47 protein-coding genes and 1 pseudogene are annotated in these 55,502 nt (G+C 68.6%); 25 read left to right on the top strand and 23 right to left on the bottom strand.

Annotated elements, in window-relative coordinates; translation table 11 throughout:
- Both N5K27_RS24695 and N5K27_RS24690 read right to left on the bottom strand, forming a co-directional pair.
- On the bottom strand, nt 1-1,345 hold a 1,345-nt coding region (locus N5K27_RS24695), incomplete at its 3' end, for a hypothetical protein (protein WP_279819847.1).
- Complete coding sequence (locus N5K27_RS24690) at nt 1,345-2,013, bottom strand: response regulator transcription factor (RefSeq protein WP_087837343.1); 669 nt, start codon at nt 2,011-2,013, stop codon at nt 1,345-1,347. The genes N5K27_RS24695 and N5K27_RS24690, both read right to left, overlap by 1 nt.
- Nucleotides 2,014-2,207: 194 nt before the next feature.
- On the opposite strand from N5K27_RS24690, the gene N5K27_RS24685 reads away from it, so the two are divergent.
- Genes N5K27_RS24685 through N5K27_RS24675 form a run of 3 tightly spaced genes read left to right on the top strand, consistent with a single transcriptional unit; the run spans nt 2,208 to nt 7,856 of the window.
- Nucleotides 2,208-4,391, top strand: coding sequence for a sulfatase-like hydrolase/transferase (locus N5K27_RS24685; RefSeq protein ID WP_279819842.1), 2,184 nt, complete (start codon nt 2,208-2,210; stop codon nt 4,389-4,391).
- Entirely contained in the window at nt 4,378-5,499 is a 1,122-nt protein-coding gene (locus N5K27_RS24680) for a formylglycine-generating enzyme family protein (protein ID WP_165963100.1), read from the top strand. Before N5K27_RS24685 ends, N5K27_RS24680 begins: the two co-directional genes overlap by 14 nt.
- Nucleotides 5,500-5,513: 14 nt before the next feature.
- Nucleotides 5,514-7,856 (top strand): sulfatase-like hydrolase/transferase, encoded by a 2,343-nt coding sequence (locus tag N5K27_RS24675; protein WP_087837341.1) that lies wholly within the window; start codon nt 5,514-5,516, stop codon nt 7,854-7,856.
- 21 nt (nt 7,857-7,877) lie between these two features.
- On the opposite strand, the gene N5K27_RS24670 is transcribed toward N5K27_RS24675, so the two are convergent.
- From N5K27_RS24670 to N5K27_RS24650, 5 genes are all read right to left on the bottom strand, one after another.
- Complete coding sequence (locus N5K27_RS24670) at nt 7,878-8,261, bottom strand: WYL domain-containing protein (RefSeq protein WP_087837340.1); 384 nt, start codon at nt 8,259-8,261, stop codon at nt 7,878-7,880.
- Between the two features lie 141 nt (nt 8,262-8,402).
- Nucleotides 8,403-10,208 carry an alkaline phosphatase D family protein gene (locus N5K27_RS24665; RefSeq protein ID WP_279819837.1) on the bottom strand — a complete coding sequence of 602 codons (1,806 nt, stop codon included), beginning with the start codon at nt 10,206-10,208 and terminating at the stop codon, nt 8,403-8,405.
- An 89-nt stretch (nt 10,209-10,297) separates the two neighbouring features.
- Nucleotides 10,298-10,723, bottom strand: a complete 426-nt coding sequence (locus tag N5K27_RS24660; RefSeq protein WP_087837338.1) for an organic hydroperoxide resistance protein — start codon at nt 10,721-10,723, stop codon at nt 10,298-10,300.
- A gap of 156 nt (nt 10,724-10,879) precedes the next feature.
- On the bottom strand, nt 10,880-11,341 hold the full coding sequence (locus tag N5K27_RS24655) for a MarR family transcriptional regulator (protein WP_087837337.1): 462 nt from the start codon (nt 11,339-11,341) through the stop codon (nt 10,880-10,882).
- A 74-nt stretch (nt 11,342-11,415) separates the two neighbouring features.
- On the bottom strand, nt 11,416-12,330 hold the full coding sequence (locus N5K27_RS24650; RefSeq protein WP_087837336.1) for a LysR family transcriptional regulator: 915 nt from the start codon (nt 12,328-12,330) through the stop codon (nt 11,416-11,418).
- Between the two features lie 146 nt (nt 12,331-12,476).
- Between N5K27_RS24650 and N5K27_RS24645 the strand changes: the two genes are divergently transcribed.
- From N5K27_RS24645 to N5K27_RS24630, 4 genes are all read left to right on the top strand, one after another.
- Nucleotides 12,477-13,640 carry an ABC transporter substrate-binding protein gene (locus N5K27_RS24645; protein ID WP_130360867.1) on the top strand — a complete coding sequence of 388 codons (1,164 nt, stop codon included), beginning with the start codon at nt 12,477-12,479 and terminating at the stop codon, nt 13,638-13,640.
- 7 nt (nt 13,641-13,647) lie between these two features.
- Nucleotides 13,648-14,673 carry an aromatic ring-hydroxylating dioxygenase subunit alpha gene (locus tag N5K27_RS24640; RefSeq protein ID WP_279819827.1) on the top strand — a complete coding sequence of 342 codons (1,026 nt, stop codon included), beginning with the start codon at nt 13,648-13,650 and terminating at the stop codon, nt 14,671-14,673.
- Nucleotides 14,674-14,904: 231 nt separating this feature from the next.
- Nucleotides 14,905-15,333, top strand: a complete 429-nt coding sequence (locus tag N5K27_RS24635) for an RcnB family protein (protein ID WP_207958613.1) — start codon at nt 14,905-14,907, stop codon at nt 15,331-15,333.
- A 36-nt stretch (nt 15,334-15,369) separates the two neighbouring features.
- Nucleotides 15,370-16,230, top strand: coding sequence for a fused MFS/spermidine synthase (locus N5K27_RS24630; protein WP_243724457.1), 861 nt, complete (start codon nt 15,370-15,372; stop codon nt 16,228-16,230).
- Nucleotides 16,231-16,248: 18 nt separating this feature from the next.
- On the opposite strand, the gene N5K27_RS24625 is transcribed toward N5K27_RS24630, so the two are convergent.
- On the bottom strand, nt 16,249-17,373 hold the full coding sequence (locus N5K27_RS24625; protein WP_279819821.1) for an ABC transporter permease: 1,125 nt from the start codon (nt 17,371-17,373) through the stop codon (nt 16,249-16,251).
- A 1-nt stretch (nt 17,374) separates the two neighbouring features.
- Nucleotides 17,375-18,739, bottom strand: coding sequence for a TolC family protein (locus N5K27_RS24620; RefSeq protein ID WP_165963099.1), 1,365 nt, complete (start codon nt 18,737-18,739; stop codon nt 17,375-17,377).
- A 492-nt stretch (nt 18,740-19,231) separates the two neighbouring features.
- Here N5K27_RS24620 and N5K27_RS24615 point away from each other — a divergent pair, with 492 nt between their 5' ends.
- The 3 genes from N5K27_RS24615 (at nt 19,232) to N5K27_RS24605 (ending at nt 22,576) form a co-directional block, all read left to right on the top strand.
- On the top strand, nt 19,232-20,608 hold the full coding sequence (locus tag N5K27_RS24615; RefSeq protein ID WP_279819818.1) for an aminotransferase class III-fold pyridoxal phosphate-dependent enzyme: 1,377 nt from the start codon (nt 19,232-19,234) through the stop codon (nt 20,606-20,608).
- Between the two features lie 136 nt (nt 20,609-20,744).
- On the top strand, nt 20,745-21,704 hold the full coding sequence (locus N5K27_RS24610) for a GNAT family N-acetyltransferase (RefSeq protein ID WP_279819815.1): 960 nt from the start codon (nt 20,745-20,747) through the stop codon (nt 21,702-21,704).
- Nucleotides 21,701-22,576, top strand: coding sequence for an arginase family protein (locus tag N5K27_RS24605; protein ID WP_087837330.1), 876 nt, complete (start codon nt 21,701-21,703; stop codon nt 22,574-22,576). Before N5K27_RS24610 ends, N5K27_RS24605 begins: the two co-directional genes overlap by 4 nt.
- On the opposite strand, the gene cphA (N5K27_RS24600) is transcribed toward N5K27_RS24605, so the two are convergent.
- On the bottom strand, nt 22,530-25,151 hold the full coding sequence (gene cphA, locus N5K27_RS24600) for a cyanophycin synthetase (RefSeq protein ID WP_279819812.1): 2,622 nt from the start codon (nt 25,149-25,151) through the stop codon (nt 22,530-22,532). The two genes, N5K27_RS24605 and cphA (N5K27_RS24600), sit on opposite strands and share 47 nt — an antisense overlap.
- A gap of 56 nt (nt 25,152-25,207) precedes the next feature.
- Nucleotides 25,208-27,352: pseudogene (gene cphA, locus N5K27_RS24595) on the bottom strand (cyanophycin synthetase); the annotation flags it as partial.
- A gap of 369 nt (nt 27,353-27,721) precedes the next feature.
- On the opposite strand from cphA (N5K27_RS24595), the gene N5K27_RS24590 reads away from it, so the two are divergent.
- Together N5K27_RS24590 and N5K27_RS24585 are read left to right on the top strand one after the other, a co-directional pair.
- Nucleotides 27,722-30,004, top strand: coding sequence for an ABC transporter ATP-binding protein (locus N5K27_RS24590; RefSeq protein WP_279819809.1), 2,283 nt, complete (start codon nt 27,722-27,724; stop codon nt 30,002-30,004).
- On the top strand, nt 30,001-30,474 hold the full coding sequence (locus N5K27_RS24585) for a DUF1854 domain-containing protein (RefSeq protein ID WP_279819806.1): 474 nt from the start codon (nt 30,001-30,003) through the stop codon (nt 30,472-30,474). The genes N5K27_RS24590 and N5K27_RS24585 overlap by 4 nt, the downstream gene beginning before the upstream one ends.
- A gap of 21 nt (nt 30,475-30,495) precedes the next feature.
- Here N5K27_RS24585 and N5K27_RS24580 read toward each other — a convergent pair whose 3' ends face one another.
- The 9 genes from N5K27_RS24580 to N5K27_RS24540 form a co-directional block, all read right to left on the bottom strand.
- On the bottom strand, nt 30,496-31,731 hold the full coding sequence (locus N5K27_RS24580; protein ID WP_132979432.1) for a DegT/DnrJ/EryC1/StrS family aminotransferase: 1,236 nt from the start codon (nt 31,729-31,731) through the stop codon (nt 30,496-30,498).
- The gene (locus tag N5K27_RS24575) at nt 31,718-32,128 is read right to left on the bottom strand and encodes an EamA family transporter (RefSeq protein WP_087837324.1); all 411 of its coding nucleotides are present in this window, start codon (nt 32,126-32,128) and stop codon (nt 31,718-31,720) included. Before N5K27_RS24575 ends, N5K27_RS24580 begins: the two co-directional genes overlap by 14 nt.
- Complete coding sequence (locus tag N5K27_RS24570; protein ID WP_087837323.1) at nt 32,128-32,484, bottom strand: EamA family transporter; 357 nt, start codon at nt 32,482-32,484, stop codon at nt 32,128-32,130. The genes N5K27_RS24575 and N5K27_RS24570 overlap by 1 nt, the downstream gene beginning before the upstream one ends.
- Nucleotides 32,481-33,326, bottom strand: coding sequence for an alpha/beta fold hydrolase (locus tag N5K27_RS24565; protein ID WP_087837322.1), 846 nt, complete (start codon nt 33,324-33,326; stop codon nt 32,481-32,483). Before N5K27_RS24565 ends, N5K27_RS24570 begins: the two co-directional genes overlap by 4 nt.
- A 27-nt stretch (nt 33,327-33,353) precedes the next feature.
- Complete coding sequence (locus N5K27_RS24560) at nt 33,354-34,109, bottom strand: MtnX-like HAD-IB family phosphatase (RefSeq protein WP_087837321.1); 756 nt, start codon at nt 34,107-34,109, stop codon at nt 33,354-33,356.
- Nucleotides 34,110-34,118: 9 nt separating this feature from the next.
- Nucleotides 34,119-35,021 (bottom strand): efflux RND transporter periplasmic adaptor subunit, encoded by a 903-nt coding sequence (locus N5K27_RS24555; RefSeq protein ID WP_165963098.1) that lies wholly within the window; start codon nt 35,019-35,021, stop codon nt 34,119-34,121.
- Nucleotides 35,022-35,035: 14 nt separating this feature from the next.
- Complete coding sequence (locus N5K27_RS24550; RefSeq protein WP_087837319.1) at nt 35,036-35,797, bottom strand: ABC transporter ATP-binding protein; 762 nt, start codon at nt 35,795-35,797, stop codon at nt 35,036-35,038.
- A 178-nt stretch (nt 35,798-35,975) separates the two neighbouring features.
- The gene (locus N5K27_RS24545) at nt 35,976-37,601 is read right to left on the bottom strand and encodes an MFS transporter (RefSeq protein ID WP_165963107.1); all 1,626 of its coding nucleotides are present in this window, start codon (nt 37,599-37,601) and stop codon (nt 35,976-35,978) included.
- 351 nt (nt 37,602-37,952) lie between these two features.
- A complete protein-coding gene (locus tag N5K27_RS24540) occupies nt 37,953-38,849 on the bottom strand; it encodes a LysR family transcriptional regulator (RefSeq protein WP_132979429.1) in 897 nt (298 codons plus the stop codon).
- A 126-nt stretch (nt 38,850-38,975) separates the two neighbouring features.
- On the opposite strand from N5K27_RS24540, the gene N5K27_RS24535 reads away from it, so the two are divergent.
- Genes N5K27_RS24535 through N5K27_RS24525 form a run of 3 tightly spaced genes read left to right on the top strand, consistent with a single transcriptional unit; the run spans nt 38,976 to nt 42,095 of the window.
- Complete coding sequence (locus tag N5K27_RS24535; RefSeq protein ID WP_087837316.1) at nt 38,976-39,959, top strand: tripartite tricarboxylate transporter substrate binding protein; 984 nt, start codon at nt 38,976-38,978, stop codon at nt 39,957-39,959.
- Nucleotides 39,960-39,979: 20 nt separating this feature from the next.
- A complete protein-coding gene (locus tag N5K27_RS24530) occupies nt 39,980-40,957 on the top strand; it encodes a PDR/VanB family oxidoreductase (RefSeq protein ID WP_087837315.1) in 978 nt (325 codons plus the stop codon).
- Between the two features lie 34 nt (nt 40,958-40,991).
- A complete protein-coding gene (locus N5K27_RS24525; protein WP_279819791.1) occupies nt 40,992-42,095 on the top strand; it encodes an aromatic ring-hydroxylating dioxygenase subunit alpha in 1,104 nt (367 codons plus the stop codon).
- Nucleotides 42,096-42,108: 13 nt separating this feature from the next.
- Here the strand turns inward: N5K27_RS24525 and N5K27_RS24520 are convergent, their stop codons facing one another.
- From N5K27_RS24520 to N5K27_RS24510, 3 genes are all read right to left on the bottom strand, one after another.
- Nucleotides 42,109-43,551, bottom strand: a complete 1,443-nt coding sequence (locus tag N5K27_RS24520) for a sensor histidine kinase (protein WP_279819788.1) — start codon at nt 43,549-43,551, stop codon at nt 42,109-42,111.
- A gap of 16 nt (nt 43,552-43,567) precedes the next feature.
- On the bottom strand, nt 43,568-44,257 hold the full coding sequence (locus N5K27_RS24515) for a response regulator transcription factor (protein WP_087837313.1): 690 nt from the start codon (nt 44,255-44,257) through the stop codon (nt 43,568-43,570).
- A 79-nt stretch (nt 44,258-44,336) separates the two neighbouring features.
- On the bottom strand, nt 44,337-45,314 hold the full coding sequence (locus N5K27_RS24510) for a tripartite tricarboxylate transporter substrate binding protein (RefSeq protein WP_087837312.1): 978 nt from the start codon (nt 45,312-45,314) through the stop codon (nt 44,337-44,339).
- 113 nt (nt 45,315-45,427) lie between these two features.
- On the opposite strand from N5K27_RS24510, the gene N5K27_RS24505 reads away from it, so the two are divergent.
- From N5K27_RS24505 to sucD, 10 genes are all read left to right on the top strand, one after another.
- A complete protein-coding gene (locus N5K27_RS24505; RefSeq protein ID WP_087837311.1) occupies nt 45,428-46,627 on the top strand; it encodes a CoA transferase in 1,200 nt (399 codons plus the stop codon).
- 11 nt (nt 46,628-46,638) lie between these two features.
- Complete coding sequence (locus N5K27_RS24500; protein WP_087837310.1) at nt 46,639-47,376, top strand: GntR family transcriptional regulator; 738 nt, start codon at nt 46,639-46,641, stop codon at nt 47,374-47,376.
- 40 nt (nt 47,377-47,416) lie between these two features.
- On the top strand, nt 47,417-48,304 hold the full coding sequence (locus tag N5K27_RS24495) for a CoA ester lyase (RefSeq protein WP_279819782.1): 888 nt from the start codon (nt 47,417-47,419) through the stop codon (nt 48,302-48,304).
- On the top strand, nt 48,297-49,337 hold the full coding sequence (locus N5K27_RS24490; RefSeq protein WP_279819780.1) for a MaoC/PaaZ C-terminal domain-containing protein: 1,041 nt from the start codon (nt 48,297-48,299) through the stop codon (nt 49,335-49,337). Before N5K27_RS24495 ends, N5K27_RS24490 begins: the two co-directional genes overlap by 8 nt.
- A gap of 130 nt (nt 49,338-49,467) precedes the next feature.
- Nucleotides 49,468-50,547, top strand: coding sequence for a recombinase RecA (gene recA / locus N5K27_RS24485; RefSeq protein WP_087837307.1), 1,080 nt, complete (start codon nt 49,468-49,470; stop codon nt 50,545-50,547).
- Nucleotides 50,534-51,022 carry a recombination regulator RecX gene (gene recX, locus N5K27_RS24480; RefSeq protein WP_087837306.1) on the top strand — a complete coding sequence of 163 codons (489 nt, stop codon included), beginning with the start codon at nt 50,534-50,536 and terminating at the stop codon, nt 51,020-51,022. Before recA ends, recX begins: the two co-directional genes overlap by 14 nt.
- Nucleotides 51,023-51,078: 56 nt before the next feature.
- On the top strand, nt 51,079-51,381 hold the full coding sequence (locus N5K27_RS24475) for a hypothetical protein (RefSeq protein WP_165963096.1): 303 nt from the start codon (nt 51,079-51,081) through the stop codon (nt 51,379-51,381).
- Between the two features lie 68 nt (nt 51,382-51,449).
- Complete coding sequence (locus tag N5K27_RS24470) at nt 51,450-53,075, top strand: hemagglutinin (protein ID WP_279819777.1); 1,626 nt, start codon at nt 51,450-51,452, stop codon at nt 53,073-53,075.
- 373 nt (nt 53,076-53,448) lie between these two features.
- Nucleotides 53,449-54,612: an ADP-forming succinate--CoA ligase subunit beta gene (gene sucC, locus N5K27_RS24465; protein ID WP_087837304.1), complete on the top strand. Its 1,164-nt coding sequence runs from the start codon at nt 53,449-53,451 to the stop codon at nt 54,610-54,612.
- Between the two features lie 35 nt (nt 54,613-54,647).
- On the top strand, nt 54,648-55,502 hold an 855-nt coding region (sucD, locus tag N5K27_RS24460; RefSeq protein WP_279819773.1), incomplete at its 3' end, for a succinate--CoA ligase subunit alpha.

The raw sequence follows: 55,502 nt of genomic DNA, 5'->3' as shown, positions 1-55,502 counted from the left end.
GTTCGGAAAGAGCGATGATGGCGACGAGGTGGCCGCTCATCCCGTCGTGCAGGTCCCGCATCAGGCGCTGGCGTTCCTGTTCGCGCACCATCTGGCCGGCGTGGATTTTTTCCTTCTCGTGCAGCAGCCCCAGTTCGGACTCCCGCGCCGCCAGTTTCTGCCGCAGCGTGTCGTTGGCATGGTCCAGGCTGTTCAGGCTGCGGGCCAGCCGGCCCATCAGGATGACCATGATGGCCAGCAGCATCAGGGTACGGGCGTACGAGGCAAGCAGGAAGGGGTCGTCGTATCGTCCGGTCACCACCAGGACGTCGTGCACGCCGAACCAGACCGTCAGCGCGCAGGGCCCCACCATGATGGCGGCATCCCAATTCTTGTCCTGCGCGAATTGATGCGCCAGGATGCCGGCGGCGGCGACATAGGCGGTCAGCGTGATGCAGGCGCTCAGAAGTCCGATCATCGGGAACGGAACCAGGCCGGTCAGCCCCAGGGCCAGGAGACATGCCGGAACGGCGATGACGGCCGGCAGCAGCTGCCTGGGGCGGCGCCGTCCCGCAATGGCCAATGCCATGCCGATCGCCATCAGGCCGACGGCGGACATGAGCGAGATCGACTGGAGTTGCTCCAAGGTGCCCAGCGTGGCGTGCGGGGACTGGGCCACGACGACCAGGATGCTGGTGATCGACATGGCGGCCAGCCATCCAAAGACCGGGTCGTACCGGCGGGCGGTCCAGATGCTGGCGATGCCTATCGCCAGGGCGATGTGCAGGGCGAAGGTCATGGCGCGGACTTCCTCGATGAGGAAGTTCGACAGCTGGTACGCGGGCATGACCACGGCGGCGGTTCCCACGCTGACCTGGGAAAGACGGCCCGGCAGCCATCCGATCTTGCGGGTCTGCCGCAGCAGGATTTCGTTGTGGCCCGGGTGGATCGCGCCGTCGGGAATCCGCGCCAGGAAGGCATAGCCGCTGGTGGGCGTCGACCACACGGTATCCGGCGCCGTGTCCGCCCTGCGGCCGTTGACCCAGGCTTGGACGTGATGGCGGACGGCGGGGATGAACAGGAACATCGACTCGCCCGGTACGTCGGTGGCGTGGAAGGAAAGGCGATAGCTGCCGGTCGTCAGTTCGTAGAGCGTCTCGGGCAGCCAGTGGTGCGGCAGGGAAACCTGCTGCTCCGGGCCTTCTCCTTCCTGGATGAAGCGCGCTTCGGCGATCGCCAGGGCGCCAGGCGGGGGCGAGGTGTCAACGAGGTGGGGCAGGGCGCCGATCGCGATCGTGGCGGCGATCAGCAGAATCCAGGCGATCAGCTTGCCACGGTCGTGCGACAGGCCAGCGCGCGCTTCCATCACAGCCTGATGAGCCCGAGCCGCGAAGCCTCGAACACGGCCTCGGAGCGGTTGGTGGCTTGCAGCTTGCGATAGATGTTGCGGATATGGACCGGAACGGTCTGCCGGGAAATGGCGAGCTTGTCGGCCAGTTCGCCATAGGTGAAGCCCTTGGCGATGCCCCACAGGATGTCCATCTCGCGTTCGGTCAGGATGGGTTTGTCCGCGGTCTTCCCGGCGTTGCCGGCAGCGTGTCCCTGTTCGGCCAGGCGACGGACCAGGACGCGGGCGATGCGCGAGGAGATGGGCGAACGGCCGGCCATGACGTCCCGGATCGCGTCGAGCAGGTCGATGGAGTCGGCGTCCTTGAGCAGGTAGCCGGCGGCGCCCGCCTCGATGGCATCGAGGACCGAGCGCTCATCGGCCAGGATGGAGATGACCATCGCCTCGGCCTTGGGCTGTCGCTTGGCCAGGAAACGGATGGCATCGATGCCGCTGCCGTCGGGCAGGTTGAGATCGGTGATCAGGAGATCGATCTCGTTGGCCCCGATGGCGATCAGGGTTTCCTCGAGGTTGGCGCAAGCCGCGCACAGGTTCGCTTCGGGCCATTCGCCGATGATGCGGGCGAGGCGCTCGCGTATGGGCCCGTCGTCTTCGGTCAGCAGAATCCTGAGCGGACCCTTCGTCATTGCAGTTCTCCTGGCCGCGCTGCGGCCGCGGCCGTCCCGCGGGCCTGGCGCGAGCGCGCATTTCTCCATTGAGCAAGTATCGCAGAGGCCGCCGCGCCGGCCATACCATGTACATGGTATTCAGCCGCCGGCCCAGGCGTGACTAAGATGCGCCCATCGCGGGCGATCGACCGCGCGGGTCCGGGGGAATACCAATGAGAAGATACATCCGCATGGCGGCGATGGGAGCCGTCGCCATCACGCTACTGGCCGCCTGCGGCGGCGGATCGTCCGGCGGCGGGGACGGGCAGGCCGAGGGGCCGGGCACGAGGCCGCCCAATATCCTGTTCGTCGTGATGGACGACGTGGGCATCGACCAGATGTCCGCCTTCGGCTATGGCGGCGCCACCGCGCCCAGCATGCCCAACATCAATGCGGTCGCCGCGGCCGGCGTGCGTTTTCGCAATACCTGGTCGATGCCGGAATGCTCGCCGGGACGGGCGGCCTTTTTCCTGGGCCGCTACCCGACCCGCACCCGCATCTACCAGGCCATCGGTCCCAACGATCTGGCGAATTCCCAGGTGTCGCCGTACGAGACGACGGTGCCCAAGCTGCTCAAGCGGGCCAACTACGAAAGCGCGATGTTCGGCAAGTTCCACCTGGCCGGCCCCGAGAACAACGAGGCCGGCAACGCCACGCCCAGCGTGCTGGGCTGGGACCATTTCTACGGCTGGATAGGCGGGCTGCCGGCATCGATCGACTCGACCGCGGGCGGCATCGCGGCCGAGAAGACCTATGCCTGCGGTTTCGTGCCGGGCAAGGCCGCCGGGGGCGCGGACTCGGGAGCCTGCTACCGGGCCGACAACAGCTGCACGACCGTCAGCCGCACCTCGCCCCTGCAGGATGCGGCCGGTCTGCAATGCCTGTCCGCGGGCGGCATTTTCGTGCCCGGCCAGAGCTGCGGCAAGGTGCCGGCCACGCTGGACTTCGAGCGCGAGAATGCCTATTACGTCTCGCCGCTGGTGATCATCGATGGCGGCAAGGTCACCGAAGTTCCGCTGACGGATGCGCGTGCGCGCGGCTATCGCACGCGCATCGAGACCGATGCCGCCATCGACTGGATCAAGTCGCGTCCGTCCTCGCGCCCGTGGATGGCCACCGTCAGCTATAGCGCCGCCCATACGCCCTGGCAGCAGCCGCCGCGCAGCCTGGTGCCGGTCAGCGGCAACGCGCTGTCCGACGGCTGGGACTGCAATGGCACGCTGACCGGCCGCCTGATCCAGGACCAGATGACCGAGGCCATGGACACCGAGTTCGGCCGCCTGCTGGTGGAGACGGGGCTGGCGCGGCGCGGCGACGACGGCCGGCTGCAGTACGACCCGAAGGCTGCCAACACGGTGATCGTGATCGTGGGCGACAACGGCACGCTGGGGTCGGCGGTCAAGCTGCCGTTCAGCGGCTCGCGGGCCAAGGGCACGGCCTACCAGACCGGTGTCTGGGATCCGCTCATCATCGCCGGGCCGCTGGTCGCTCAACCCGACCGCGAGGTCGATCACATGGTCAACATGGTGGACCTGTTCCAGTTCTTCGGCGAGGTGGCCGGCATCGACGCGCACGCGGCGGTACCGCGCACGATCGACTCGGTGGCCATCCTGCCCTACCTGACCCACCCCGACCAGCCCAGCCTGCGCACCATCAACTTCACCATCGGCGGCTACAACCAGCAGGCCGATGGCGGGCGCAACGGCGCCTGCGTGATCAATACGAGCTGCACCCAGATCCCGGTGTCCAAGAGCGTGTGCGAGGACAACCAGGGTACCTGGTGGGGAGCCGGCCATGACGATCCGTCGGTGGTGCCCGATGGCGGCGCCGGCTACGGTTCGTGCTGGAGCGTGAACCAGGCGCTGTACAAGGCCGGCCGCGATCAGCTCGATATCCTGCCCGAGATCTCGGCCGCGATCCGCAACGACCGTTACAAGCTGGTCCGCAACACCCGCCAGGCCTACGATGCCGCGAGCGACAGCGGCACCACGGTGGTCACCGAGGAGCTGTACGAGGTCGACCAGGCCACGCCCACGCCGCTGCTCGATACGCCCGACCGCGATCTGCTGGCGGCTTCCCCTTCCGCCGAGGTCAATGCCGCCTACGTCGACCTGCGCGCCAGGCTCGACGAGATGCTGGCCGCCGATCCCGACTGCCCGGGCGACGGCAACCGCGACGGCGTGGTCGATGCGCAGGACCTGTCCAACTGGAGCCGGCTGGCCCGCGACTGGGGCCTGTCCAGCGTCTATGACTTCGTGATCGGCAGTGTGCTCGACGGGCGCACCAACGACGCCGACGGCCAGATCGTCCGGAACAACCTGGGCAAGACCTGCCCCAAGAGCCATGGCATCTACTGACCCCAAGAATGGCCGCCGGCGCCTGCTGATGGGCGGAGTGGCCCTGGCGGCCGCGGGCGCCGCCGCCGGCGGTGTCCTCGGGTGGCAGGCGTGGCGCAGCCGACCCGCGCAAAGGCCACGCGTCGTGCTCGGCGACGGCGTCCGTACGCCCCAGGGCATGGCCTGGGTGCCGGGCGGCGTGTTCCTGATGGGCAGCGATCACCGGCTGGCCTATCCCAACGAACGCCCCACGCACCAGGTGCGCGTCCCGGGCTTCTGGATGGATGTCACGCACGTCACCAACGACCAGTTCGCCCGCTTCGTCCGGGAAACAGGCTACGTCACCACCGCCGAACGGAAGCCGGACTGGGAGACCGTGCGCGTGCAACTGCCGCCCGGCACGCCGCGCCCGCCCGACGACGTGCTGGTGCCCGGGGCCATGGTGTTCGTCGGCACCGACCGGCCCGTGCGCCTGGACGACTATTCCCGCTGGTGGCGCTACGTTCCGGGTGCGGACTGGCGCCATCCCCAGGGGCCGGGCAGTTCCATCGAGGGCAAGGGCGGCCACCCGGTGGTCCAGGTCAGCCATCCCGACGCGCTGGCCTATGCCAAGTGGGCGGGCAAGCGCCTGCCGACCGAGGCCGAATGGGAGTTCGCCGCGCGCGGCGGCCTGGAGCAGGCCACCTATGGCTGGGGCGACGAACCGCTGGTGGACGGCGCGCGCCAGGCCAACTACTGGGACGTGCGCGAGCGCCGCTTTCCCGTGGTCAGTCCGCGCGCGGGCGGAGCGGCCGGCACGGTCGAAGCGGGCACCTTTCCGCCCAATGGCTATGGCCTGCTGGACATGACCGGCAACGCCTGGCAGTGGGTGGCTGACTGGTACCGCGCCGACTACTTCGCGCAGCAGGCCAGGCTGCCGGCCCATCCCATCGACAACCCCCAGGGGCCGGCCGGCTCCTATGACCCCGGCGAGCCCGGCGTTCCGTTCGATGCGCCCAAGCGGGTCATCCGCGGCGGCTCGTTCCTGTGCAACGAAGACTATTGCCTGTCGTACCGGCCCAGCGCCCGGCGCGGCTCCGACCCCTACAGCCCCATGTCCCACCTGGGATTCCGGCTGGTCAGGACTTGAAAGGGAGAGCAAGCATGAAAACGATACCGTGCGCCAAGCCGACCATCCTGTGCGCGGCGGCCGCGGCCGCATCCGCGCTGCTGCTGTCGAGCTGCTCGGACGACAGCGGCGCCAAGCCCTCGCCGCAGGCGCAGCAGAAGCCCAACATCCTGTTCATCGTGATCGACGATTTCGGCCTGGATCAACTGACCTCGTATGGCTACGGCGGCGCCGTGCCGCCCAGGACGCCCAACCTGACGGCCATCGCCAAGGCCGGCCTGCAGTTCCGCAATGCCTGGGCCATGCCCACCTGCACGCCGACCCGCGCCACCTTCTTCACCGGCCGCTACCCGTCCAGCACCAACATCCTGAACGCGGTGGTGTCCACCGACCTGGCCAATTCCGAGATCTCGCCCTACGAGGTCACGCTGCCCAAGCTCCTGCGCACCCAGGGCTATACCAGCGCGCTGATCGGCAAGATGCACCTGACCGGCTCCGACCTGGGCACCGCCGCCAACCTGCCGTACGGCCACCAGACCATGTGGAAGCTGGGCTGGGACTACTTCGACGGCTATCTGGACGGTGCCCCCTATCCGATCGACACGCGGGCGGGCCTGGCCACCGTGGCCGAAGGCACCTACAAATGCGGCTTCGTGTCGAACACGACGATGGACCCCGTCAACGGCGCCGACGGCGGCGCGTGCTATTTCGCGACGGGCAGCTGCGAGTCCATCACCCGCAGCAGCGACATCGTCACGCCGGGCCGCAGCTGCATGGAACGCGGCGGGATCTTCGACCCCGGCCAGTCCTGCCAGGGCGCCCGGCCCGGCTACATCGACTTCAGCGCGCAGAACGGCTACTACACCGGCGAGTTCATCCAGAGCTGGGCCGACGGCACCTCGCGCAAGGTCACGGCCACCGATCCGTCCGCGCGCGGCTATCGCAGCACCATGGAGACCGACCGTGCCGTGGCCTGGGCCCGTGGGCAGTCCACGGACACGCCCTGGATGATGTCGGTCGGCTATTCCGCCATCCACGCGCCGCTGCAAGTGCCGCCCCTGTCGCTGGTGTCGGAATCGACCCCGGGCCGCAACGACAACCTGCTCTGCTCGCCGGCCAGCGACATCGAAGGCGCGCCGGGCCGGATCACGGCGCTGATCGATGACCACATCGTCACCAACCTGATGGTCGAGGCCATGGACAAGGAGATCGGCCGCCTGTTGGTGGAACTGGGTCTTGCCACCTGGAACGGCGACGGCACGCTGAACTACCAGCCGGAGAAAACCAACACCGTGGTGGTCGTCATGGGCGACAACGGCACCTACGTCAACAGCGTGAAGTTCACCGCGCCGGGCCGCTTCGACCCCACGCGCGCCAAGGGCTTCCCCTACCAGACCGGCGTATCGGTGCCGTTGCTGGTGGCCGGCCCGATCGTGAAGGAGCCGGGCCGGGAGGTGGCGCACCAGGTCAGCTCGCCCGACCTGTACCAGTTGTTCGCGGAAATCGCCGGGGCCGATGTCAAGGCAGGCGTGCCCGCCAACCGCCCGGTGGACGCCCAGCCCATGCTGGCCTACTTGACCAACCCCGGCCAAGGCGCCATCCGCAGCCTGAATTTCTCCGAAATGGGTACGAATTTCACCAATCCTGCCAGCGACATCACGCCCCAGCCCTGCGTCGTGGAAGCGGCCAATGCCTGCTTCACCATTTTTCCGAACAAGGCCTTGTGCGAAGACCAGAGCGGCGTCTGGTACGGGGCGGGCTCCGGGCTGGCGGGCGTGCCCGCGGAAGGTTTCAGCCAATGCGGACAGGTGCTGTCCTACCGCAAGGCGCTGGACGCGGACGACGCGGTGGACGTCCTGCCGGATTCACAGAAAGCCGTCAGCGACGGCAGCTACAAGCTGGTGCGCCTGAACCGCAAGACCTATACGGTGGACACCGCCAATCCGGTCAACTCGGCATATGTGGAAAACCGGAACACCGACGAACTCTACCGGATCGACATGGCCGTTCCCGATCCCACGCTGGACCGGAGCGGCAGCGCCATCGCCACGGGCTCGCCCACCATCACCGCCGCGCTGGATGCCCAGGCGCAGCAGGCCTATGCCGCCTTGAAGGCCGAGATGGACCTGCGGGACCGCGTGGCGGCCTACAACTACAGCTACGACTCGCTCAACTGTCCGGGCGACGGCAACCGCGACGGCGTGGTCGACCAGAAGGACCTGGACAACTGGATGGAGCTCAGCCGGTTGAACCTGCACGAGGGCGTGGCCCAATCCAGCTGGTACGACCTCAACCACGATGGCAAGACCGATGACGCGGATCGCGCCATCATCCAGGCCAACCTGGGCAGGTCGTGCAAGCTGACCGTGGCGGGGTGAGCGCGGGCGGCAACCGCGGACTCAGATCGTCCGCAGCCACCTGCCGCGGCTCTTGCGCTGCTGGCTGGCCAGCGGCGGCAGGTCGAAGGGACGGTCGTCGTCGAAGGGCGATTCGTACGGCGTCCTGATCAGTCCGGCCAGCTTGTAGGGCGGAGACGGCAAGGGTTCGAAGCGCTGGCCCGTGCGGACCAGGCGATTCATCCTGTCGGCGTTGTACAGGCGCCAGCCGGGCGGATCGCCCGAGCGGCCGTCCAGCTGCCAGGCGATCACGATCAGCGTGCCGTCGGTGGTGGAGCCCAGGCTGTGGGGATGGGCTATGCGCGTGGCGCCGTGGTAGTGGAACTGAAGTTCGGACCGGACGGCAATGGCGGCGGACAAGAGGGTGGAGCGGGTTTCGTTGTGCATCGCAGTTCGGGTAATCCTGGTGGATTGCCTTGATGGTAGCGCCTGAAAAACCGGATCGCCAGAAAAATGTTGCGATGCACAAATAAGGGTCAAGGCGCACCATGAAGGCGCGCCCGGAACCCTGTCGTGGTGCTTGGGAGATCAGACCTCGACCAGCCTGCGGTTCGACGCGCCCGGCAGCGTGGCGAGACTCTTGCCCAGCGACGCCCGATAGTCGCGGGCATGCACCGTGTCGACGTACTGCCAGTCGGCGCGGATGCGTTCGGGCGTGACGGTCAGGACCATGTAGCCGCGCAGGCTGGTGTCGGCGTATTTCAGGCTGCCGGCCCACTTGTTGCCTGCGGCCAGGGTGGACAGGTTGGCCAGGCCGGTCAGCAGGGCCGCCAACTGGCCCGCAGGCACGCCGTCGCCCAGGTATTCCTCGAAGCCGGGAGAGGTCACCGACGACGCGGCGAACTCCACGCCCACGGCGTTCCCGTCCTTGTCGCGCAGGTCGCTGGCCCATGCGTTGTGGGTGTCCCCGGCCAGCACGACCAGGTTCTTGTCAAGTTGCCGCGCCATCCCCAGCACGGTCTCGCGCGCGGCCCAATAGCCGTCCCAGGAATCGAGGTTGTACGGGATGCAGGGCATGGCCAGGATGGCGCGTTCCTGCGCGGTCAGGGTCGGATCGCCGGCCTGCTGCCGGGCCACCAGCCGGGCATAGGCGGCGGGGTCCATCGCGAACTGGGCGGGGATCTCGACGTCGCCCAGTTGGCCGGTCGAGGCCAGCAGGCCCAGCAGGACCGGCATGGGCAGGTGCACCGGCGCCATCAGCACCTGCTGGCCCAGGATTTGCCAGGTCGCCTTCGAGGCGGCCATGCGGTCGCGCAGCCAGGTGGTCTGCGCCTGCCCCATCAGTTGCCGGCCAGGCGCGGCGACGTCGGCGGTGAATGCGGCGGCGAACTGCGCGAGACCGGCGGCGGGGTCGGGATTGCCGAGCAGCGCGCCGAAGTAGCGGGTGTAGGACAGCTGCCTGGCGCGGGCCAGGACGCGCGTATCGAGCATGTGGAGCGACAGCAGGTCGCCGAAGTCGAAGCTGCGGTAGATGACGTTGGGCGCCGACTGCGGTCGCGTGGGCAGCCACTCGTGGTAGGCGCGCACGGCGGCCGCCTTGCGCAGCGCAAAATCGCCCTCGGTATCGGGCTGGTGGTTCTCGGCGCCGTTTTCCCAGGTGTCGTTGGCGATCTCGTGGTCGTCCCACACGGCGATGAAGGGCAGGGCGGCATGCACCGCCTGCAGGTCGGGGTCGCTGCGATACTGGGCATAGCGGCGTCGGTAGTCCGCCAGCGAGACGATCTCGTTGGCGGGTTCGGACGGCCGGCCCATGGCCTGCGCCTGTTCCGAGGCATAGCCGTCGCGGCCGTATTCGTAGATGTAGTCGCCCAGGTGGATGGCGGCGTCGAGGTCCCCGCGCCTGGCGGCCTCGGCGTAGACGTGGAAATAGCCGGCCGGGTAGTTGGAACAGGAGAAGACCACCAGCTTGGCCTGCTTGACCGGGCCGGTGGGCAGGGTACGGGTGCGGCCGATGGGCGAGACCTTGTCCTCGTGCTTGAAGCGGTACCAGTAGACCGTCCCCGCCGCGAGCCCGGCGACGTCGACCTTGACGGTGTGGTCCTGGTCGGCGCGGGCGCTGGCCGCTCCGCTCTTGGCGATGTTCTTGAAGGCCTCGTCGGTGGCCATTTCCCACTTGATGTCGACGTCGCCGCCGCCGGCCGGGACGGCGCGGGTCCAGATGACGACGCGGTCGGCCAGCGGATCGCCGCTGGCCACGCCATGGGTGAAGCCGACGTCGACGGGATGGTCATCGTCGCCGCCGCCGCAGGCGGCCAGGGCCAGGGAAGAGGCGGCGCCGGCGCCGCCCAGGGCGACGCCGCGCAGGAAGCGGCGGCGGGCAAGAGTATCGGTCATGTTCGTCGTGTTCGCGTGGGGAAGACGCCGGGCAGGCTACCCGCCGCGGGTGACAACGAAGTGAACGATCCGCGCCGCCGCGCGGCGGGTCAGACCACCGTGAGCGTGACGTCGATGTTGCCGCGGGTCGCGTTGGAGTAGGGGCACACGACGTGGGCCTTCTGCACCAGCGATTCGGCCGTGGCGCGCTCCAGGCCCGGCAGGGAGATCCTGAGTTCCACCTCGATCGCGAAACCGGTCGGAATGGGACCGATGCCCACCGCGCCTTCGATCTGCGTGTCCGCTGGCAGGCCGACCTTCTCCTTGGCGGCGACGAACTTCAGCGCACCCAGGAAGCATGCCGAGTAGCCGGCAGCGAACAGCTGTTCCGGATTCGTGCCGGGGCCGCCCGCGCCGCCCAGTTCCTTGGGCGTGGACAGGCGCACGTCCAGCGCGTTGTCGGAAGAGGCGGCCTTGCCGTCCCGGCCGCCGGTGGCCGTCGCGTGGGCAACATAGAGGACTTTTTCGATGGGCATGATGAAACTCCTGGAAGGGCTCGCAGAGCCATGGGTGGCGGTTGGGGATGCAGTCGGCCGCCACCCCGGCCGGCTACATGTGTATTTAGCGATTTAATCGTGTGCTATTTAAATGCCGTGACGCGCCATGCGGATCTCCGGTTGGGCCGCCATGTCTCAGCCGTTCTTCAACAGGCTGTCCCGCAGGGCCTCCAATTGCTGCTTGGTGGCGGCGAGCTGGGCAGGGGTGCATGCGCTGGCGCACAGGACGGCGGAAGGAACCGAAGCGGCCTTGGCCTTGAGCGCCCGGCCTTTCGGCGTCAGCGTGACGAGCACCTGGCGTTCGTCTTCCTTGCCGCGCGTGCGGGCGATCAATTCCATGGCCTGGAGCCGCTTGAGCAGGGGCGTCAACGTGGCGGAATCCAGGAACAGCCGCTGGCCCAGCTCGGAAACCGTCAGGCCGTCCCGTTCCCATAGCACCAGCATGGCCAGGTACTGGGGATAGGTGAGCTCCAGCTTGCCCAGCAACTGACGGTAGAGCTTGTTCATCGCCAGGTTGGTGGAGTACAGCGCGAAGCAGAGCTGGTTGTCCAGCGACAGCGGCGCGGACCTGGCGGCGGCTTGGGGTTTCGCATTCATGCCGGCAGTATAGATAGCGAAAAATTAAATCGCAAGCGATTTAATTGATGGAAACATGCCGCATGCCGGTGCCGTCACGGCATGGCCGGCGCCGGTTCTCCCAGGACGCCCTGGATGAGCGTGCGCAGCCAGATACTCTTGGGGTCGTCGTGGAAGCGCCGGTGCCAGTACTGCTTGAGGTCGTAGCGGCGGATGGGGAAGGGCGGTTCGACGATGCGCGCGTTGGCGCTGCGCACGTGCAGTTCGGCCACCGCGCGCGGCAGCACGACGATGAGGTCGCTGTCGTTGATCAGCGTGCCCAGGCTCATGTAGTGCGAGGTGCGCAGCGCGATCTTGCGCTCGATGCCGCGGGCGGCCAGTTCCTGCTCGAACATTTCCTGGCTGCGCCCGTCGTCGCGCACCAGCACGTGGTCCATGCCCAGGAATTCGTCCAGCGTCATGCGCGGGCCGGCCAGTGGATGGGCCTGGCGCACGAGGCAGGTCAGGTCGTGCGAATACAGCCGCTGCTGGAAGATGAAGTGGGATTGCAGGTCGGGGAAGTAGCCCAGCACCGAATCGACGCGGCCTTCGTACAGGGCGCCTTCCAGTTCGGCCGGCAGCAGGCCGATGGTGCGCAGGCGCGCGCCGGGTGCCTCGGCGCGGATGCGCCGGTAGAGGGCGGGCAGGAAGACCGCCTCGCCGATCTCGCTCATGCACAGCGTGAGTTCGCCGTCGAAGCGGGACGGCGAGAACTCGGGGTTGGGCAGGATCTCGTGGTCGATGACCTGGATGACCTCGCGCGTGCGGGCAATGATGTGCTGTGCGCGCGGCGTGGCTTCCATGCGGGATCCGCGCCGCACGAACAACTGGTCGCCCAGGGATGCGCGCAGGCGCGACAGCGCGGCGCTGGCGGCCGGCTGGCTCATGGCGAGGCGCTGCGCCGCGGCGCTGACGCTGCCGGTGTCGTAGATGGCGACCAGCACGCGCAGCAGGTTCAGGTCGGTCTTCATGTCGCGGATATTATCTGAATATCAAATAGTCGATATTAGAAATATTTGCTATTGGAATTCTGTTGGCGCCGTTAGATTGCTGGCTGGGCCCCCGGCCGGGGGGGCCATCCAAGAACGAGGCGCCAGGCGCCGACAGGAGACGATGCATGCAAGCAAGATATCCGCTGGCCGCGGCGCTGGCCTGGGCGTGCCTGGCTTCGGGGGCGCAGGCCCAGGTCAGGATCGGTTTCATGGGAGAGCTGTCCGGTCCGCAGGCCATGCTGGGCCAGGACATGTACGACGGCTTCATGCTGGCGGTGGAACAGGAAGGCGGGAAGCTGGGTGGCATTCCCGTGGCCATCGTGCGCCGGGACAGCCAGCTCAAGCCCGAGGTCGCGACGCAGATCGCCGACGAGTTGATCGAGCGCGAGAAAGTGGCGCTGGTGGCCGGCATGACGTTCTCGAACGTGGCGATGGCGGTGACCCGCAAATTCGCCGCGGCGCAGGTGTTCATGGTGTCCGGCAACGCCGGACCGTCGCCCACGGCCGGATCCGCCTGTTCGCCTTTCTTCTTTTCGGCGGCCAAGCAGAACGACCAGTTCGCCGAGGCCAGCGGCACCTATGCCAGGCAGCAGGGCTATGCGCGCGTGATCGCGCTCGCGCCCAACTATCAGGCCGGCAAGGATTTCGTGGCCGGTTTCAAGCGCAACTACGGCCAGCCGCTGGCCGACGAGATCTACACCCCGCTGGCCCAGCTGGATTTCTCGGCCGAGATCACCCGCATCGCGGCCGCGCGGCCGGACGCGGTCTATGCGTTCTACCCGGGCGCCAACGGCGTGGCCTTCGTGCGTGCCTATGGGCAGGCAGGCCTGCTGGGCAAGATCCCGCTGCTGACCAATGCGGCGGCCGACGGCACCAACCTGCCCGCCCTCAAGGAGGCCGCGCTGGGCGTGTTCAACAGCAGCAACTGGGGGCCCGACCTGCCCAATGCCGAGAACCGGCAGTTCGTCGCAGCCTTCGAGGCCAAGTACGGCCGCATTCCGTCCGAGTACGCGGCGCAGTCCTACGATTCCGCGCGGCTGATCGGCTCGGCGCTGAAGGCCACCGGCGGCAAGGTGGACGACAAGCAGGCCCTGGGCAAGGCCTTGCGGGCGGCGGATTTCAAGTCGGTGCGCGGCAATTTCCGCTTCAACACCAACAACTACCCGATCCAGGATTTCTACATGTTCGTGGCCGCGCGCGATGCTCAGGGGCGGGTCAGCCTGAAGACCGTGTCCAAGCCCTTGTCCGACGCCAAGGACAGTTTCCACGCGCAATGCCGCATGTCGTGAGGATGGCATGGAGTTCCTGAGAAATTGCTGGTACATGGCGGGCTGGAGCGAGGAGCTCCCCGCCGGGACGCTGCTGCCGCGCACCTTCCTGGAGCAGCCGGTGGTGCTGTTCCGCCGCGGGGACGGCGCACCCGTCGCCCTGCTGGACCGCTGCCCGCATCGGGTGGCGCCGCTCAGCCGCGGCACGCTGGCCGGCGATACGCTGCGCTGCATCTATCACGGCCTGCGCTTCGATGCCGGCGGGCGCTGCGTGGAGAACCCGCACGGCGCCATCCCGGCCAAGGCCGGCGTGCCGGCCTTTCCGATGGCCGAGCGCGACGGCGTGCTGTGGATCTGGATGGGAGTGCCTGAGGCCGCCGACGCCGCCCGCGTGCCCGACCTGGGCCACATGGCGCGCGTGCCTGCCACCGCGCAGTCGCGCGGCGCCATGCCCTCGGCGTGCCATTACCAATTGATCGTCGACAACGTCGCCGACCTCAGCCATGTCGAGTATCTGCATGCGACCACGCTGGGCGGCGGCGCCTTCGTCGAGAACCGTCCCGTCGTATCCGAGCAGGGCACCGAGGTGGTCATCGAACTGCGCAGCCAGGGACAGCCGGCGCCGCCGGTCTACGACCGTTTCCTGCCGCAGCCGGGCGTGCTCGTGGACTTCGTCAATCGCGTGACCTGGAGTCCCGCCGGACTGCTCAAGCTGGATATCAGCGTCACGCCCATGGGCGCGCCCGCCGAGCAGGGCCTGCGTACCTTCAATGCCCATATCGTCACGCCCGAGACGCGGACCTCGTCCCACTATTGGTACTGGTTGACGCGCGAGTACCGGCAGGACGACGAGGACATGACCCGGCTGCGGCATGCGCTGATGACGCGCGTCTTCGTCGAGGAGGACAAGCCGGTGATCGAGGCGCAGCAGCGGCTGCTGGGGGGCACCGACCTGTTCGACGCCCAGCCGGTGTTGCTGGCCACCGATACGGGCTCGATCCGCATACGCCGCGTCCTGAGGCAACTGCTCGAGCAGGAGCGCGGCCCGGCCTGAGCGGCGCGTGTCGCGGCGGCGGGACGGTCCGCCCGGCTTATTGCAACATCGCCCGGCCCGCGCCGCGCCTGGAGATTCCGTCCGCGGGGCCGCCGCGCGCACACGTTTGATTACGTATGTAGCAATGTATCAATATTGCCGCGGTGTACAGTCAGCTTGCCGAAAGCCAAGTGTGCTCGCCGCTGCGTACGCGGCGGCGCAGGCGGCGCCGGGTTAGAAGGAAACGACATCATGATCAAGAAGACGCTGGTGATTGCGATGGCCTGTGCCGGCCTCGCGCTGGGCGCTGCGGCCCAGGCCAAGGGAGACCGTTGGGATCGCGGCCACGGTCACGGCCATTACGACAAGCACGACCGGGGCGGCCATCGCCATTGGGACGACCGCCGCCGCGACCGCGACTACCGCCATGGCTACCGCGACGGTTATCGCGATGCGCCGCGCGTCGTCCATCGCGGCTGGGCGCCGCCTCCGCCGCACCGCTGGGCGCGCGGCGACCGCCTGCCCAACTACCATCGCGGCGGTTATTATGTCGTGAACGACTGGCATGCCCATCGGCTCTATCGGCCGCGTCCGGGCTACCAGTGGGTGCAGATGGGTTCCGAGTACCTGCTGGTCGCGATCGCTTCCGGCGTGATTGCCAGCATCATCCTCAACAACTGACGGCCCTTGTCCGCGAGGACATCGGAGCGGGAATCCATGTCCATGCGGCATACGCGCCTCGCGGCGCGCGTGGCGGTCCTGGCGCTGGCGGCGGCAACGCCGCTGTCGGCGCAGACCATTCTCCACAACGAAAAATCGGCCTTCGAGGACATCGTCGTCTACGAGTCCCGGGGCGAGCGCTGCATGAAGTTCGGCAGCGTGCATGCGCCCGGGCGCCAGACCTGCCAGTTGCCGGCGCGGCCCGAACAGCTGCTGTTCGACTACACCCGGATGATGATGGCCTCGCTGTACCTGCGCCCGGACCCGCAACGCATCCTGGTGATCGGCCTGGGCGGCGGCAGCCTGCCCATGGCGCTGGCCAGGGTCGTGCCCAAGGCCCGCATCGACGTGGTCGAGATCGATCCCGCCGTGGCCCGCGTGGCCGAACGCTTCTTCGGCTTCCGGACAGGGCCGTCCATGCGGGTGGAAGTGGCCGACGGACGTGCGTTCGTAGAGGCGGCGGCCCGGCGCGGCGACCGCTACGACATCGTCATGCTCGATGCCTTCGACGAGACCTACATTCCCCGGCACCTGTCGACCGTGGAGTTCATCCGCGAGGTGCGGTCCATCCTGCGGCCCGACGGCGTGCTGGCGGCCAACACGTTCGCGTCCAGCGGCTCGTACGCGAGCGAATCGGCGACGTATGCCGAGGTGTTCGGGCCGTTCTACAATCTGCGCGGCGCCAACCGGGTGGTCCTGGCCTCGGCCGGGGCGCTGCCCGGCCAGGAGGAGGTGGCGGCGCGCGCCCGTTCGTTGCAACCCGCCCTGGCCCCCATGGGCATCGATCCCGATCGCCTGCTGCCGATGTTCTCGACCCGCCCCGACTGGCCCCAGGACGCGCGGCCGCTGCGCGACTGAGGCGGCCTTACCGCTTGGTCAGCGCAGCAGCGATGCCGGATCCTCGCGATGCAGGCGCCGGACCGCGAACAGCCCGGAGATCAGCGCGATCGCCATGACGAGGATGGCGCACACCGTTGCCACCGCGGGCGTCATGCGCACCGGCACGTTCTGCCCGCGCGCGATCGTGAGCAGGACGACGCACAGGATGGCGGCCAGCGCGGTGCCGGTCACGCCCACGCCGAACGCCTGCTTGAGCACCACCGTGCGCAGCGACGAAGCGCTGACGCCCATGGCCTTGAGCGTGGCGTAGGCACGCATGGAGCCGGCGATGGCGGCGATCAGGGTCTGGCTGGTGATGGCTGCGCCCGCCAGGAACACCACGCCGGCCAGGAACAGCACGCCAGCGCCGGCGCCCGTCTGCAGCAGCCAGTACAGCTGCGTCTTCTTGGAAAACTCCTTGCTGCTCCAGACCTCGTAGGCGCCGAAGCTGCGCTGGTTCGCGATCCGTTCGCGCACCGCTTCGGCTTCCGACGGGTTGCGCACCTTGGCGACGAAGTAGGTGGGCAGGTCGCCTTCGTCCGGGGTGCTGATCAGCCGCGCCGTGTCGGACGAGGCCAGCACGTTGGCGCCGTCCAGGGCGCGCAGGCCGCTGATGACGCCGATGACACGCACCGGATGGCCGTTGAGCGTCGCCTGTCCGCCTTGCCGCGTACCCAGCTTGTGCAGGTCGGCGCGGTCCACGACGATGGTGCCGATCTCGGCCAGGCGTTCGCGCATCTCGGGCGACAGCAGGCGCGCGAAAAGCATGCTGCCCGGCCGGACGTCCACGCCCGAGACGGCCACGCTCATCCCGCCATGCACCTCGGGGCTGCGCCATTCGGCCGAGCGCAGGTAGAAGGGTTCCACGGCCGCGACGCCGCGGTCCATGCGCAGGGGCATCTCGATGTCGGGGTTCAGCGGCAGGCCCTGGTCGATGCTTTGCGTGCCGGGCGAGCCTATCCAGATGTCGGCGTCGGACGCGGTGATGTAGACCGCCGCGTTGCCGAAGATGCCCAGTACCAGGCTGGCCTGGGCCAGCAGCAGCAGGCCCGAGAAGGCCACCGCCACCACCGCCGGCAGGAAGCGCGGCCATTCGTGGATGAGAGTCTTGCGTGCGAGCATGTCAATGATCGTGGGGGGAAGCGGCGGCGGAGGATTGTTCCTCGCCGCGCCAGGCCGGGGCGCCGCCCACGGCCTTGTGCAGCGAGATGAACGCGAGGTCCCGCGCCAGCGTGGTGGCCGACAGCGCCAGCTGGGCCTGGATGCGGCGCGAGGCGAGGTCGGCGTTGTCGAATTCGCTCGACAGCTTCGAGGCCGTCAGCCGCCCGGCGTGGTCGGCGGCCCGGCCGATCGCTTGCAGCGCGCGTTCCTCGGCTTCGCGGCGTTGCCGGTAGTGGTCGAGTTCGATCAGCGCCGACTCGGCCTCGGACAATCCTTCCAGCACGGCCTGCCGGTAGGCCAGCAGGGCGGCATCGAGTTCGTCGCTGCGGGCGTGCGCGGCGGCCTGCCGCTGGCCCCAGTCGAACAGCGGGATGTCGATCAGCGGCCCCAGCGAGAAGATCGTCTGGGTATAGGTAGGCGTATTGCGCCGGTTGAAGTTGTTGGCGAAGTTGCTGGCCACCGTCAGCGAACCGCCTATGCCCAGCCGGGGGTAGAGGTCGGCCCGGGCGATGCCTAGCGCGCCCGCGGCATCCAGCACGCGCGCCTGGGCCATCTGGACGTCGGGACGGGTGCGCAGCATGTCGGCGGGCGTGCTGGCGATCGCGGCCAGCGTGGCGGGGGGCGTGGCGACGGCCGGCTCGCGGGTCCAGGCGGGGTCGGGCTCGTGGCGGCCCAGGAGCACGGCCAGCTTGAGCGCGCTTTGCCGCACGGCCATGCCGGGGTCGGCCAGCGAGGCCCGGGCCTGTTCCAGCGCGGCCTGGGTCCGCTCGACGTCCACGCGCGACGCGAGGCGCGTACGTTCCCGTAGCGAGACAAGTTCTACCTGGCGTTCCTGCAGAGTGACCGCTTCCTTCAGCAATCGCTGCCGGGCCTGGGCGCTGCGCAGCTCGCGCCAGGCGCGCACGACCTCGGCGGCGACGCTGACGCGCGCGCCCTGCAAGGTGGCGGCGGCCGCGTCCACGCTGGCGCGGGCCTGCCGTTCGGCGCTTTCGCCGCGCCCGAACAGGCCGAATTCCCAGGTGGCGTCGAATCCGGCCTGGAAGTACGAACTGCTGGCGTCGGCCGCGACCGCGTCGCGCGTGCGGAAATTCAGGTTGGGCAGGTAGGGCGCGTTGGCTGCGTCATGCAGTTTGCGCGCGGCCTGCAGGCGGGCATGGGCCTCGGCGATGGTCAGGTTGCCGGCCAGCGCCTGCTCCACCAGGCCGTCGAGCTGCGGGTCGCCGAACGCCTTCCACCATTCGGCGGGCGCGGGTGCGGCCGCGCCCGGTGCGGCATTGCTCCATTGCGCGGGGACGTCGGCATGCAGGTCCGGGGCCGGAACGCTCACGCAGCCGGCCAGGGCGGCGGCCGCCAGGACCAGCGCCCATCGGAGGCCGGGGCGAAAAGGAGGGCACTGCGGAATACGGGAAAAGGGCATGGCCAGGCGCGCAGAGGAGCTGTGGGGCGTGGAGGCGGTAAGCGGCCCCGGCGACGAGGGGCGAAATCGCGACAGGCGTGATCTTACTGTCTGTTGGGCATCGGGCGCGAGCGGCGCGATATATCGGGCGCCGGGCAGCTATAATTCCGCGGCAGGAGCGTCTTACTGAATGGTAATGGAAATGTCCACCATGGCCGTTTACCCTATGCGCCTCCTGCAACAGGCGCAGCCCACCGGCCGTGTCGACGATGGCAGTCCACGGCTTTTCTGCGATACTGCGCAACGGCGGAGGGTCGGGAAGGTCGCCGGGGACTTTCCCGTGTACTTCCCAGAACGATAAGCGGTGGGCGCCCAGCCCACAAGGCCCGCGGCCGCAACTGATCTCCCCCGAGGTTTCCCTTAATGAACTCCGAATCCCAACTGCTTGCCGACGAAGCGCAATACTGCTCGTTCGGTGATACCGTCCATTACGTCAATCCGCCGAAGATCTTCGATCGCTGCGAAGGCAGCTACATGTACGATGCCCAGGGCACGCCGTACCTGGACCTGCAGATGTGGTATTCGGCCGTCAACTTCGGCTATGGCAACGAGCGCCTGAACAACGTGCTCAAGAAGCAGCTGGACGTGCTGCCCCAGGTCGCCAGCCAGTACCTGCATCCGACCAAGATCGAGCTGGCCAAGGTCATCGCGCAGGACGCCGAGCGCAAGTTCGGCTACAAGGGCCGCGTGCACTTCAACGTCGGCGGCTCGCAGTCCGTCGAGGACTCGCTCAAGCTGGTGCGCAACGCCACGGAAGGCAAGAGCCTGATGTTCGCCTTCGAGGGCGGCTACCACGGCCGTACCCTGGGCGCCTCGGCCATCACCTCCAGCTACCGCTACCGCCGCCGCTACGGCCACTTCGGCGAGCGGGCCCACTTCGTGCCGTTCCCGTATCCGTTCCGCCGCCCGCGCGGCATGACGCCCGAGGAATACAGCGAACATTGCGTGGCCGGTTTCGCCCGCCTGTTCGAGACCGAATACAACGGCGTCTGGGACCCGAAGGTGGGCCAGGCCGAATACGCCGCGTTCTACGTCGAGGCCATCCAGGGCACCGGCGGCTACGTCGTGCCCCCGCCCGATTTCTTCAAGGGCCTGAAGAAGGTGCTGGACCAGTACGGCATCCTGCTGGTGGTCGATGAAATCCAGATGGGTTTCTACCGTACCGGCAAGCTCTGGGCAATCGAGCACTTCGGCGTCAAGCCCGACGTGCTGGTCTTCGGCAAGGCGCTCACGAACGGCCTGAACCCGCTGGCCGGCCTGTGGGCGCGCGAAGAGCTGATCAACCCCACGGTGTTCCCGCCGGGATCGACCCACTCCACCTTCGCTTCCAACCCGCTCGGCACCGCCGTCGGCCTGGAAACCATGAAGATGCTGGCCGAGGTCGACTACGAGGCCATGGTGATGGCCAGCGGCAAGCACTTCCTGGAGGGCCTGAAGGACCTGCAGAAGCGCCATCGCGAGATCGGCGACGTCGACGGCCTGGGCCTGGCCCTGCGCGCCGAGATCTGCACCGAGGACGGCTTCACGCCCAACAAGGCGCTGCTGGACCGGATGGTGGACATCGGCCTGTCCGGCGACCTGGACTACAAGGGCAAGAAGATGGGCCTGGTCCTGGACGTCGGCGGCTACTACAAGAACGTCATCACGTTCGCGCCTTCGCTGCACATCACGCCGGAAGAGATCGACCAGGGACTGGCGCTGCTCGACCAGTTGCTGACTCGTGCAAAGAACGGCGGTTGAGGTTGCCGGTCCGGGGGCGACCCCGGACTTCCTGCGGCCGTACCTGAACAGGTTGGAACCCGAGGGGCTGGTAGGCCATTTCCTGGCTTGCCCGCCCCAAGGCTTTTCTGCGTGGGTGACCGCCAGCGGCGGCCCGATGTTCCGCGCCCGCTTCGACCTGCTGACCACTGCCGACGACGGTGCCAAGCGCCTCGTGCGGCGCCTGCCGGGCTTCCGCTTCTGGAAGGGCCTGCTGCAGCCGCGCACCGCGTTCGTCGGCACGACCGTCTCGGAATACGCATTGCTGGCCGCGGGCACGGATCCCGTGCGCCTGGCCGCGCAACTGAAGGCCGAGCACGGCGGCCAGCAGCCGTTCCTGATCGTCAAGGACCTGCCGCAGGACTCGCCGCTGCTGAGCGCTGAGGAAAACGACTACGCGGCGGCGCTGGCCCAGGCCTGCCAGGCCGAGGGCTTCGTGCTGGTGGAAGGCCAGGCGCTGGCCTACGTACCCGTGGATTTCACCAGCCTGGACGCTTATCTGGAAAGGGTGTCCTATTCGCGGCGCAAGAACATCCGCCGCAAGCTGCGCTCGCGCGCGGGGCTGGACATCGAGCGGGTCATGGCGGGCGATGCCCGGTTCACGCGCCCCGAAATGCTGCGCGAGTTCTATGCGCTGTACCGCAACGTCTACGACCAGAGCGAGATGCATTTCGACCTGCTGACGGAAGACTTCTTCCAGCGGGTCCTGCAGGATGGCGACAGCGGCGGGATCATTTTCGTGTACCGGCGCGAAGGCCGGATGATCGGCTACAACATCTGCTTCGAGTGCGACGGCAACCTGGTCGACAAGTACATCGGGTTCAGGTATCCCGAGGCGCGGGACAACAACCTGTATTTCGTCAGCTGGATGGTCAACCTCGAATACGCGCTGGAACGCGGCTTGCGCCATTACATCGCCGGCTGGACCGATCCCGAGGTGAAATCCTACCTGGGGGCGTCGTTCACCTTCACCCGGCACGCCGTCTACATCCGCAATCCCCTGCTGCGGGCCGTGCTCAAGCGCTTCGCCGGGCGTTTCGAGGGCGACCGTACGTGGAGCGAGGGCGACAAGTCATGAATGCGGCTCCGCTGGTGCTCGATTTCGACGATGCCTGCGGCCACGTGGCCGGCGCCACGGTGCTGCCGCTGCAGTCCTGGCAGGAGTCCGTGCGCTTCGGGTGCTCGCTGGCCACGTTCCGCGCCCTGCGGCGCGAGCTGGACGGCGCGATGCCCGCGCAGCATGGCACGGTGCTGATGGGCAGCGGCGATTTCCACCACCTGAGCTGGCCCCTGATCGAGCGCATGCGCGCGCGAGGGCCGTTCCGCGTGGTGGTGTTCGACAACCATCCGGACAACATGCGCTATCTGTTCGGCATCCACTGCGGGTCGTGGGTGCGCAGGGTGGCCGCGCTGCCCTTCGTGTCGCACGTCCATGTGATCGGCATCACGTCGGGCGACGTGGGCTGGTCGCACAGCTGGGAAAACTATCTGCGTCCGCTGGCGGGCGGCAAGCTCAGCTACTGGTGCATGAACGTGGATGCCGGCTGGGCCCGGCTGCTGGGCCTGGGCGGCGCCGTGCGCAGCTTCGACGGCCCGCAGGCGCTGATGGATGCGGTGCTGCCCGTCCTGGCGGCCTCGTCCGAGCCGACCTATGTCTCGATCGACAAGGACGTATTCCACCCCGAGGTGGCGCGCACCAACTGGGACCAGGGCATCCTGCGCGAGGAGCACGTGGCCCGGGCGCTCGAGGCGCTGTCGGGTCGCGTGATCGGCAGCGACATCACGGGCGAGGTCTCGCACTACGAGTACCGCGCCTGGTGGAAGCGGTGGCTGAGCGCCGCCGACGGCCAGGAGGCGCCATCGGCGGAACTCCTGGCGCAATGGCAGGCCCAGCAGCACGCGCTCAATGCGCGATTGATTGGCCTGCTGGCTGCCGCATCGCCGCATTGATCGCGCAATCCGCGGCGATGCGCTGCTCGATGTGGGCCAGCGCTTCCTCCACCTGATCCACCAGGATCAGGCACAGATCGCCCGCCCCGAGTTCGTCCATGGCCGTGTCGATGGCCAGGAACTCCCCGCGGATCTCGCGTACGTCCTGCGCGCGGGTCGCGCCCGCCAGGCCCTCGCGCAGCAGGGCCAGCACTTCGCCATCCTCGCGGCCGCGCTGGCACTGGTCTTCGTACAGCACGACCTGGTCGAAGGCGGTGCCCAGGATTTCGGTCTGTCGCCGGATGTCCACGTCGCGGCGGTCGCCGGCGCCGCTGATCACCACCGAACGCCGCTTGGCGGGCATGCGCTCGATCGCGCGCACCAGCGCCTGGATGGCGTCCGGGTTGTGGCCGTAGTCGGCGAAGATCGTGGCACCGCGGAACTCGAAGCGATTGAAACGGCCGGGCGCGGTCTGGGCGTCGTTCACGAAGCTGGCCAGGCCGCGGCGGATGACCTGCCAGTCCAGGCCCAGCGCCCAGGCGGCGGCGATGGCCGCCATGGCGTTCTCGACCTGGAAGTCGATCGCGCCGTCGTAGGTCAGCGGGATGTCGGCCAGCGCGATGCGCTGTTCCTCGGCGCCGCGCGCCGCGACGATGGCTTGCCCGTCGCGATAGACCACGCGCTGGTTCTTGGCGCGCTGGGTGGTGATCAGCGTGTGCTGGCGGTCGCTGGAGAAGAAGATCACCGAACCGGGGCAGCTGTCGGCCATGTTGGCGACGTTGGGGTCGGTGGCGTTGAGCACGGCGGTGCCGGTGGGCGCCACGTTCTCGACGATTACCCGCTTGACCACCGCGAGGTCCTCGACCGTGCTGATGAAGTTCAGGCCCAGGTGGTCGCCCATGCCGATGTTGGTCACCACCGCCACGTCGCAGCGATCGAAGCCCAGTCCCTCGCGCAGGATGCCGCCGCGCGCCGTCTCGAACACGGCCGCGTCGACGTCGGGGTGCAGCAGCACGTTGCGGGCGCTGCGCGGCCCGCTGCAGTCGCCCACGTCGATGCGCTGCTGGCCGATGTAGACGCCGTCCGAATTGGTCATGCCGACCAGATGGCCGTTGACGCCCTGCAGATGGGCGATCAGGCGCACGGTCGTGGTCTTGCCGTTGGTGCCGGCCACCGCGACCAGGGGGATGCGGCCGTCGTCCTCGGGCGCGAACATGTCGGCGATGACGGCCTCGCCCACGGCGCGCGGCTTGCCGTAGGACGGGGCGAGATGCATGCGCAGGCCCGGAGCGGCATTGACTTCCACGATGGCCCCGCCCTGGCTTTCCAGCGGCTTGATCACGGTGCCGGCCACGACGTCCACACCGCAGATGTCCAGGCCCACCGTGCGCGCCGCCGCGATGGCGTGGGCGGCGAACTCGGGGTGGACTTCGTCGGTGACGTCGGTGGCCGTGCCGCCCGTGCTCAGGTTGGCGTTGTTGCGCAGGATGACCAGCGCGCCCTTGGGCGGGATCGAGTCGGGGGTGTAGCCCGCCTTGGCCAGCGTCGCGATGGCGATGTCGTCCAGGCGGATCTTGGTCAGGCTGGTGGCGTGGCCCTCGCCGCGGCGGGGGTCCTTGTTCACTTCTTCCACCAGTTCGCGGATGGTGTGCACCGCGTTGCCGAACACCTGCGGCGGATCCCGCCGCGAGGCCGCGACCAGGTTGTTGCCCACCACCAGCAGGCGGAAATCGTGGCCGGGAATGTAGCGTTCGACCAGGACCGCCGAACCGTACTTTTCGGCCACGGCATAGGCCGCCAGGACCTGCTCGCGCGTCGAGATGTTGACCGCGACGCCCTTGCCCTGGTTGCCGTCGCGTGGCTTGACGACCACGGGGGCGCCTATCTCCTGCGCCGCCGCCCAGGCGTCCTCGGCATCCTCGACGGGGCGGCCCTCGGGCACCGGGACGCCGGCGGCATGCAGCAGCGTCTTGGTCAGTTCCTTGTCCTGGGCGATCGATTCGGCGATGGCGCTGCTGCGGTCCATTTCGGCAGCCTGGATGCGCCGCTGCTTCTTGCCCCAGCCGAACTGGATCAGGCTGCCCTGGGTCAGGCGGCGGTACGGGATGCCGCGCTGGACCGCCGCCTGCACGATGGCGCCGGTGCTGGGACCGATGCGGACGTCCTCGTCCAGGTCGCGCAGCTTGGCCAGCGCGGCCTCCAGGTCGAAGGGCGTGTCCTGTTCGGCGGCCTGGCACAGTTCGAGCGCGAATTTCAGGGCCAGCCTGCCGACTTCTTCCTCGGTGTACTCGACCACGACCTGGTAGATGCCCGCGTCCAGCGTGGGGACGGTGCGCACGAAGGTGACCGGGCAGCCGGCCTGCGATTGCAGCCCCAGCGTGGCGAGCCCGAGCGCGCGTGCCATGGACACGGAGCGTTCCTGTCCCGCCGGCTGCAACAGGCCGATGGCGGGAAAGCGGGCGCGCAGGCGCGCCTCGAAGCCGGGGATGCCGGCGATGGCGCGCTCGGCTTCGGTGCACGAGACGATCGCCTCGAGCGCGGTGCGCCGGCTCCACAGGTTGGGGCCGCGCAGCGCGCGGATACGTGAGACTTCCATGATGTTCTTCCTGTGCGTTTCCCAGGCTTTCAGGCCGCGGCGGCCGCGGGGGCCGGCATGCCGTAGGTTTCGATCCCGGCGCGGATGCAGTCCCGCGGCAGGTCCAGCGCCCAGCCCGCGGCAACGGCGGCCAGGACGCTTTCGATCGGCAGGCCCGGCTGTCCGGCCAGGCAGGGCACGGAGGCAAGCGGGGCCAGGAGGGTTTCGTCCGCGCCGTGGGCGAGCACGATGGAGCCGGCGCGTACGAAGACCGCGCGCTTGCCGGCGGCCAGGTGCTCGGCGATGCGGGGCAGCTTGCCGTCGCGCGCGAAGAACATCACCTCGCCGTCGCACAGCCGGGCCATGTCGGCCACCAGTTCGTCGGCGGCGTTCAGCACGGCGCAGCCGGTGGGCAGCACGACGTCGACCTGGGTGCGCAGCACGTTGAAGATCTGCTGCGGCTCGACGATGGACAGGTCCGGATGCGTCTGCGCGGGGTCCAGGTTGGTCACCACGCCGACCTGGCAGCGGTCGTAGGCCAGGCCTTGCGTCAGGATGGCGCGCGCGCCGTTCTCGATCGCGGCCGCTTCCATCAGGGGGTTCATCAGCGCGCGCTGCACGGCGCTCCAGCCGGCGGGGGCGCGGTCGACCTGGCGGTGGTCGAAGTACAGGCCCTGGCTGGACGCCGTGGCCACGCGGCGGCCCGACAGCCGCAGGAATTGCCCGACCAGGTGCACCACGCCGGTCATGCCGTGGCTGCCGGACACGCCCACCAGAGGGATGCGGCCTTCGGCGCCGTTGGGAAACAGGTGGTCGACGATGGCGCGGCCCACGGGACGGGGCTTGCCCTCGGCCGGCTTCAGGTGCATCAGCAGGCCGGGGCCGGCGTTGACCTCGACGATGGCGCCGCCCTGTTCCTCGAGCGGCCGCGAGATGTCCTCGGCCACCAGGTCCACGCCGGCGATGTCCAGGCCGACGATGCGCGCCGCCAGCCGCACGTGCGCCGCGACCGAGGGGTGGACTTCGTCGGTCACGTCGAAGGCGACGTTGCCGTTGCGCTGGATCAGGACTTCCTTGCCGGCGGGCGGGACGGAGTCGCCGTCATAGCCCTGGCGTTCGAGTTCGATGCGCGCGGCGGAGTCCAGCGCGACCAGGTTCAGCGGATGCTCTTCGGTGTTGCCGCGGCGCGGGTCCGAGTTGAGCTGGCTGCCGATCAGCTGCTGGATCGTGGAGCGGCCGTCGCCGATCACCGAGGCCGTCTTGCCGCGCGCCGCGGCCACCATGCGGTCGCCCACCACCAGCAGGCGATGTTCGTTGCCGGGCACGCAGCGCTCGACGATCACGCCGCTGCCTTCGCCGCTGGCCACGTCGAATGCGGTCTCGATGGCTTCGCGCGTGCGCAGGTCCAGGAACACGCCCCGGCCGTGGTTGCCGTCGCTGGGCTTGACCACCACCGGCAGGCCGATTTCCTGCGCGGCTTCCCACGCGTCGTCCTTGCTGTCCACGGCGCGTCCCTCGGGCACGGGGACGCCGCAGGCCTGCAGCAGGCTCTTGGTCAGGTCCTTGTCGCAGGCGATGCCTTCGGCCACGGCGCTGGTGCGGTCGGTCTCGGCGGTCCAGATGCGGTGCTGGGCGGCGCCGTAGCCGAACTGCACCAGGTTGCCCTGGTTGAGGCGGATATAGGGAATGCGGCGGTCCTCGGCGGCCTGCACGATGCTGGCGGTGCTGGGGCCCAGCCAGTGTTCGTTGACGAGGTCGCGCAGGGCCTCGATGGCCGCCGGCACGTCGTAGGGGCGGTCCTCGATCGCGGCCATGACCAGATCGCGCGCCGTGTGGAGCGCGGCGCGCGTGACTTCTTCCTGGTAGGCGCTGACGATGACGCGGTAGACCCCGCGGGTGGACGTCTCGCGCGCCTTGCCGAAGCCGCCCGGCAGTCCGGCCAGGTTCTGCAGCTCCAGCGTGACGTGTTCCAGGATGTGGCCCGGCCAGGTGCCTTCGCGCACGCGGCGCAGGAAGCCGCCGCGTTCGTCGTAGCTGCAACGGTGCTCGATCAGCGTCGGCAGCCAGGCCTCCAGCCGCTCGTAGAAGCCCGGGATCAGGTTGGACGGAAAGTCCTCGAGCTCCCCGATGTCCACCCAGGCCTCGAGGACGGGCGGATAAGTCCACATGCTGGGTCCGCGCAGGGACAGCACATCGAGGAATTCAATGTGTTTGCGTTTCATGACGAAAATGGGTCTGGAGCGGGGCGCGCGGCGCGGAACGGAAAACCGGGGCGTGCAGGCGGCGCGGACAGGCTGAGAAGTTGGGACGAGGGTCCGGGTGGAACGATGCGAGCTGGGTGTACGCTCTCGGGGCGTACTCGAGTCAATCCGATGACAATCGTAGATGAGCGGAAATGTATTGCCCCCTTGCCTGGCAGGCAAGATGGAATACACGGTTTAGGGAATCCCCTAGATGCGACGCTACAACGCATCGGTTTCTCGAACAACGGAAGTTGGTGGGAACTATAATACTTACGTGAGGCTGACATATTTTCATGAATTATAAATAGTTACAAATACTATGTTGCTTATTTGGGGCACTGCCCGCCGATGACTGCCGCGTCTTATCCGTTGTCCTCCCTGCCCGATGCCTGGCGTGGCCAGGCCGCCCCGCCGCTGGCCGACGGCGAAACCGTCTGCGCCTGGCTGGAGCTGGATCTCGATACCGAACTGCGCTATGCCCGGGGCGCGCTGGTGCTGACCGAGACCCGGCTGCTGGCGGCCTCGGCCGATGCGCCGGGATGGCGCGACTGGCCACTGCGCGAGGGGATGCGGCTGGCGCTGTCGGACCACGCGGGCGTGGTCGCGGTCGAGCTGGTGGATGCGCAGGCCCGGCTGGCGCTCTGGCGCACGACCATGGCGCACCACGCCGGTGCCGTCCGGCTGGCCGACCAGTTCGACCGCCAGCTGGCCGCGCTGGCGCGGGGCGGCGTGGCGGCCCGGCTGGCCCCGGCCTGCCCGCGCTGCCATGCGCCGCTGCCGGAAGGCGAGCAGGGCTGCCCGGCCTGCGAGGCGGAGGCACCGGTCGAGAACCGGGGCTGGGCCCTGCTGCGGCTGCGCCGTTTCGCCCGGCCCTATCGCGGCCGGCTGCTCCTGGGCTTCATCCTGACTGTCCTGTCCACCGCCGCGACGCTGGTTCCGCCCTACCTGACCATGCCCCTGATGGACGACGTGCTGATCCCGTTCCAGAACGGCAAGCCCATCGACTACGAGCTGGCCGCGCTGTACCTGTCCGGGCTGCTGGGCGCGGCGCTGGTGGCCTGGGTGCTGGGCTGGTCGCGCACCTACATCCTGGCGTGGGTCAGCGAGCGCATCGGCGCCGACCTGCGCACCAGCGCCTATGAACACCTGCAGCAACTGTCGCTGGAATACTTCGGCGGCAAGCGCACGGGCGATCTCATGGCGCGCATCGGCAACGAGACCGACCGCATCTGCGTCTTCCTGTCGCTGCACCTGCTGGACTTCGCCACCGACGTGCTGATGATCCTGATGACCGCCGGCATCCTGGTCTCCATCGATCCCTGGCTGGCGCTGGTCACGCTGCTGCCGCTGCCCTTCATCGCCTGGCTGATCCACCTGGTGCGCGACAAGCTGCGCCACGGGTTCGAGAAGGTGGACCGCAACTGGGCCGAGATCACCAACGTGCTGGCCGACACCATCCCGGGCATCCGGGTGGTCAAGGCCTTCGCCCAGGAAAAGCGCGAAGTGGCGCGCTTTCGCGAGGCCAACAACCACAACCTCGCGGTCAACGACAAGGTCAACACCACGTGGTCGATGTTCTCGCCCACGGTCATCCTGCTGACCGAGGTCGGCCTGCTGGTGGTCTGGATATTCGGCATCTGGCAGATCGCCAACCACCATATCTCGGTGGGTGTGCTGGCGGCGTTCCTGGCCTACATCAGCCGCTTCTACCTGCGGCTGGACTCCATGAGCCGCATCGTCTCGGTCACGCAGAAGGCGGCGGCGGGCGCCAAGCGCATCTTCGACATCCTGGACCGCGTCTCCAGCGTGCCCGAACCGGCCCATCCGGTGCCCATCGGCCGGGTGGAGGGGAGCATCCAGATCCGCGAGGCGACCTTCCGCTACGGCACGCGCGCCGTGCTGCGCGGCATAGACCTGGACATCCGGCCGGGCGAGATGATTGGCCTGGTGGGGCACAGCGGCTCGGGCAAGAGCACGCTGGTCAACCTGATCTGCCGTTTCTACGACGTCGCGCAGGGATCGATCAAGGTGGACGGCGTCGACATCCGCGCGTTGTCCATTCCCGAGTACCGGCGCAACATCGGCGTGGTGCTGCAGGAGCCCTTCCTGTTCTTCGGGACGGTGGCCGAGAACATCGCCTACGGCAAGCCCGACGCGACCCGCGAGGAGATCGTGGCCGCCGCGCGCGCGGCCCACGCGCACGAGTTCATCCTGCGCCTGCCGCACGGCTATGATTCGCTGGTTGGCGAACGCGGCCAGGCCCTGTCGGGAGGCGAGCGCCAGCGCATCTCCATCGCCCGCGCGCTGCTGATCGATCCGCGCATCCTGATCCTGGACGAGGCCACGTCGTCGGTCGACACCTCGACCGAACAGGAGATCCAGAAGGCGCTGGACAACCTGGTGCAGGGGCGCACCACCATCGCCGTGGCCCACCGGCTCAGCACCTTGCGGCGGGCCGACCGGCTGGTGGTGCTGGACCGTGGCCGCATCGTCGAGCAGGGCCGCCACGAGGACCTGATCGCCAAGGGCGGCGCCTACTACCGCCTGCACCAGGCACAGACCCGCCAGCTCGATCCTCCCGGCAGCGACAGCGACAACACCTGGGACGGCGACGACGAGGAACAAGCATGAGCCAGGCCTTTCCCTATACGCTGAGCCGCAACGCCTACGGCCGGCTGATCTGCACCCCCGCCGATGGCGGCGCGGCCGAGGAAGTGACGCCCGTGCGCGCCTTTCCCATCGATACCGAGTCCGAGGACATCTCGCTGGTCGGCCCGGGCGGGCACGAGGTCGCCTGGATCCCGCGCCTGGCGGACCTGCCGTCCGCGGCGCGGGATCTGGTGCGGGAAGAGCTCGGGCACCGCGAATTCATGCCCGAGATCCAGCGCATCGTGCAGGTGGCGAGCTACGTCACGCCCACGACCTGGACCGTCCGCACCAACCGCGGCGAAGCCCGGCTGTGGCTCAAGAGCGAACAGGACATCCGGCGCATCTCCCAGTCCAAGCTCCTGATCTCGGACGGCCACGGCATTCATTTCCTGATCCGCGACCTGGAGCGCCTGGACCGGGCCAGCCGCCGTATCCTGGACCGCTTTCTTTGACGCGCCGAAGCGCCGCGACGCTCAGGGCGAGGGGAGCGAGGCGGCAAGCGAGGCGCAAATCACCTCGAATCGTTCGTCGTCCAGCCAGCGGCTGTTGGTGATCGACAGCGTCCGCGCCGCGAAGTCGCGGGCGTGGGGCACCGGCGCATCGGCGACGATGGGGCGCAGGTAATCGTAGTCGGGCAGGGTGTGCACGAACAAGGGGCCCACGCCCAGTCCCGCGCCCCATAGCCGGTCCAGCGCGAGCCGCCGGGATTGCGCATCGGGCAGCAGCAGCATGAAGAACGGCCAGACGCCGTCGCCGCCCGCGGTGTCCTGCATCACTCGTACGCCGGGCAGGCCTTGCAGCCGCTCCAGGCGCCGCCGGGCGCGCGCCCGGGCATCGTCCAGGAACGCCGGCAGGCGGCGGGCCGCTCGCGCGCCCACGCCGCGGCGCCAGCGGCCGACCCGGTGGATGGGGATGTCGAGGGGGAAATCGTCGCCGGCGGCTCGTACGGGATCGCCGGCCCGCAAGGCCGCGCGCTGCGGGTTGCCGTAGGCCAGGCGCATGCCGCGTGGCCCGTACAGCAGCGCGTAGGCCAGGAGTTCCAGGCTGCGGCGCGCCTCCCATCCCGGGCGGCGGCCGACGGTGCGCGCGCTGGTGGCGCGCAGCTCGTCGCGCAGCGCGGGATCGCGCGCCAGCAGCAGGCCGCCCTCGTAGATGCTCAGGCCCTTGCCCGCGGCCAGGCTGAAGAAGCCGATGTCGCCGTCCAGGCCCACGCTGCGTCCGTTGCGGCGGGCGCCCAGCGCCTGCGCCGCGTCCTCGATGACGGCCGCGCCGCAGCGGGCGGCGCAGCGCAGCGCGGCATCGGTGTCGGCCACGCGTCCGGCCAGGTGGGTGACCACGATGGCCAGCGTATCGCCGTCGCAGGCCGCCTCGAGCGCGTCCGGGTCGAGATCGAAATGGCCGGGGGCGAGGTCGCACAGCTTCAGCCGCAGCCCGCAGTGGTGGACTGCCAGCGCGACCAGCGGGCAGGTGTAGGCGGGCAGGACGACGGTCTTGCGCGAGCTGCGCCGGGCCAGCGTCAACAGCGAGACGACCAGGCTGGAGGTGCCGGAGCATTCCAGCTGCAAGGCGTCGACGCCCAGCCAGGCTGCCAGGCTGGTCTCCAGGTCCGCGGGACCGCCCGGCAACAGGTCGCTCCACCGCAGCGGCAGGCCCGCCGTGGGGGGGATGTCGCGCCCGTGGGCGCCGGCCGCGAGCCTAGGCGTCGGCACGGCCGGACTCCGGGTGGAGGCGCCGCGATTCGCTGGCCTCGCCGAAGGCCAGGCAGACGATGCCGCCGATGATCAGCAGCGCGCCCAGCATCTGGTTGGTGGTGATGTGTTCGTCGAACAGCCAGACCGACACCAGCATGACCGTCACGACTTCGAGGTGGGAGGCGGCGAAGGCGGGCCCGATGGGCGCGCGCTTGAGCAGCGACATCCAGGTGAAGAAGGCGCCGATGTAGCCGACGAAGGCGCCGTAGATCCACGGCTGGCCGAATACCCGCAGCAGCCAGTCCAGGTCGGCGGCCAGCGGCATCGCATGGTTGGCGGCGTACTTGAAGCTGATCTGCGCCAGCGTGTCGAAGGCCATCAGCAGGCCGAAGCCGATCAGGTAGAAGCGGCGCATCACGGTATCCCCACGACCGCCACGCCGGCGGCGATCAGCGCGATGCCGGCCACCCGCAGCGGCGTCAGGTGTTCGTTGAACAGGAAGCGGCCGGCGATCATGATGGCGACGATGTTGATCGAGCCCAGCAGCACGCCCTCGGACAGCGGCACCAGCGACAGGAAGGCCAGCCAGACGACGAACTCCAGGATATAGCAGGCGATGCCTATCCAGATCCAGGGGCGGCGCGCCAGCTCGCGCCAGTAGCGCAGGCCGCTGCCCTCGGCCGGCGTGGTGGCGGCCGCCTTGAAGGCGAGCTGGCCGCCGGTATCGACCAGCACGTTCAGCGTCCACAGCAGGGCGACGAGCGGAGTCATCGCGCCGCCGCCCGCGGCGTGGCGCCTTCGCGCTGCGCGGCGATTTCCGAGAAGAACTCGGCCGACTCGCGGATGACCTCGCGGCGCTCGCGATCCACCGTGATCATATGGTAGCTGTCGTGCAGCAGCACCAGCTTGGCCGGGCCGCCGACGCGCTCCATCACCAGCTGCGCGTTGCCGACGCTGGCCATGTCGTCCTCGGCGGCGTGCATGACCAGGCAGGGCGCGCGCACCTGGTGCAGCTGGCGGCGTACCGTGGCCGACAGGTCGATGAGTTCGGCCAGCGAGGGCCAGGGGTTCCCGGGCAGCCCCGCGTCCGCGCTGTCGCCGCCCAGCATGCTGGACGATACCGCGGCGCGCAGCCGTTCGTCCTTCAGGCCGTAGGGGGGCTCTTCGTCGAAGACCTTGTCCTGGAACAGGTTGAAGCGCTTGAACCAGGGCAGCAGGAACGACAGGCGCGAGTACCAGGGAATGTTCCAGCCGTCGTAGCGGAAGGTGGCGCCGTAGACGCCGACGCCGGCGATGTCGTCGGGCCGGTCGGCCGCCGCCTTCAGCGCCAGCACCGCGCCCATCGACAGGCCGGCGACGAAGCAGTGGTCGACATCGCGGCGCAGGCGGTCCACGCCCTCCAGCACGCTGGCGTACCAGTCCTTCCAGCCGGTGCGGATGAGATCGTCGACGTCGCCGCAGTGGCCCGCCAACTGCATGCCGTAGACCGTGAAGCCGGCCCGGTGCAGGCCCTTGCCCACGGTGCGCATTTCGTTGGGAGTGCCGGTCAGGCCATGGATGAGCAGCACGCCCGCGCGGCCGCCTTCGAAATAGAAATCCGCGGATTTGATCATGAGGTGAAGAATGGGGCCGCGCGGGGCTCAGGCGGTGCTGGCTGCCGCCGGCGCGGCGGTGAAGCCGCGCGGAGGTTGCGCGATGGCTTGCAACTGGCCTTTCAGGATGAAGTCGAGCGCATTGCGGGCCTCGTCGAAGCCGGCAATGGGAATGTGCACCAGGCCATGGTCGCGGCAGTAGTCGATCAGGCGGTGCTTGGCCAGCACGAAGTCGACCGTGCCGGACACGCAGAAGTCCGAGGCGCCGTCGCCCACGTACAGGATTTTCTCGTGGAGACCGCGCACGCCCGACCCGTAGGAGCACTTGCAGGTACCGCTGGCCTTGCGGCAGGCGGCATCGGCGTAGGGGAAGGTCAGCCGCCAGTCGCGCGGGCCGGCCTGTTCGAAGCGGTTAGCCACCACGGGCAGGTCCGCCAGTCCGTGGCGGTCCATGATGGCGGTGATCACGCCGGCCAGCCCGTCGCTGACGATGTGCACCGGCGTGCCGAGGCTGCGCGCCTGGGCCACGAACCCCGGGAAGGCCGGATCGATCTCGATGCTCGCCACCAGGTCGTCCAGCTCTTCCTTGCTGGCGTCCAGCAGCGCGATCTGCTTGGCCATGCATTCGCGCGAGCCGATCTCTCCCCGTTCCCACGCGGCTTCCAGTTCCTGCCATCCCGGCCGGCCGAAGTGTTCAAGCAGGGTATCGGTGACATCCTGCTTGGAAATGGTGCCGTCGAAGTCGCACAACACGATCCACTCGGAGCCGGGGCGTTCGTCGACGGTGTACTGACTGAGCAACATGGCAAGCCTTTAGGGAAGGAAACGGACCAGCACGCGCTGGCCGACACGCAGCTTTTCGGGGTTTTCGATCGACAGCAGGCTTTCGACGCCGCGGCGGCTGATCCGCTCCTGGGGATCGTCGCTGGGAGACATGACCTGGAACACGCTGCCTATGCGTTCCAGGCGGGCAGGGATCGGGGTGCCGCCGGGGGCGGATTCTTCCACGATCTCGGCCTGCATGCCGGGTTTCAGCGCCCCGACGTAGGCTTCGTTCACCTCGGCCCGGACGATCAGGCGCCGCTTGGGCAGCACCCGCAGCATTTCCGTCTGGGCGGTGACCGCGTTGCCGACCTGCACCTCCAGGCCCACGACCTCGCCGTCCACGGGCGAGCGGACCTGCTGGCGCTCCAGCGTCCATTGCGCAGCACGCAATTTCTGGCGCGCGACGTCCACCGTCGCCTGGGCCGCCAGGACCTCGGCCTCGGCCTGCGCCACGGCGCTGCGCGCGTCGTCGGCGGCCTGCCCGTCGATGGCCCCGCCGGCCGCGGCTTCGGCCAGCCGCTGGGCGCGCTGCTTCAGCCCCGGCAGGCGGCTGCGCAGTACGCGTTCCTGGGCTTGCGCCTGGCGCAGTTCGGCGTCGGCCGCATCGACGGCCAGCTGGGCCGCCGAAGGATTGAATTCGATCAGCGCCTGGCCCTTCCTGACCTGGTCGCCGTCGCGCACCGCCACGCGTGCGACGGTGCCGTCCACGGCCGCGCCCACGCGCACCAGGCCGCCTTCGACGTCGACGCGCCCGCGCGCGACGGCGGCGTAGGGCGGCTGGTCGGCCGCCGGGGCTTCGGCCTGCTGTTGGCGGGAACACGCGGCCAGCACCAGGCTGCCGGTCAGCGCGGCCACGATTCCAAGGCGAAAAGAGGTGAAAAGCTTAGGCACGAGCTGGGAAATTCCTAGGTTTCGGCGACCAGCGCATCGGTGCGCCTGTCGTCCAGGATGCGTCCATCCTCCATGGTCAGGACGCGGTCGGCATGGCTGATCAGGCGCGGATCGTGGCTGACGCACAGCACCGTGGCGCCGTGGCGCTTGGCGATGCGGTGCAGGATGTCGATGACTTTCATGCCGTTGCCGGCGTCCAGCGCACTGGTGGGCTCGTCCGCAAAGAGCAGTTCGGGTTCCTTGGCGAGCGCACGGGCGATGGCCACGCGCTGCTGTTCGCCGCCCGACAGGCCCGAGGGCCGCTGGCGCGCTCGTCCGCTCATGCCCACTTCCTCGAGGGCGGCCCAGGCCTGTTCTTCGGCCCGCGACCTGGACAGGCCCACGTAGCGCAGGGGCAGGACGACCTGTTCGACAGCCGTCAGCGCGGGAAACAGGTTGAAGCCCTGGAATACGAAGCCGGTATGCATCAGCCGGAAACGTTCAAGCTCTTGCAGCTGCAACAGGCCAAGATCCTGGCCCAGGGCGCGCACCATGCCGGCATCCGGACGTAGCATGCCGCTGAGTATGGCCAGCAGGGTGCTCTTGCCGCAGCCCGATGGTCCGGAAATCAAAGTCAGTTCGCCGGGCATGATGCTAACCGACAAATCTCGCAAAATGCGCTCGCGAACATTACCGGATAGAAAGGATTTGCTGAGAGACTCGGCGACGAGACTCGGTGTGCTCCCAGGGGGATTCCCCGATGTGCGGCCTGTGGCCTGGGGCTCGGTCGCCCGCATGGCAAGGTCTCCAACTGGCTGAAAAAACAAAACCCGGCAAGGCCGGGATTGTAACGCTTGGTACGATAACCCAAGACTTGCGACGGTGGGAAGCCTTGGCACGCTCCGTTCTGGGGCGGATTGTTGCATGCGCGCCGCATAAGCGAAGGGGCACGGCATGGCCGCGCCCCTGCCGGGATCAGTCCTCCAGGCGGTTGTCCTTGGTTTCCTTGATGAACAGGGTGCCGATGACCAGGCTCATCACGGCGACGATGATGGGATACCACAACCCGTTATAGATATTGCCGGTGGCCGCCACGATGGCGAAGGCGGTGGTGGGCAGGAAGCCGCCGAACCAGCCGTTGCCGATGTGGTAGGGCAGGCTCATCGAGGTGTAGCGGATGCGGGTGGGGAACATTTCCACCAGCATGGCCGCGATCGGGCCGTAGACCATGGTGACCAGGATCACCAGCAGCGTCAGCAGCAGTACCAGCATGGGCTTGTTGACCTGGGCCGGGTCGGCCTTGGCGGGGTAGCCGTGGTTGCGGATTTCCGACGTCAGCCGGGCCTTGAGCTCGTCGCCGCGGGTCTTGAGCTCGGCCGCCGGCAGGCCCGCGCCTTCGAAGGACTCGATGACGGTGTCGCCCACCTTGACCTTGGCCACGGACCCGGCCGGGGCCGCCTCGTTGCTGTAGTTGACCGAGTTCGAGGCCAGGAAGGACTTGACCTGGTCGCAGGAGCTGACGAACTTGGCGGTGCCCACGGGGTTGAACTGGAACGAGCAGGTCTTGGGATCGGCCACGACGACCACCGGCGCCTTGGCCTGCGCCGCCTCCAGCGCCGGATTGGCGTAGTGCGTGATGGCCTTGAACAGCGGGAAGTAGGCGATGGCGGCGATCAGGCAGCCGGCCATGATGATGGGCTTGCGGCCTATCCTGTCCGACAGCGAGCCGAAGACCAGGAAGAAGGGCGTGCCGATCAGCAGGGCCAGAGCGATCAGGATGTTGGCCGTGGTGGCGTCCACCTTCAGGGTCTGGGTCAGGAAGAACAGCGAATAGAACTGCCCCGTGTACCAGACCACGGCCTGGCCGGCGGTCAGGCCCAGCAGCGCCAGCAGGACGACCTTCAGGTTGCTCCACTGGCCGAAGGACTCGGTCAGCGGCGCCTTCGATCCCTTGCCCTCGGCCTTCATGCGCTGGAAGGTGGGCGACTCGTTCAGCTTGAGCCGGATCCAGACCGAGATGGCCAGCAGGAAGATGGAGACCAGGAACGGGATGCGCCATCCCCAGGAAGCGAAGGCTTCCTCGCCGGTGGCGTTGCGCACGCCCAGGATCACCAGCAGCGACAGGAACAGGCCCAGGGTGGCCGTGGTCTGGATCCAGGCGGTGTAGGCGCCGCGCTTGCCCTGCGGCGCATGCTCGGCCACGTAGGTGGCCGCGCCGCCGTACTCGCCGCCCAGCGCCAGGCCTTGCGCCAGCCGCAGGATGATGAGGATGACGGGTGCCGCGATGCCGATGGAGGCGTAGGAGGGCAGTATCCCGACGATGAAGGTCGACAGGCCCATGATCAGGATGGTGATCAGGAAGGTGTACTTGCGTCCGACCAGGTCTCCCAGCCGGCCGAACACCAGGGCCCCGAACGGCCGGACCGCGAAGCCTGCCGCGAACGCCAGCAGCGCGAAGATGAAGGCCGCCGTGTCGTTGACCCCCGAGAAGAACTGCTTGGCGATGATGGCGGCCAGGGAGCCGTAAAGATAGAAGTCGTACCACTCGAATACCGTGCCTAGCGACGAGGCGAAGATCACGCGCCGCTCTTCCTTGGTCATGGGGCGCGCGGCCGGAGTCGGCGCCCCTGAACTGCTGACGGTGGTGCTCATGAAGGAATGTCTCCTGGGTGGGCCTGCTGTAAAGGAGTAATAGTTGGAACGGCAGACTGGCCCTCAGCCACGGGAGCCTCGGGCTTGAAATCAGAGTAGAAACAGTTACTGACGCGGTACTGACAAGTTGCTGACAAAAAACTGAATTTTCACGAACTGGTGATATGCCCACGCCCGGGACGCGCCGGCCGCCCGCGCGGCGCCTGGAGGCGGGGCGGGAGCGGCCGTGACTGGGGGTTTCCCGCAGGCGCGCGGGCGGCGTCCAGGCGTGGCGGCGGCGAGACGCCGCGGGGGCGGGGATCAGCGGGCGGGCGGGACGTCCGGCCGCAGGTGGGCGACCAGCCAGTCGACCAGGGCGGAGACACGGGCGACGTGCTGCCTGCGCCGCGGGACATAGGCCTTGAACCAGGTTTCCTGCAGCGGGAAATCGTCCAGTACCGTCTCCAGCGTGCCCGCCTCCAGCGCCGGGCGGGCGACGTAGGCGGGCAGGGCGGCGATGCCCAGTTCCGACAGGGCGGCGTCCCGCAGCGTGAGGTTGTCGTCGGCCACCAGCCGCGGGGGGATGTCCAGGCTGATGTCGCCGCGGGCGCTGCGGAAATGCCAGGCGCGGCCGGACGGCTTGAAGACCAGGCAGGCGTGTTCGGTCAGGGCCTGGGGATGGCGGGGCCGGCCGTGGCGCGCCAGATAGCCGGGCGCCGCGCACAGCATGGTGTCCACCGGGCACAGGGGGATCTCGACCACGCCTTCGTAGCTGGCGGGCCTGCCGCTGATGGCCAGGTCGTAGTCCCGCTCGGCGGGGTTGGTGGAATGGTCGACCAGCGAGATCTCCATCGTGATGCCATCGTGCCGCGCCAGGAAGGCATTGAAGAGCGGCCCCAGCCGGACCGTGGTCAGCGTGGTCGGCGTCGCGATCCGCAGGTGTCCCACCAGCTTGGAGGCATCCCGCTCCACGCTTTGCACCAGGTCCTCGAAGCTGGCCACCAGCACGCCGGCGCGGGCGTGCAGTTTCTCGCCCGCTTCGGTCAGGCGCACCGTGCGGGTGGTGCGGTCGAACAGCCGGGCGCCCACGGTGGCTTCCAGCTGGCGGATGCGCTTGGCCACCACCGAGGGGACGACGTCCATCTGCCGGGCCGCCTCGGAAAAGCCGCCGCAGGCGACGACGGTGGTGAAGGTGCGCAGTTGCGTGATGGCGTCCAATTTATTCCAGTTCGAGATTACTGATAGCTATTTTTTGAACAAATATTCGCCATTATTCCTTAATAAAATGCCTTCCAACAATGGGGGCGCAAGCGACGTCCCCGTATCCATCAAGAGGAGACTCCCATGCCAAAATCGCCGATCCTGCGCATGCTGGCCACCGCCGTCCTGGCCGGGGCATCGGCCGCCGCCGGGGCCGCCGGACCGGGCTACCCGGCACGGCCGGTCAAGATCGTGACGCCGTTCGCCGTGGGCCAGGGGCCCGACGTGCTGCTGCGCATCGTCGCCGAGAAGCTGACCGCCACGCTGGGGCAGCAGGTGATCGTGGAGAACCGGCCCGGCGCAAGCGGCTTCCTCGCCTTCGAGGCCGGCCGGCGCGCCGCGCCCGATGGCTACACGCTGGTCCACATGGACAGCTACCACGTGGGCACCCAGCCCTACCTGTTCGCCAGGCTGCCCTACGACGTGCGCAAGGATTTCGATCCGGTCACGCCGCTGGTCCGCAACTACTTCTTCATCGTGGTACCCGCCGGTTCGACATGGCGGACGATGGGCGATCTCGTCGCCGCGGCCAAGGCCAGGCCCGGCGGTGTCTCGTACGGATCCTGGGGCGTGGCCAGTCCGGCGCACCTGGGCGGGCTGCTGCTGGAGGCGGCCACCGGCACGAGCATGATGCACGTGCCCTACAAGGAATCGGCCCAGCTGTTCCAGTCGGTGGCCGTGGGAGACGTGAACTGGACACTGGGAACGCCCGTGTCGGCCGGGCCCGTCTACCAGTCCGGGAAGGTGCGCTTCCTGGCCGTGGCGGCGCCGCAGCGCCTGCCGGGCTATGCCGAGGTGCCGACCGTGGCGCAGGCCGGCGGACCGGCCGGCTTCGAGGTCGGCGGCTGGAACGGCCTGTTCGTTCCCAAGGGCACGCCGGCCGGGATCGTGCAGCGGCTGAACGAAGGCATCGCCGCCGCGCTGAAGGCGCCCGACGTGCAGGAGAAACTGGCCACCTTCACCTACGAGGCCTATGCCATGCCGCCGCGCGACATGGCGCGGCTGGTGGACGAGGAAATCGCCAAGTGGGGACCGATCATCAAGGGCGCCGATATCCACCTGGATTGACGCCGCACGGGAGCACAGTCGTGGCAAGCAAGCACTTCGAGGTGGTGGTGGCCGGGGCCCGGCCGCTGACGCCGCGCATCAAGGAATATCTGCTGGCCTCGGCCGATGGCCGGCCGCTGCCGCGCTACGAGCCGGGGGCGCACGTGGCGCTGCACATGGTGTCGCGCGAGCGGGGGCCCATCGTGCGGCACTATTCGCTGATAGGCGGACTGGCCGGCCCGGACGATCCGCGGCACGTCTATCGCATCGCCGTGCAAAGGGAGGACCGGGCGCGCGGCTCGGCCTTCATCCACGATACCTTCGCGCCGGGCACGCGCCTGCGCGTCGCCGCGCCGGTCAACGATTTCCCGCTGGACCGGCGCGACGCCCGCACCCTGCTCATCGCCGGCGGCATAGGCGTGACGCCCATCGTGTCCATGGCGCGCAGCCTGGCCCGCCGGGGCTGTCGCTACAGCGTCGTGTATGCCGGACGCGATCCGTCGGCCATGGCCTATCGCGACGTGCTGGAACAGGTGGCCGGCGACCGCGTGCGCTTCCACTACAGCGACGAGGCGGGCGTGCTCGACCTGCGCGGCCTGCTCGCCTCGCAGCCGGACGGGGTGCGCGTGTATGTGTGCGGCCCCGCGTCCATGATCGCCGCTACCCACCAGGCAGGCGCCGCGCTGGGGTGGGAGCCCGGCCGCGTGCGCAGCGAAGTGTTCACCGCCGGACCCACGGGCGACGAGACGGCCTTCGAGGTCGAACTGCGCCGCACGGGCAGGACCGTCCAGGTCGGCCCCGACGCCAGCATCCTGGATGCGCTGCGCCTGGCCGACGTGCCGGTGCTGTGGGACTGCGCGCGCGGCGAATGCGGCCTGTGCCCGCTGCCCGTCGTCTCCGCCGACGGCCCCATCGATCATCGCGATCGCTATCTGGGCGAAGAAGAGCGTGCCGCGGGCCAGACCTTGTGCATCTGCGTGTCGCGCATCCGCGGCACGCGCCTGGTGCTGGACGCCTGACCATTCCGAGCCATTCCTTCAGGAGCGCGCCATCATGAACCGCATCGCCGACCCCATTCCCGAACTCCGCAGCGACTTTTCCTTCGAGCCCGGCGGCTTCGCCGACCACGCCACGCCGCTGGTGCGCAACTGCTGGTACGTGGCGGGCCTGTCCAGCGAGATCACCCGCGAGCTGAGCAGCCGCCGTTTACTGGGCGTGGACGTCGCCCTGTACCGCACCCAAGCCGGCGAGCCGGTGGCAGTGCGCAACCGCTGTCCGCACCGTTCCTTTCCGCTGGCCAGGGGCCGCCTGGACGGCGACGAGTTGATGTGCGGCTATCACGGCATGCGCTTCGATCCCTCCGGCCGCTGCGTGAAGATGCCGTCCATGCCGCTGGTCCCCACCCATGCCCAGGTGCGCAGCTTTCCGATCGTCGAACGGGCGCCGCTGGTGTGGATATGGATGGGCGATCCCGACCATGCCGACCCGGCCCTGATCCCGGACACGAGCTGGCTGGCCAGCCCGGCATGGAAGAGCGTGGGCGGGTCCTTCCACATGAAGGCGGACTACGTTTCCATGCACGAGAACCTGCTGGACCAGACCCACTTCCCCTTCCTGCATCCCGGCGCCATCGGCACGCCGGAGTACGCGCGCAGCAAGCTGGACGTGCGCCAGGAGGGCGACGTGGTCATCATCGACCGTGCGCTGAAGCATTCGCCGCCGCCCGACGTCTACGGCGTGCCCACCGGCCTGACCGGCAAGCCGGTGGACCGCTATTCCGAGGCCCGCTTCGCCTCGCCCGGCCTGCACGTCGCCTTCGCCCGCATCGTCGACAACCACGATGCCGGCGGCGCGCCGCGCACCTATCGCTTCAACATCACCCACGCCTTCACGCCCGAGACCAACGGCAGCATCCACTACTGGTGGTTCAACAGCCGCGACTCCAACCTCGACGATCCGGCCGCCGACGCCTACCTGCACGAGGCCTCGTCCAAGGCCTATCTCGAGGACGTGGATGCGCTGGAGTGGATACTGGACGTGGTGACGCGCGACACCGAACCGCAGTTCGACCTCAATTTCGCGCCCGACAAGCCCGGCCTGCTGATGCGCCGCGCGTTGTATGACATGGCGGCGCGGGAGGCGGGACTGGACTTCTGAGCGGCCGCGGGCTTCAGGCCGGCGGGAAGCTCACGCTGATGCGCGTGCCGGGCATGCCGGAGGCGGTGTCCTGGGAGTTGTCCGATATCGCCAGGGTGGCACCGTGCCGCTGGGCGATCTCGCGCACGATGGCCAGCCCCAGCCCGCTGCCTTCGGCGTTGGATCCCAGGATCCGGTAGAAGCGGTCGAACACCAATTCGCGTTCCTCGGGCGGGATGCCAGGGCCGGAGTCTTCGACGTCCAGCGTCGCGCCCGTGGCGGCTGCCGCCACGCGCACGGTGACGGTGCCGCCGCCCGGGGTGTAGCGCAGCGCGTTGTCGATCAGGTTGTTGACGAGCTCGGCCAGGAGCAGGGCGTTGCCGGCCACCAGGACCGGCGTTTCCGGGCCTTCCAGGCCCAGGTCTATCCCGCGCTCCATCGCCTCGTGCACCCAGTTCTGCGTCTGGTCGCTGGCGATGGCCAGCAGGTCGACCCGGGCGGAGACGTCCACGGGACTGCCCTTGTCCTCGGCGCGCGCCAGCGCCAGCAACTGGTTCACCAGGCGCGTGGCCCGTTCGGCGCCCGAGATCAGGTGCCGCAGGCTGGCCTCCATGTCTTCCGGACTCGCATTGCGCAGCGCCAGCTCGGCCTGCGTGCGTATGCCGGCTAGCGGGGTCTTCAACTGGTGCGCCGCGTCGGCGACGAAGCGCTTCTGCGCGTCGACGTTGGCCGACAGGCGCTGCAGCAGCTCGTTCATGGCGCCGACCAGCGGCGCGATCTCCTGCGGCACCTCGCGATCGTCGATCGGCGACAGGTCGTCCGGCCGCCGTGCGCGCAGCCGCGCCTGCAGCCGGCCCAGCGGGGCGATGCCGCGCGACAGGCCGAACCACACCAGCACCACCGCCAGCGGCAGCACCACGAACTGAGGCAGCACCACGCCCTTGATGATCTCGTTGGCCAGTTGCGATCGTTTCTCCAGCGTCTCGGCCACCTGCACCAGCGCCGGCTGCGCGCCCGGGATCGTGGGCAGCGACACCCAGGTATAGGCCACGCGCACCGCGAAGCCGCGCATCACGTCGTCGCGATACTGGACGATGCCGGGCAGCGGGCGCTCGAGCGACGGCAGCGGCAGTTCACGGTCGCCGCCCAGGTATTCGCCGCGGCTGCCCAGCACGAGGTAGAACACGCTGTCGGTTTCGTCGGCGCGCAGCATCTCGCGCGCTGAGACCGGCAGTTGCAGCCGGGCCCGGCCGTTGACGTCCTTGATCTGCTGGGCCAGGGCCAGCACGTTGTTGGCCAGGCTGCGGTCGTAGGGAGCGACGGAGATGGACTGTGCGACCACGTAGGTGATGGCGACGCTGACCGGCCACAGCAGGAACAGCGGTACCAGCATCCAGTCCAGGATCTCGCCGAACAGCGAGTGCGCCGGCCGTTCGACGGCGGGGATGGGCTGCGGCCCCTTGTGGTCGTCGTCCATGCTCCCGGAACAGGTCCTAAGCCGCGCCGTGCTGGGCGCCGGGCTCGCGTTCCAGGCAGTATCCCAGCCCGCGCACGGTGGCGATCTTGACGCCGCCCGGTTCCAGCTTCTTGCGCAGCCGGTGCACGTAGACCTCGATGGCGTTGGTGCTGACTTCCTCGCCCCATTCGCACAGGTGGTCCACCAGCTGTTTCTTGCTGACCATGCGGCCGCTGCGGGACAGCAGGACTTCCAGCAGGCTGACTTCGCGCGCGGACAACTCGACGATCTGCTCGTCTATGGTCACCACGCGGCCGACCTGGTCGAAGGCCAGACGGCCATGGCGCAGCACCGCCGGGCCGCCGCCCGCGCCGCGCCGCGTCAGCGCCCGGACCCTGGCCTCGAGCTCGGACAGCGCGAACGGCTTGGCCATGTAGTCGTCGGCGCCCAGGTCCAGCCCCTTGACGCGCTGCTCCACGCTGTCGGCGGCGGTCAGGATCAGGACCGGCATGTGCGAGTTGCGCGCCCGCAGGCGGCGCAGGACTTCGGTGCCCGAGAGCCGGGGCAGGCCGATGTCCAGGATCAGCAGGTCGAAGGGTTGCGCCGCCAGCGCGGAGTCCGCCTCGAGTCCGTCGTGGACGGCATCGACTGCGTAGCCGTTCTGGCGCAGGGAGCGGGACAGGCCGTCGGCAAGGATGTTGTCGTCTTCGGCGATGAGGATGCGCATGGGGGAATTGTAGCTTCGGGGGAATGCGTCGAGGGGCCCCGATGCATTGTCCCCCAGGCGCGCGTCCCCGTCACTATCGCTATTCGATCTGATACATCCCCGTGCGGCGCGTCGCGTCGGCCCAGTAGGCGGTTTCCTTGTCCACGAAGCGGCCGAATTCCTGGGGCGTCATGGGTTCCACGGCCTCCAGGCCGAGCTGGGGCAGCTTGGCGACGATATCGGGCGTCTGCAGCACCGCCCGCACGTCGGCGACGATGCGCGCCATGGTGGCGGGGGGCGTGGCCTTGGGCGCGAACATGCCGTACCAGGCGCGTCCCGGCAGGCCGGTCAGGCCTGCCCTGCTGGCCAGCGGCACGTCCGGCATGAGGGTGGACGGCGTGTCGCTGCTGGTGATGGCGATGGCCCGGACCCGGCCCGATTTCACCTGGGGCATGGCGCTGGGCAGGGCGTCGATCATCAGCTTGATCGAGCCGCCGATCAGGTCGGTGAACGCCGGCGGGCTGCCCTTGTAGGGCACGTGCACGATGTCCACGCCCGCCAGTTGCTTGAAGACTTCCATGCTGAGATGGCTGGTGGAGCCCGTGCCCGGCGATCCGTAGCTGAACTTGCCGGGATTGGCCTTCAGCTGGGCGATGACCTCGGATAGCGTGGTGGCCGGGAACTGCGCGTTCACCACCATGAGCATGTCGGTGCCGGCCAGCAGCGCGACGGGCTGGAAGTCGCGTCCCACGTCGTAGGGCAGGTGCTTGTACAGGTTGGGGTTGATCACGACCGGAGAGTTGGAGGTGACCAGCAGCGTGTACCCGTCGCCCTCGGCCCGCGCCACTTCCTGCAGCGCGATGGAGCCGTTGGCGCCGGCGCGGTTCTCCACCACCACGGGCTGCCCCCATTTCTGCGCCAGCTTGTCGCCGATGGCGCGGGCCAGGATGTCCGACCCCTGTCCGGGCGGGAAGGGGATGACCACGCGTACCCGCTTGCTGGGGAACGCCTGGTCGGCTTGGGCGGGTTGGCTGGCCAGGCCCAAGGCCAGGCAGAGCAGTAAGAGCAGTTTGTTCATGGGAAGGGTCTCCTCGGGAATAGTGCCATCGGTCGGCTTTTCTGTTTCCGGATTTTGATATATTGTTATAACAAACTCAAGATGTCCTTGTCCCACACCGTCCGGGGAGCTTCATGTCGCTACTTCACGGGTTCCGTATTCTTGCCGTCGAGCAGTACGGCGCGGCGCCTTTCGGCACCCAGTTGCTGGCCGCGCTGGGGGCCGAAATCATCAAGATCGAGCAGGCCGCGCAGGGCGGCGACGTGTCGCGGCAGGTCGGGCCGCATTTCCTGGCCGGCCTGCCCGACAGCGCGCAAAGCCTGTTCTTCCAGAGCCTGAACCAGGGCAAGAAAAGCATCACGCTGAACCTCGCCCACCCCGAGGGGCGGGCGGTGTTCCGCAAGCTGGCGGCCACGGCCCATGGCGTGGTCGACAACCTGCGCGGCGACGTCGCGGGCAAGCTGGGCCTGACCTACGAAGACCTGAAGGACGTCAATCCGGCCGTGGTCTGCGCCCACATATCGGCCTATGGCCGCACCGGCGAGCGCGCGGCCTGGCCGGGCTACGACTATCTGATGCAGGCCGAGGCGGGCTATTTCTCGCTGACCGGCGAGCCGGACACGGCGCCCTCGCGCATGGGCTTGTCGCTGGTCGACTACATGACCGGCGTGATGATGTCGGTGGGGCTGCTCAGCGGCATGCTGGAGGCCACGCGCAGCGGCAAGGGATGCGACGTGGACACCAGCCTGTACGACGTCGCGCTGTTCAACCTCAACTACGTGGCGGCGTGGTACCTGAACGGCGCGGCCGAGACCGACCGCCAGCCCCGGTCCGGCCATCCCTCGCTCACGCCGTGCCAGCTCTATCGCACCGGCGACGGCTGGATCTACCTGATGTGCAACAAGGAAAAATTCTGGCGCAACCTGTGCGAGCGGATCGGGCGGCAGGAGTGGATCGCGGACGCGCGTTTCGTCGACTTCGGCGCCCGGGGCCGGCATCGCGAGGAGCTGACCCGCCTGCTGGACGAGGCGCTGTCGGCCCGCACCACGGCCGAGTGGATGCGGCATTTCGCCGGCACGGTGCCCGCCGCGCCCGTGTGGTCCGTGGGGCAGGCGCTGGACGCGCCCCTGGCGCAGGCCGACGGCCGCATCCGCCGCGTCGACCTGGCGGGCGGCGGCGCGCTGCGGGTACTGGACAGTCCGCTGCGCACGTCGCGGCCGGCGGCCGCCGTCGGACCGGCGCCGGCCATGGGCGCCGATACCCGCGAGCTGCTGGCCGGCATCGGGATCGGCGAAGAGGAGCAAGGTAGACTAAGGACCCTTGGTGTTCTCTGACGTGTCGCCTCATGTTCCAGCGCAGTGCCGGCTCGCAGTACAAGCTGTTGGCCCAGACCTTGATCCGGCGGATCCGCGATGGCGAGTATCCGCCCGGCAGCCTGCTGCCCACCGAGAACGAACTGGGACAGCAGTTCAACGTCAGCCGCATCACCGTGCGCGGGGCCTTGCGCGAGCTGGAGGTGCAGGGGCTGGTCAGCCGCCGGCCCGGCATCGGGACCCGCGTGGAGTCGGCGCAGCCCTCGGGCAATTTCGTGCACGTGGGCAACACGGTGGACGACATCCTGCGCTTCACCCGCGGCTTCCGCTTCCACATCCTGGACATTCGCGAGGTCGACGGCGACGAGGGGGCGGCGCGCGCGCTGCGGCTGCCCGCCGGCCAGCGCTTCGTCCGGGTGACCGGCCTGCGGCAGGCCGAGGGCGCGCCGCCGGTCGTCTACAGCGAACACCACGTCCCGCCGCTGTACGCGGACGCGCTCGAGCAACTGGACGGCTACCGGGCCTCGGTGGCCGAATGGCTGGCCGAGCGGCGCGGCGACCGGGTATGCGAAATCCGCCAGGAAATCGATGCCGTGCGGCTGACCCGGGCGCAGGCCGGGCTGCTGCAGACGCGCTTCAGCACGCCGACGCTGCGCACGCGCACCTGGTACTACGGCGCCAAGAAAGACCTGATCGTCGCTTCGGTGGGGCTCTTCCCCGAAGGGCGGCACCTGTTCAGCACCGTGATGCGGCGAGAGCCGATCGGCTGATCCGATCGCGCGGGCCGCGACCTTGTCCCGGAGAGCCCGCGTGACCCATCCCGTCGTTCCTTCCACCTTCCTGTTCTGTCCCGGCAACCGGCCCGACCGCTACGACAAGGCGCTGCGCGGCGGCGCGCCGGGCGTCATCATCGACCTCGAGGACGCAGTGCCGGCGGCCGACAAGGCCGCCGCCCGGCGCGACGCCCTGGCCTGGCTGGCGGCGCTGCCCCCGGCCGGTCCGGGCGCGCCCATGGTGGCGCTGCGGGTGTCTTCCCCGCAGACGCCCGCGGGCCTGGAGGACCTTTATGCGCTGGCCCATGCGGGCGCCTTGCCCGCCCTGGATCTCGTGGCCGTTCCCAAGGCCGAGGACGCCTCCGAATTGCGCATGGTCCGCACGCACGCGGCCGCGGCCAATCCCGCGCTGCGGCTGATGGCGCTGGTGGAGTCGCCGCAGGGCGTGCGCCGCGCGGCCGGCATCGCGCAGGCCGGACCGTGGCTGGCGGCGATGGCCTTCGGCGCCGCGGACTTCAGCGCCGAGACCGGCGCGGACAACGCCTGGGACGCGCTGGCCTACGTACGCGGGCGCCTGGTGTTCGAGACCGCCGGCAGCGGCGTGCCCATGCTGGACGTGCCGCACATCGCCATCGACGACGACGCCGGCCTGCGCGCCGATTGCGAGCGGGCGCGCGCCATGGGCTTCTCCGGCAAGCTCGCCATCCATCCGCGCCAGTGGCCCATCATCGTGCAGGCCTTCGCGCCCGATCCGCGCCGGCTGGCGTGGGCGAGCGAAGTGGCCGCCGCCTACGAACGCGCGGGCCGCCGCGCCTGCGCGGTGGGCGCCACCATGGTGGACGAGCCCGTCTACCAGAGCGCCCTGCGCATCCTGCGGCGTGCCGCCGCGCCGAACCCATCCGCCGCTGGAGACCATCATGCATAGTTCCTACTACCACCTGGGAGACGGCCTGTATGCCGAGCGTTTCGGCCTGGGCTTCGAGCACCTGTCCGCCGGGCAGCGTTTCGTCCATCGGCCGGGCATCACGTTCTCGCAACAGGACAACGTGGCCGAGGCCCTGGATTCCATCAACGCCGCCATGGTCCACTACGACGATTGCTACGCCGGGCTGACCGACTGGAAGCGGCCCCTGATGGTCAGCACGCTGACCCTGCAGCGGCTGATCGGCATGACCTCCAAGACCTTCGGCCGGCGGCGCCGCATCGTGTCCATGTCCAATATCGCGCTGACCCGGCCGATGTTCGGCGGCGACACCCTGTATGTCGAGACCGAGGTGCTGGCCACCGAGCCGGTGGATGCGCACCTGGGGCGCGCCAGCCTGCTCACGCGCGGCTACAACCAGCGCGGCGAGCAGGTGGCCGAGCTGCGCTACGTGGCCGAGCTGTGGCACGGCGCGGCCGGGCCCGACGTGATCGCCGGCGCTTCGGCCTCGGACGAGGCCCGCTTCCTGTCGCATGCCGCGCGCGGGGACGGCGCCTGGGTCGAGCAGACCGGCCTGTTCTTCGAGGACCTGCGGCAGGGGGAAACCTTCATTCACAGCCCCCGCAAGACCCTGCTGGCCGAGGAATCCACGCTGCACGCGCTGCGCGCCATGGAGTGGCAGCCGCAAAGCCACGACCACGCCTGCGCGCAGGCGCTGGGGCTGGCGGCGCCGGTCGTGCCGCAGACCTGGGGGATAGGCGTGGCCGTGGCGCTGTCCACGCGCACCTTCGGCCGGGTCACCGTCAACCTGGGATGGACCGACGTGGAGTTCGGCGCCGACCTGATGCCGGGAGACACGCTGGAGGCCCGGTCCACGGTCGAGGGCACGCGGCTGTCGGGTTCGCGGCCCGACCAGGGCGTGGTGACGGTGCTGACCGAGGCGCGCAACCAGCGGGGGGAGATGATCAACCGCTACCGGCGCGCGCTGATGGTGTACCGGCGGGGGAGCAACCCCTACGCCAGGGCGGGGTACTGAGCGGACGCCTCCGCGTCCGTTTTTCCAGAATTCCGTTGTTAATTTGGCCTGGGAGCTTGCAGTCCCATACTGTTTTTTTATACAGTGTCGGGCAGTGCCATAATTCGCCCATCAACCCAAGGATCCCAGAATGGACGACACCAAAGCTTCCAAGGCCGCAGCCGCTGCCCAGAACGAAAAGACCAAGGCCCTGGCCGCCGCGCTGTCCCAGATCGAAAAGCAGTTCGGCAAGGGCTCGGTCATGCGCTATGGCGACAACGAGGTCGAGCACGACATCCAGGTCGTCTCCACCGGCTCGCTCGGCCTGGACATCGCCCTGGGCGTGGGCGGCCTGCCGCGCGGCCGGGTCATCGAGATCTACGGCCCGGAATCGTCGGGCAAGACCACGCTCACGCTGCAGGTCGTCGCCGAAATGCAGAAGCTGGGCGGCGCCTGCGCCTTCATCGACGCCGAGCACGCGCTCGATGTCCAGTACGCCTCCAAGCTCGGCGTGAACCTGACCGACCTGCTGATCTCGCAGCCCGACACCGGCGAGCAGGCCCTGGAAATCACCGACGCGCTGGTGCGCTCGGGCGCGGTCGACCTGATCGTCATCGACTCGGTCGCGGCGCTGGTGCCCAAGGCCGAAATCGAAGGCGAGATGGGCGATTCCCTGCCCGGCCTGCAGGCCCGCCTGATGAGCCAGGCGCTACGCAAGCTGACCGCCTCGATCAAGCGCACCAACTGCATGGTCATCTTCATCAACCAGATCCGGATGAAGATCGGCGTCATGTTCGGCAACCCCGAAACCACCACCGGCGGCAACGCGCTGAAGTTCTACGCCTCGGTCCGCCTCGACATCCGGCGCACCGGCTCCATCAAGAAGGGCGACGAGGTCATCGGCAACGAGACCCGCGTCAAGGTCGTCAAGAACAAGGTGTCGCCGCCGTTCAAGAGCGCCGAGTTCGACATCATGTACGGCGCCGGCATCTCGCGCGAAGGCGAGATCCTGGACCTGGGCGTGCAGGCGGGCATCGTCGAGAAGTCCGGTTCGTGGTTCAGCTATAACGGCGAGCGCATCGGCCAGGGCAAGGACAACGCCCGCGAGTTCCTGAAGGAACGCCCGGAAATGGCCATCGAGATCGAGAACCGCGTGCGCGACAGCCTGGGCGTGGCAGCCCGGGTGGCCGGCGCCGGCAAAGTGACCGAAGCCGAGCTTGAAGACGAGTGATGACGGCAAGCCCGCCTCCGGCCCTTCGCTGAAGGCCCGGGCGGTGGGTTATCTGTCCCGGCGCGAACACAGCCGCCTGGAACTGGGCCGCAAGCTGGCCCGTTTCGGGGAAGAGGACGAGGTTCGCGCCGTGCTCGACAGCCTGGAGAAGGAAGGCTGGCTGTCTACCCAGCGCTATGCGCAAAGCGTGGTGCACCGGCTGGCGGCCAAGCAGGGCACCCTGCGCATCATGCATGAGCTGCGCCAGCACGGCGTGGCGGACACGCAGATCGCCGAACTGCGGGACACGCTGGAAGCCACCGAACTGGCCCGGGCGCGCGAGGTGTGGCGCAAGCGCTTCGGCACGCTGCCGGCCGATGCCAGCCAGCGTGCCAAGCAGGTGCGTTTCCTGATGTCCCGGGGCTTCGGCCAGGCCACCATCAGGCAGGTGCTGCGAGGCGTGGACCTCGACGACCTGGACGACGGCCAGGGCTAGGCCGCTTGCCGGAACGCCCGTACACTTTCCGCATCCCCTTTCGCCGCGAGGCTGCCATGCGTGCATTGTTGCTGGCCCTGTGCCTGAGTGTGTCCAGCCTGTGGGCCTGTGCCCAGCCCGCCCCCCGGGCGGGCGACGTGATCACGCTGGAAGGACGCATCGTGCTCAAGGGCAACGAGCCCTTCGTCGTCGCCGTGCTCGAGTCGGGCGACCGGCAATGGGACCTGCGCGGCCTGACCCGTCAGCAGATGCAGGACCTGCAATCGCGCACCGTCACGGTCACCGGCACGGTGGCCCGCGCCGCCGGCGAGGCGGGCGGCGGGATGCCCGCCCAGTTGCAGGTGCAGTCCATCCGATAGGGCCTGTGAACAGGCCCTGGTCCGCGCGCCATGGTATGTTGCGCGTAAGCTTCTTCTGCGGGGGCAAGATGAATCGCGATACCGTGGGTACCATCCGGACACTGGCCGGGATTGCGTTGGCGGCGCTGCTGACTTCCTGTGGTGGCGGCGGGGGCGGCGAGGTCTCCGGATCGGGGGCATTGTCCGTGGCATGCAGCGGCGCGCAATGCGGCGCCGCCGATGCGCAGACCTACCGCGGCAGCGGCGTGGGCATCTGGCGCTACGACAATAGCGGTTCGAGCTCGGGCACGTCGGTGCCGATCGCTCTCAATGGCGTCAATGGCCGTACCGTCACGCTGGTCTTCACCAACGTTTCCGACCGCGATGCGGGCATGGCCTCGATCAGCGCCTCGGTGGCGGATCGTCCCGCGGCCTCATCGAAAATCGAAGCCCCGGCCGATCCGGATCACCTGCCGGGCGTCAACCAGATTCCCGCGCACATCCGCGACTACCAGCCGCCGGTCGATCGCGCGTCCCAGCCCCGGGCATCGACGCGGCAGGGCCCTGCCACCGCCGTGCGGGCGGCGGTCGAAGGCGATACGCGGGAATGGCAGGACAGCAGCGGCACGCGGTTCCAGGCCACCCTGGCCCGCCGCTGGGCAGCCACCGACGGGCGCATGCTGAACATCTGGGTGCAGGACGGCGAGCGGTCCGCCGCGAAGGTGAGCGAGGCCCTGCTGGACAGCCTGAAGAGCCGGTTCTCGTCGAACCAGGACTCCGTCTATCCCATCGTGACCGATCTCGCGGGCGCGCCTTGGGGCGCCACCGTCGGCAGCGGCTACATCGGTCCCGACCAGGACCTGCACATCGTGCTGTCCAACATCACGCCCGATGGCAAGCCCTGGGGCGTGATCGGCTATTTCTTCAGCGCCAATGCCTTCCTGAAAAGCTACGAGGCGCTCAGCAATGAAGCGGTGGTGCTGTTCCTGGACACCGAAACCATGTACCTGGGCGGCCAGGCGGGCCGGAATACCGGCTATACGACGCTGGCGCACGAGATGACCCACATGGTCAACTTCTACCAGCGGGCCGCGCGCACGGGCGTGAGTCCGGACAACCGCTTCGCGGTCTGGCTGGAAGAGACCTCGGCCCTGATGATGGAGGACCTGGCCTCGGGCCGGGTGGTGCCGGGCTTCAACCCGCTGCGCGACGGGGACTACGGCAACTGGCTGCACCAGAGCCAGAACTGCGACTACATCCGTGGCTGGGACGCCAGCGTGTCCTCCAGCTGCTTCTCGTATCCCATCGCCGCCAACTTCGGCGGCTACCTGCTGCGGCAATACGGCACGGATTTCTATCGCAGCCTGTTGCGCGGCACCTCGTCCACCGATTCGTTCACCCTGCTGGACCAGGCCGTCAGGCAGGCGGGCGGAGCGGGCGCGCGGCCCGCCTTGCGGGACTGGGGCGCGGCGCTGGCCCTGCTGCCCGCATCGCCGCCGGCCGGGTTCGGCTATCCGCGCCGCACGCAGGGCGGCTACGACCTGCCCGCCATCAACGGCCCCGATTACGCATCGCTGCGCACGCTACCGTCCAGTTCGCCGTCCACGCTCAAGGCCTCGGGCCATTTCCCCGTGGTGCGCCGGCCGTCGGGCGCGTCGTACTCGGAAACCGTGGCGGTGCCGGCAGGCTCGGCCCTGACCGTCGTCGTCCAGTAGCCCAAGGGGCCGGGCGCGCCTGGCGTCCGGCGCGCGTGCCGGAGGGCGTTCCCGCCGGGGGCTGAAGGAAGCCGGGGGCAGGGGTGCTATACTCTCCGGGTTTTATCGCCCGCCCATTGCCTCCCGGCCACGCCCGGAATCTGCCGGCGCCCCCGATGCAATCGGCACCTTAGCGCATGCCCGTAACCGCCAATCGCCTCGCTATGCGACAGCCCGCGACTTTGCTCGTCCCGAGCACAGGTCCGTGGGCTTTTGTTTGCCCGGCCGCGGCTACGCCTGGGCTATCCCCATCCGTATCCAGGCGCATGACCCGTCATGGCGCTGGTCTTTTCCAACCGAACATTCAACGTCTACCCGACAGCGAAGGCTCCGCATGAAAATCCACGAGTATCAGGGCAAAGAGCTTCTGAAGAAATTTGGCGTCACCGTTCCGCGCGGCATCCCCGTGTTCTCGGTGGACGAGGCCGTCAAGGCCGCTGAACAACTGGGCGGCCCGGTGTGGGTCGTCAAGGCCCAGATCCATGCGGGCGGCCGCGGCAAGGGCGGCGGCGTCAAGCTGGGCCGCTCCATCGAGGAAGTGCGCACGCTGGCCGGCCAGATCCTGGGCATGCAGCTGGTCACGCACCAGACCGGCCCGGAAGGCCAGAAGGTCCGCCGCCTGCTGATCGAAGAAGGCGCCGACATCAAGAAGGAACTGTACGTCGGCATCGTGACCGACCGCAGCTCGCAGCGCGTCTGCGTGATGGCCTCGAGCGAAGGCGGCATGGAGATCGAAGAGGTCGCCCACGCCACGCCCGAGAAGATCCTGAAGGTGTTCGTCGATCCCGCCAAGGGCCTGACCACCGAGGAAGCCTCGCAACTGGCCCGCGGCATCGGCGTTCCCGAAGGCTCGATCGCCGACGCGGCCGACCAGATCCAGAAGCTGTACACCTGCTACGTCGAGACCGACGCCGACCTGGCCGAGATCAACCCCCTGATCGTCACCGGCTCGGGCAAGATCATCGCCCTGGACGCCAAGTTCAACTTCGATTCGAACGCGCTGTTCCGCCACCCCGAGATCGTGGCCTACCGCGACACCGACGAAGAAGACCCCGCCGAAATCGAAGCCAGCAAGTTCGGCCTGGCCTACATCCAGCTCGACGGCAACATCGGCTGCCTGGTGAACGGCGCCGGCCTGGCCATGGCGACCATGGACACCATCAAGCTGTTCGGCGGCGAGCCGGCCAACTTCCTGGACGTCGGCGGTGGCGCCACGGCCGAGAAGGTGACCGAAGCCTTCAAGATCATGCTGAAGAACCCGGGCCTGAAGGCCATCCTGGTCAACATCTTCGGCGGCATCATGCGCTGCGACGTCATCGCCGAAGGCGTGATCGCCGCGTGCAAGGCCGTCAGCCTGAGCGTGCCGCTGGTGGTGCGCATGAAGGGCACCAACGAAGAGCTCGGCAAGAAGATGCTGGCCGACTCCGGACTGCCCATCATCAGCGCCGACACGATGGCCGAAGCCGCCACCGCCGTCGTGGCCGCCGCCAAGAAGTAATCGTTGCGCCCAGCACAGGATATTAAGGACTCGAAATGTCGATTCTGATCAACAAAGATACCAAGGTCGTCACGCAGGGGATCACCGGCAAGACCGGCCAGTTCCACACCCGCATGTGCCGCGAGTACGCCAACGGCAAGAACTGCTTCGTGGCCGGCGTGAACCCCAAGAAGGCCGGTGAGGACTTCGAAGGCGTGCCCATCTACGCCAACGTCGCCGAAGCCAAGGCCGCCACCGGCGCCAACGTGTCGGTCATCTACGTGCCGCCCGCCGGCGCCGCCGCCGCCATCTGGGAAGCCGTCGAGGCCGACCTGGACCTGGCCATCTGCATCACCGAGGGCATTCCCGTCCGCGACATGCTGGAAGTCCGCAACCGCATGCGCGCCGAGAACAAGCGCACGCTGCTGCTCGGACCCAACTGCCCCGGCCTGATCACCCCCGACGAAATCAAGATCGGCATCATGCCCGGCCACATCCACCGCAAGGGCCGCATCGGCATCGTCAGCCGCTCGGGCACCCTGACCTATGAAGCCGTGGCGCAGGTCACGGAACTGGGCCTGGGCCAGTCGAGCGCCGTCGGCATCGGTGGCGACCCCATCAACGGCCTGAAGCACATCGACGTGCTGAAGATGTTCAACGACGATCCCGACACCGACGCCGTCATCATGATCGGCGAAATCGGCGGTCCGGACGAAGTGAACGCTGCCCAGTGGGCCAAGGACAACATGAAGAAGCCGGTGGTCGGCTTCATCGCGGGCGTGACGGCTCCGGCCGGCAAGCGCATGGGCCACGCCGGCGCGCTGATTTCCGGCGGCGCCGACACGGCCCAGGCCAAGCTCGACATCATGGAAGCTTGCGGCATCAAGACGACCAAGAACCCGTCCGAGATG

Source organism: Pigmentiphaga sp. GD03639 (assembly GCF_029845405.1).
In the GTDB taxonomy this organism is placed as follows: Bacteria; Pseudomonadota; Gammaproteobacteria; order Burkholderiales; family Burkholderiaceae_B; genus Pigmentiphaga; species Pigmentiphaga daeguensis.
Note: the sequence above shows the minus strand (reverse complement) of the source record. Positions and strands in the feature narration are given on the sequence as shown.

What these genes read in the sequence shown, in the direction of transcription:
- N5K27_RS24690 (WP_087837343.1), bottom strand. Translation starts at nt 2,013, where the DNA reads ATGACGAAGGGTCCGCTCAGGATTCTGCTGACCGAAGACGACGGGCCC.
- N5K27_RS24685 (WP_279819842.1), top strand. Translation starts at nt 2,208, where the DNA reads ATGAGAAGATACATCCGCATGGCGGCGATGGGAGCCGTCGCCATCACG.
- N5K27_RS24680 (WP_165963100.1), top strand. Translation starts at nt 4,378, where the DNA reads ATGGCATCTACTGACCCCAAGAATGGCCGCCGGCGCCTGCTGATGGGC.
- N5K27_RS24675 (WP_087837341.1), top strand. Translation starts at nt 5,514, where the DNA reads ATGAAAACGATACCGTGCGCCAAGCCGACCATCCTGTGCGCGGCGGCC.
- N5K27_RS24670 (WP_087837340.1), bottom strand. Translation starts at nt 8,261, where the DNA reads ATGCACAACGAAACCCGCTCCACCCTCTTGTCCGCCGCCATTGCCGTC.
- N5K27_RS24665 (WP_279819837.1), bottom strand. Translation starts at nt 10,208, where the DNA reads ATGACCGATACTCTTGCCCGCCGCCGCTTCCTGCGCGGCGTCGCCCTG.
- N5K27_RS24660 (WP_087837338.1), bottom strand. Translation starts at nt 10,723, where the DNA reads ATGCCCATCGAAAAAGTCCTCTATGTTGCCCACGCGACGGCCACCGGC.
- N5K27_RS24655 (WP_087837337.1), bottom strand. Translation starts at nt 11,341, where the DNA reads ATGAATGCGAAACCCCAAGCCGCCGCCAGGTCCGCGCCGCTGTCGCTG.
- N5K27_RS24650 (WP_087837336.1), bottom strand. Translation starts at nt 12,330, where the DNA reads ATGAAGACCGACCTGAACCTGCTGCGCGTGCTGGTCGCCATCTACGAC.
- N5K27_RS24645 (WP_130360867.1), top strand. Translation starts at nt 12,477, where the DNA reads ATGCAAGCAAGATATCCGCTGGCCGCGGCGCTGGCCTGGGCGTGCCTG.
- N5K27_RS24640 (WP_279819827.1), top strand. Translation starts at nt 13,648, where the DNA reads ATGGAGTTCCTGAGAAATTGCTGGTACATGGCGGGCTGGAGCGAGGAG.
- N5K27_RS24635 (WP_207958613.1), top strand. Translation starts at nt 14,905, where the DNA reads ATGATCAAGAAGACGCTGGTGATTGCGATGGCCTGTGCCGGCCTCGCG.
- N5K27_RS24630 (WP_243724457.1), top strand. Translation starts at nt 15,370, where the DNA reads ATGTCCATGCGGCATACGCGCCTCGCGGCGCGCGTGGCGGTCCTGGCG.
- N5K27_RS24625 (WP_279819821.1), bottom strand. Translation starts at nt 17,373, where the DNA reads ATGCTCGCACGCAAGACTCTCATCCACGAATGGCCGCGCTTCCTGCCG.
- N5K27_RS24615 (WP_279819818.1), top strand. Translation starts at nt 19,232, where the DNA reads ATGAACTCCGAATCCCAACTGCTTGCCGACGAAGCGCAATACTGCTCG.
- N5K27_RS24610 (WP_279819815.1), top strand. Translation starts at nt 20,745, where the DNA reads ATGTTCCGCGCCCGCTTCGACCTGCTGACCACTGCCGACGACGGTGCC.
- N5K27_RS24605 (WP_087837330.1), top strand. Translation starts at nt 21,701, where the DNA reads ATGAATGCGGCTCCGCTGGTGCTCGATTTCGACGATGCCTGCGGCCAC.
- cphA (WP_279819812.1), bottom strand. Translation starts at nt 25,151, where the DNA reads ATGGAAGTCTCACGTATCCGCGCGCTGCGCGGCCCCAACCTGTGGAGC.
- N5K27_RS24590 (WP_279819809.1), top strand. Translation starts at nt 27,722, where the DNA reads ATGACTGCCGCGTCTTATCCGTTGTCCTCCCTGCCCGATGCCTGGCGT.
- N5K27_RS24585 (WP_279819806.1), top strand. Translation starts at nt 30,001, where the DNA reads ATGAGCCAGGCCTTTCCCTATACGCTGAGCCGCAACGCCTACGGCCGG.
- N5K27_RS24575 (WP_087837324.1), bottom strand. Translation starts at nt 32,128, where the DNA reads ATGCGCCGCTTCTACCTGATCGGCTTCGGCCTGCTGATGGCCTTCGAC.
- N5K27_RS24570 (WP_087837323.1), bottom strand. Translation starts at nt 32,484, where the DNA reads ATGACTCCGCTCGTCGCCCTGCTGTGGACGCTGAACGTGCTGGTCGAT.
- N5K27_RS24565 (WP_087837322.1), bottom strand. Translation starts at nt 33,326, where the DNA reads ATGATCAAATCCGCGGATTTCTATTTCGAAGGCGGCCGCGCGGGCGTG.
- N5K27_RS24560 (WP_087837321.1), bottom strand. Translation starts at nt 34,109, where the DNA reads ATGTTGCTCAGTCAGTACACCGTCGACGAACGCCCCGGCTCCGAGTGG.
- N5K27_RS24550 (WP_087837319.1), bottom strand. Translation starts at nt 35,797, where the DNA reads ATGCGGGCGACCGAGCCCCAGGCCACAGGCCGCACATCGGGGAATCCC.
- N5K27_RS24545 (WP_165963107.1), bottom strand. Translation starts at nt 37,601, where the DNA reads ATGACCAAGGAAGAGCGGCGCGTGATCTTCGCCTCGTCGCTAGGCACG.
- N5K27_RS24535 (WP_087837316.1), top strand. Translation starts at nt 38,976, where the DNA reads ATGCCAAAATCGCCGATCCTGCGCATGCTGGCCACCGCCGTCCTGGCC.
- N5K27_RS24525 (WP_279819791.1), top strand. Translation starts at nt 40,992, where the DNA reads ATGAACCGCATCGCCGACCCCATTCCCGAACTCCGCAGCGACTTTTCC.
- N5K27_RS24520 (WP_279819788.1), bottom strand. Translation starts at nt 43,551, where the DNA reads ATGGACGACGACCACAAGGGGCCGCAGCCCATCCCCGCCGTCGAACGG.
- N5K27_RS24515 (WP_087837313.1), bottom strand. Translation starts at nt 44,257, where the DNA reads ATGCGCATCCTCATCGCCGAAGACGACAACATCCTTGCCGACGGCCTG.
- N5K27_RS24510 (WP_087837312.1), bottom strand. Translation starts at nt 45,314, where the DNA reads ATGAACAAACTGCTCTTACTGCTCTGCCTGGCCTTGGGCCTGGCCAGC.
- N5K27_RS24505 (WP_087837311.1), top strand. Translation starts at nt 45,428, where the DNA reads ATGTCGCTACTTCACGGGTTCCGTATTCTTGCCGTCGAGCAGTACGGC.
- N5K27_RS24500 (WP_087837310.1), top strand. Translation starts at nt 46,639, where the DNA reads ATGTTCCAGCGCAGTGCCGGCTCGCAGTACAAGCTGTTGGCCCAGACC.
- N5K27_RS24490 (WP_279819780.1), top strand. Translation starts at nt 48,297, where the DNA reads ATGCATAGTTCCTACTACCACCTGGGAGACGGCCTGTATGCCGAGCGT.
- recA (WP_087837307.1), top strand. Translation starts at nt 49,468, where the DNA reads ATGGACGACACCAAAGCTTCCAAGGCCGCAGCCGCTGCCCAGAACGAA.
- N5K27_RS24475 (WP_165963096.1), top strand. Translation starts at nt 51,079, where the DNA reads ATGCGTGCATTGTTGCTGGCCCTGTGCCTGAGTGTGTCCAGCCTGTGG.
- N5K27_RS24470 (WP_279819777.1), top strand. Translation starts at nt 51,450, where the DNA reads ATGAATCGCGATACCGTGGGTACCATCCGGACACTGGCCGGGATTGCG.
- sucC (WP_087837304.1), top strand. Translation starts at nt 53,449, where the DNA reads ATGAAAATCCACGAGTATCAGGGCAAAGAGCTTCTGAAGAAATTTGGC.